The sequence below is a fragment of the Streptomyces sp. NPDC006872 genome (assembly GCF_040635845.1).
Lineage (GTDB): Bacteria > Actinomycetota > Actinomycetes > Streptomycetales > Streptomycetaceae > Streptomyces.
In genome coordinates this window covers 286,990-343,735 of sequence record NZ_JBEYIL010000011.1, presented here as the reverse complement: position 1 = coordinate 343,735, position 56,746 = coordinate 286,990, and the positions used below count along the sequence as shown (strand labels likewise).

General features: G+C 72.1%; 53 protein-coding genes (2 of these 53 running past the window's edge). 38 read left to right on the top strand and 15 right to left on the bottom strand.

The window, feature by feature from the left end; translation table 11 throughout:
* The 4 genes from ABZ725_RS31410 to hemW form a co-directional block, all read left to right on the top strand.
* Positions 1-723, top strand: the 3' portion of a protein-coding gene (locus ABZ725_RS31410) for an AMP-dependent synthetase/ligase (RefSeq protein WP_358805869.1). The gene continues 1,155 nt to the left of window position 1, outside the view; 723 of the gene's 1,878 nt are visible here — the last part of the coding sequence; its start codon lies off the left edge, out of view; the stop codon is at positions 721-723.
* A gap of 216 nt (positions 724-939) precedes the next feature.
* Entirely contained in the window at positions 940-2,868 is a 1,929-nt protein-coding gene (locus tag ABZ725_RS31405; RefSeq protein ID WP_358805868.1) for a SpoIIE family protein phosphatase, read from the top strand.
* A gap of 73 nt (positions 2,869-2,941) precedes the next feature.
* Complete coding sequence (locus ABZ725_RS31400; RefSeq protein WP_358805867.1) at positions 2,942-4,213, top strand: Dyp-type peroxidase; 1,272 nt, start codon at positions 2,942-2,944, stop codon at positions 4,211-4,213.
* A 122-nt stretch (positions 4,214-4,335) separates the two neighbouring features.
* Positions 4,336-5,568, top strand: coding sequence for a radical SAM family heme chaperone HemW (gene hemW / locus ABZ725_RS31395; RefSeq protein ID WP_358805866.1), 1,233 nt, complete (start codon positions 4,336-4,338; stop codon positions 5,566-5,568).
* Positions 5,569-5,656: 88 nt separating this feature from the next.
* On the opposite strand, the gene ABZ725_RS31390 is transcribed toward hemW, so the two are convergent.
* Both ABZ725_RS31390 and ABZ725_RS31385 read right to left on the bottom strand, forming a co-directional pair.
* Complete coding sequence (locus ABZ725_RS31390; RefSeq protein ID WP_358805865.1) at positions 5,657-6,475, bottom strand: DUF3097 domain-containing protein; 819 nt, start codon at positions 6,473-6,475, stop codon at positions 5,657-5,659.
* Positions 6,476-6,509: 34 nt separating this feature from the next.
* Positions 6,510-7,232 carry an MBL fold metallo-hydrolase gene (locus ABZ725_RS31385; RefSeq protein ID WP_358805864.1) on the bottom strand — a complete coding sequence of 241 codons (723 nt, stop codon included), beginning with the start codon at positions 7,230-7,232 and terminating at the stop codon, positions 6,510-6,512.
* Positions 7,233-7,415: 183 nt separating this feature from the next.
* Here ABZ725_RS31385 and hrcA point away from each other — a divergent pair, with 183 nt between their 5' ends.
* The 9 genes from hrcA (at position 7,416) to ABZ725_RS31340 (ending at position 17,769) form a co-directional block, all read left to right on the top strand.
* Entirely contained in the window at positions 7,416-8,432 is a 1,017-nt protein-coding gene (gene hrcA / locus ABZ725_RS31380; RefSeq protein ID WP_358805863.1) for a heat-inducible transcriptional repressor HrcA, read from the top strand.
* Positions 8,433-9,569, top strand: a complete 1,137-nt coding sequence (dnaJ, locus tag ABZ725_RS31375) for a molecular chaperone DnaJ (RefSeq protein ID WP_351915642.1) — start codon at positions 8,433-8,435, stop codon at positions 9,567-9,569.
* Between the two features lie 144 nt (positions 9,570-9,713).
* Positions 9,714-10,817: a nitronate monooxygenase gene (locus tag ABZ725_RS31370; protein WP_358805862.1), complete on the top strand. Its 1,104-nt coding sequence runs from the start codon at positions 9,714-9,716 to the stop codon at positions 10,815-10,817.
* Positions 10,814-11,560, top strand: a complete 747-nt coding sequence (locus tag ABZ725_RS31365) for a 16S rRNA (uracil(1498)-N(3))-methyltransferase (protein WP_358805861.1) — start codon at positions 10,814-10,816, stop codon at positions 11,558-11,560. Before ABZ725_RS31370 ends, ABZ725_RS31365 begins: the two co-directional genes overlap by 4 nt.
* A gap of 80 nt (positions 11,561-11,640) precedes the next feature.
* Positions 11,641-12,129 carry a hypothetical protein gene (locus tag ABZ725_RS31360; RefSeq protein ID WP_358805860.1) on the top strand — a complete coding sequence of 163 codons (489 nt, stop codon included), beginning with the start codon at positions 11,641-11,643 and terminating at the stop codon, positions 12,127-12,129.
* Between the two features lie 45 nt (positions 12,130-12,174).
* Positions 12,175-15,378 carry a S41 family peptidase gene (locus ABZ725_RS31355; protein WP_358805859.1) on the top strand — a complete coding sequence of 1,068 codons (3,204 nt, stop codon included), beginning with the start codon at positions 12,175-12,177 and terminating at the stop codon, positions 15,376-15,378.
* 115 nt (positions 15,379-15,493) lie between these two features.
* Positions 15,494-15,847 carry a histidine triad nucleotide-binding protein gene (locus tag ABZ725_RS31350; RefSeq protein WP_351917678.1) on the top strand — a complete coding sequence of 118 codons (354 nt, stop codon included), beginning with the start codon at positions 15,494-15,496 and terminating at the stop codon, positions 15,845-15,847.
* Between the two features lie 6 nt (positions 15,848-15,853).
* A complete protein-coding gene (locus tag ABZ725_RS31345; protein WP_358805858.1) occupies positions 15,854-16,759 on the top strand; it encodes a ribonuclease Z in 906 nt (301 codons plus the stop codon).
* Between the two features lie 20 nt (positions 16,760-16,779).
* The gene (locus tag ABZ725_RS31340; RefSeq protein WP_358805857.1) at positions 16,780-17,769 is read left to right on the top strand and encodes an adenosine deaminase; all 990 of its coding nucleotides are present in this window, start codon (positions 16,780-16,782) and stop codon (positions 17,767-17,769) included.
* A 32-nt stretch (positions 17,770-17,801) separates the two neighbouring features.
* On the opposite strand, the gene ABZ725_RS31335 is transcribed toward ABZ725_RS31340, so the two are convergent.
* A complete protein-coding gene (locus ABZ725_RS31335; protein WP_358805856.1) occupies positions 17,802-18,845 on the bottom strand; it encodes an ABC transporter substrate-binding protein in 1,044 nt (347 codons plus the stop codon).
* Between the two features lie 93 nt (positions 18,846-18,938).
* Here ABZ725_RS31335 and ABZ725_RS31330 point away from each other — a divergent pair, with 93 nt between their 5' ends.
* The 4 genes from ABZ725_RS31330 (at position 18,939) to ABZ725_RS31315 (ending at position 23,962) form a co-directional block, all read left to right on the top strand.
* Positions 18,939-19,685, top strand: coding sequence for a hypothetical protein (locus ABZ725_RS31330; RefSeq protein ID WP_358805855.1), 747 nt, complete (start codon positions 18,939-18,941; stop codon positions 19,683-19,685).
* 32 nt (positions 19,686-19,717) lie between these two features.
* Positions 19,718-20,575, top strand: coding sequence for a hypothetical protein (locus ABZ725_RS31325; RefSeq protein WP_358805854.1), 858 nt, complete (start codon positions 19,718-19,720; stop codon positions 20,573-20,575).
* Positions 20,576-20,643: 68 nt separating this feature from the next.
* Complete coding sequence (locus ABZ725_RS31320; protein WP_358805853.1) at positions 20,644-21,168, top strand: hypothetical protein; 525 nt, start codon at positions 20,644-20,646, stop codon at positions 21,166-21,168.
* A 160-nt stretch (positions 21,169-21,328) separates the two neighbouring features.
* The gene (locus ABZ725_RS31315) at positions 21,329-23,962 is read left to right on the top strand and encodes an immunoglobulin I-set domain protein (RefSeq protein WP_358805852.1); all 2,634 of its coding nucleotides are present in this window, start codon (positions 21,329-21,331) and stop codon (positions 23,960-23,962) included.
* 44 nt (positions 23,963-24,006) lie between these two features.
* Here the strand turns inward: ABZ725_RS31315 and ABZ725_RS31310 are convergent, their stop codons facing one another.
* Both ABZ725_RS31310 and ABZ725_RS31305 read right to left on the bottom strand, forming a co-directional pair.
* Positions 24,007-25,266, bottom strand: coding sequence for an MFS transporter (locus ABZ725_RS31310; RefSeq protein ID WP_358805851.1), 1,260 nt, complete (start codon positions 25,264-25,266; stop codon positions 24,007-24,009).
* A gap of 173 nt (positions 25,267-25,439) precedes the next feature.
* Positions 25,440-26,231: an IclR family transcriptional regulator gene (locus tag ABZ725_RS31305; protein ID WP_358805850.1), complete on the bottom strand. Its 792-nt coding sequence runs from the start codon at positions 26,229-26,231 to the stop codon at positions 25,440-25,442.
* A gap of 99 nt (positions 26,232-26,330) precedes the next feature.
* On the opposite strand from ABZ725_RS31305, the gene ABZ725_RS31300 reads away from it, so the two are divergent.
* The 7 genes from ABZ725_RS31300 (at position 26,331) to ABZ725_RS31270 (ending at position 33,268) form a co-directional block, all read left to right on the top strand.
* Positions 26,331-27,293 carry a 5-dehydro-4-deoxyglucarate dehydratase gene (locus ABZ725_RS31300; protein ID WP_358805849.1) on the top strand — a complete coding sequence of 321 codons (963 nt, stop codon included), beginning with the start codon at positions 26,331-26,333 and terminating at the stop codon, positions 27,291-27,293.
* Positions 27,290-28,579: a glucarate dehydratase family protein gene (locus tag ABZ725_RS31295; protein WP_358805848.1), complete on the top strand. Its 1,290-nt coding sequence runs from the start codon at positions 27,290-27,292 to the stop codon at positions 28,577-28,579. Before ABZ725_RS31300 ends, ABZ725_RS31295 begins: the two co-directional genes overlap by 4 nt.
* A gap of 220 nt (positions 28,580-28,799) precedes the next feature.
* Complete coding sequence (locus ABZ725_RS31290; RefSeq protein ID WP_358805916.1) at positions 28,800-29,909, top strand: PfkB family carbohydrate kinase; 1,110 nt, start codon at positions 28,800-28,802, stop codon at positions 29,907-29,909.
* A 135-nt stretch (positions 29,910-30,044) separates the two neighbouring features.
* Positions 30,045-31,103, top strand: a complete 1,059-nt coding sequence (locus ABZ725_RS31285; protein ID WP_351917701.1) for a PhoH family protein — start codon at positions 30,045-30,047, stop codon at positions 31,101-31,103.
* Positions 31,104-31,116: 13 nt separating this feature from the next.
* Positions 31,117-31,614, top strand: coding sequence for an rRNA maturation RNase YbeY (gene ybeY / locus ABZ725_RS31280; protein WP_351917703.1), 498 nt, complete (start codon positions 31,117-31,119; stop codon positions 31,612-31,614).
* Positions 31,611-32,912 (top strand): hemolysin family protein, encoded by a 1,302-nt coding sequence (locus ABZ725_RS31275; RefSeq protein WP_358805847.1) that lies wholly within the window; start codon positions 31,611-31,613, stop codon positions 32,910-32,912. Before ybeY ends, ABZ725_RS31275 begins: the two co-directional genes overlap by 4 nt.
* A complete protein-coding gene (locus tag ABZ725_RS31270; RefSeq protein ID WP_358805846.1) occupies positions 32,909-33,268 on the top strand; it encodes an MmcQ/YjbR family DNA-binding protein in 360 nt (119 codons plus the stop codon). Before ABZ725_RS31275 ends, ABZ725_RS31270 begins: the two co-directional genes overlap by 4 nt.
* A gap of 7 nt (positions 33,269-33,275) precedes the next feature.
* On the opposite strand, the gene ABZ725_RS31265 is transcribed toward ABZ725_RS31270, so the two are convergent.
* Positions 33,276-34,325, bottom strand: coding sequence for a ferritin-like protein (locus ABZ725_RS31265; protein WP_358805845.1), 1,050 nt, complete (start codon positions 34,323-34,325; stop codon positions 33,276-33,278).
* A gap of 140 nt (positions 34,326-34,465) precedes the next feature.
* Here ABZ725_RS31265 and ABZ725_RS31260 point away from each other — a divergent pair, with 140 nt between their 5' ends.
* The 4 genes from ABZ725_RS31260 to ABZ725_RS31245 all read left to right on the top strand — a co-directional run bounded on the left by ABZ725_RS31260 (position 34,466) and on the right by ABZ725_RS31245 (position 38,205).
* Positions 34,466-34,819: a cytidine deaminase gene (locus ABZ725_RS31260; protein ID WP_351917710.1), complete on the top strand. Its 354-nt coding sequence runs from the start codon at positions 34,466-34,468 to the stop codon at positions 34,817-34,819.
* Positions 34,820-35,071: 252 nt separating this feature from the next.
* Positions 35,072-35,548: a hypothetical protein gene (locus ABZ725_RS31255; RefSeq protein WP_358805844.1), complete on the top strand. Its 477-nt coding sequence runs from the start codon at positions 35,072-35,074 to the stop codon at positions 35,546-35,548.
* 173 nt (positions 35,549-35,721) lie between these two features.
* On the top strand, positions 35,722-37,044 hold the full coding sequence (locus ABZ725_RS31250; RefSeq protein WP_358805843.1) for a beta-xylosidase: 1,323 nt from the start codon (positions 35,722-35,724) through the stop codon (positions 37,042-37,044).
* Positions 37,045-37,164: 120 nt separating this feature from the next.
* Positions 37,165-38,205 carry a DUF916 domain-containing protein gene (locus tag ABZ725_RS31245; protein WP_358805842.1) on the top strand — a complete coding sequence of 347 codons (1,041 nt, stop codon included), beginning with the start codon at positions 37,165-37,167 and terminating at the stop codon, positions 38,203-38,205.
* Here the strand turns inward: ABZ725_RS31245 and ABZ725_RS31240 are convergent.
* A complete protein-coding gene (locus tag ABZ725_RS31240) occupies positions 38,099-38,437 on the bottom strand; it encodes a P-II family nitrogen regulator (RefSeq protein ID WP_351917717.1) in 339 nt (112 codons plus the stop codon). The two genes, ABZ725_RS31245 and ABZ725_RS31240, sit on opposite strands and share 107 nt — an antisense overlap.
* Positions 38,434-39,744: an ammonium transporter gene (locus ABZ725_RS31235; RefSeq protein WP_358805841.1), complete on the bottom strand. Its 1,311-nt coding sequence runs from the start codon at positions 39,742-39,744 to the stop codon at positions 38,434-38,436. Before ABZ725_RS31235 ends, ABZ725_RS31240 begins: the two co-directional genes overlap by 4 nt.
* 174 nt (positions 39,745-39,918) lie before the next feature.
* On the opposite strand from ABZ725_RS31235, the gene era reads away from it, so the two are divergent.
* Both era and ABZ725_RS31225 read left to right on the top strand, forming a co-directional pair.
* Positions 39,919-40,872 carry a GTPase Era gene (era, locus tag ABZ725_RS31230; RefSeq protein ID WP_351917721.1) on the top strand — a complete coding sequence of 318 codons (954 nt, stop codon included), beginning with the start codon at positions 39,919-39,921 and terminating at the stop codon, positions 40,870-40,872.
* Between the two features lie 270 nt (positions 40,873-41,142).
* Positions 41,143-41,559, top strand: coding sequence for a cupin domain-containing protein (locus ABZ725_RS31225; RefSeq protein WP_358805840.1), 417 nt, complete (start codon positions 41,143-41,145; stop codon positions 41,557-41,559).
* Between the two features lie 9 nt (positions 41,560-41,568).
* Here ABZ725_RS31225 and ABZ725_RS31220 read toward each other — a convergent pair whose 3' ends face one another.
* Positions 41,569-42,417 (bottom strand): helix-turn-helix transcriptional regulator, encoded by an 849-nt coding sequence (locus ABZ725_RS31220; protein WP_358805839.1) that lies wholly within the window; start codon positions 42,415-42,417, stop codon positions 41,569-41,571.
* Positions 42,418-42,553: 136 nt separating this feature from the next.
* On the opposite strand from ABZ725_RS31220, the gene ABZ725_RS31215 reads away from it, so the two are divergent.
* Entirely contained in the window at positions 42,554-43,408 is an 855-nt protein-coding gene (locus tag ABZ725_RS31215) for an NAD(P)-dependent oxidoreductase (RefSeq protein WP_351917727.1), read from the top strand.
* Positions 43,409-43,424: 16 nt separating this feature from the next.
* Here the strand turns inward: ABZ725_RS31215 and ABZ725_RS31210 are convergent, their stop codons facing one another.
* The 3 genes from ABZ725_RS31210 to ABZ725_RS31200 all read right to left on the bottom strand — a co-directional run bounded on the left by ABZ725_RS31210 (position 43,425) and on the right by ABZ725_RS31200 (position 46,216).
* Entirely contained in the window at positions 43,425-44,747 is a 1,323-nt protein-coding gene (locus tag ABZ725_RS31210; RefSeq protein WP_358805838.1) for a GH1 family beta-glucosidase, read from the bottom strand.
* 70 nt (positions 44,748-44,817) lie between these two features.
* Complete coding sequence (locus tag ABZ725_RS31205; protein ID WP_351917731.1) at positions 44,818-45,084, bottom strand: protealysin inhibitor emfourin; 267 nt, start codon at positions 45,082-45,084, stop codon at positions 44,818-44,820.
* Between the two features lie 61 nt (positions 45,085-45,145).
* Complete coding sequence (locus ABZ725_RS31200) at positions 45,146-46,216, bottom strand: M4 family metallopeptidase (protein WP_351917732.1); 1,071 nt, start codon at positions 46,214-46,216, stop codon at positions 45,146-45,148.
* 332 nt (positions 46,217-46,548) lie between these two features.
* On the opposite strand from ABZ725_RS31200, the gene leuA reads away from it, so the two are divergent.
* From leuA to ABZ725_RS31175, 5 genes are all read left to right on the top strand, one after another.
* A complete protein-coding gene (leuA, locus tag ABZ725_RS31195) occupies positions 46,549-48,270 on the top strand; it encodes a 2-isopropylmalate synthase (RefSeq protein WP_358805837.1) in 1,722 nt (573 codons plus the stop codon).
* 186 nt (positions 48,271-48,456) lie between these two features.
* Positions 48,457-49,152, top strand: a complete 696-nt coding sequence (locus ABZ725_RS31190) for a TerB family tellurite resistance protein (RefSeq protein ID WP_358805836.1) — start codon at positions 48,457-48,459, stop codon at positions 49,150-49,152.
* Between the two features lie 194 nt (positions 49,153-49,346).
* Positions 49,347-51,416, top strand: a complete 2,070-nt coding sequence (locus ABZ725_RS31185; RefSeq protein WP_358805915.1) for an MMPL family transporter — start codon at positions 49,347-49,349, stop codon at positions 51,414-51,416.
* A gap of 55 nt (positions 51,417-51,471) precedes the next feature.
* A complete protein-coding gene (locus ABZ725_RS31180) occupies positions 51,472-52,692 on the top strand; it encodes a histidine kinase (RefSeq protein WP_358805835.1) in 1,221 nt (406 codons plus the stop codon).
* Positions 52,689-53,399, top strand: coding sequence for a response regulator transcription factor (locus ABZ725_RS31175; RefSeq protein WP_358805834.1), 711 nt, complete (start codon positions 52,689-52,691; stop codon positions 53,397-53,399). The genes ABZ725_RS31180 and ABZ725_RS31175 overlap by 4 nt, the downstream gene beginning before the upstream one ends.
* 31 nt (positions 53,400-53,430) lie before the next feature.
* On the opposite strand, the gene ABZ725_RS31170 is transcribed toward ABZ725_RS31175, so the two are convergent.
* Both ABZ725_RS31170 and ABZ725_RS31165 read right to left on the bottom strand, forming a co-directional pair.
* Complete coding sequence (locus tag ABZ725_RS31170; protein WP_358805833.1) at positions 53,431-54,345, bottom strand: hypothetical protein; 915 nt, start codon at positions 54,343-54,345, stop codon at positions 53,431-53,433.
* Positions 54,342-54,884: a SigE family RNA polymerase sigma factor gene (locus tag ABZ725_RS31165; protein WP_351917742.1), complete on the bottom strand. Its 543-nt coding sequence runs from the start codon at positions 54,882-54,884 to the stop codon at positions 54,342-54,344. The genes ABZ725_RS31170 and ABZ725_RS31165 overlap by 4 nt, the downstream gene beginning before the upstream one ends.
* An 81-nt stretch (positions 54,885-54,965) precedes the next feature.
* Here ABZ725_RS31165 and ABZ725_RS31160 point away from each other — a divergent pair, with 81 nt between their 5' ends.
* Together ABZ725_RS31160 and ABZ725_RS31155 are read left to right on the top strand one after the other, a co-directional pair.
* On the top strand, positions 54,966-55,505 hold the full coding sequence (locus ABZ725_RS31160) for a protein-tyrosine phosphatase family protein (protein WP_358805832.1): 540 nt from the start codon (positions 54,966-54,968) through the stop codon (positions 55,503-55,505).
* A gap of 75 nt (positions 55,506-55,580) precedes the next feature.
* Positions 55,581-56,543 carry an FAD-dependent oxidoreductase gene (locus ABZ725_RS31155; RefSeq protein WP_351917743.1) on the top strand — a complete coding sequence of 321 codons (963 nt, stop codon included), beginning with the start codon at positions 55,581-55,583 and terminating at the stop codon, positions 56,541-56,543.
* On the opposite strand, the gene ABZ725_RS31150 is transcribed toward ABZ725_RS31155, so the two are convergent.
* Positions 56,533-56,746 carry the end of an N-acetyltransferase gene (locus tag ABZ725_RS31150; protein WP_358805831.1) on the bottom strand. Its footprint extends 1,004 nt past the window's final position, so the window shows 214 of its 1,218 coding nt (coding positions 1,005-1,218); the start codon falls outside the window, past its right edge — the gene reads right to left on this strand; the stop codon is at positions 56,533-56,535. The genes ABZ725_RS31155 and ABZ725_RS31150 overlap by 11 nt on opposite strands.

Sequence of the window (56,746 nt, the reverse complement as noted above, 5' to 3'; positions counted from 1 at the left end):
GCCGGCGCGGGCATCCACATCCTCGAGGGCTACGGCCTGACGGAGTCCTCCGCGGCCTCCTTCGTGAACCCCGGCGAGGCCTACCGCACCGGCACGGTCGGCAAGCCGCTGCCCGGCACCGAGGTGCGCATCGCCGAGGACGGCGAGATCCTGCTGCGCGGCCCCGGCATCATGGAGGGCTACCACGGGCTCCCCGAGAAGACCGCCGAGGTGCTGGAGGCCGACGGCTGGTTCCACACCGGTGACATCGGCGAGCTCTCGCCCGACGGCTACCTGCGCATCACCGACCGCAAGAAGGACCTGATCAAAACCTCCGGCGGCAAGTACATCGCGCCCGCCGAGGTCGAGGGACAGTTCAAGGCGGTGTGCCCGTACGTCTCCAACATCCTCGTGCACGGCGCCGACCGGAACTTCTGTACCGCGCTCATCGCCCTCGACGAGATCTCGCTCATGGACTGGGCGAAGGAGAACGGGCTGGCCGGAAAGTCGTACGCGGACGTCGTCGCCGCGTCCGCGACGGTCGAGCTCATCGACGGCTACGTCAAGCAGCTCAACGAGGGCCTCCAGCGCTGGCAGACCGTCAAGAAGTTCCGGCTGCTGCCCCGGGACCTCGACGTCGAGCACGGCGAGATCACGCCGAGCCTGAAGCTGAAGCGGCCGGTCGTGGAGCGGGAGTACAAGCACCTCATCGACGAGATGTACGCCGGAGCGCGCGAGGCGTGACGCACCACCCGTATTAGGCCAGTGCGCGGGGTGGGGGCGGAGTCCGAATGCTCGGATTCCGCCCCTCAACCGTGCGTCATCGAGCACGCGCGTACACGGGTGTGCACCTGCGCAGCACGCTTCTCGCTCATGACGGCCCACTTCGGTAACCCAGCGCTCATGGCCGGGATCGGTCTGTCACCCTGAGGGCATCCGAAACCGTCCGGGGAGCTGCGCATGGGGGCCATTCCGACCCAACGGGAGACCGTCTCCCGTGCCAACGGTGCGCCCGCGCACTCAGGTGGGCTCCCGCACGCCCGTACGACCCTGACCGGCGGCCCCCTCGCGCCCGGCGCCGCCCGCGCCCTGGTCCGCACCGCGCTCACGGAGTGGGTCGGCGCCGGCGCGCCCGGTCCCGGGGAACTCGGCGAGCGGTGCGCGCAGGACGCGATACTCGTCGTCAGCGAGCTCGTCACGAACGCCGTCGTCCACGCCGGCACCGACGTCGAGCTGGTCTGCCGGCTGGAGGACGAGCCCGGGCACCCCGACGGCTGCCTCGCGGTCGTCGTCGAGGTCTCCGACCACCACCCCTCCCGCGCCCCACGCGACGGCGCCGCCGCACCGCCGAACGAGACATCGTCGTACGAGACGCCGTCGGGGGGCGTGACGCCGTACGAGATGCCGGAGTACGGCCGGGGCCTGCGCCTGGTCGCCGCGCTCGCCGAGGCCTGGGGAGTGACGTACCGCAGGGGGGCGAAGACGGTGTGGGCGCGACTGACGCCGAGCGCCGAGCCCCACGACCTCGATCCGGCCGACGGCCCCGCCCCGGGTCTCCTCGAAGCGCTCGCCCCCGAGCCGCAGCCCGTCGGACGCGGCGACCCGGACTGGCTCAACCGCGGCGCCCTCTCCTTCCTCGCCGAGGCCTCCGACCTGCTCGCCGGACAGCTCGACGAGGACCTGGTGGCCGCGCTGACCGGCCAGCTCCTCGTGCCGCGGCTCGCCGACTGGTGCGCGGTGTGGCTGGAGGACGAGGTCGGCGGACGCGGTGACTGGGCCGGCGGGCCCGGTCCGCGGCTGGCCCGGGTCTGGCACGGCGGCGAGCACCTCATCGAGGAGCTGCGCCGGGCCCTGGAGAAGGACCCGCCGTGTCCGCCCGACGGCGGTCCGCAGTCCGGACCCGAGCCCTTCCCCTGGCCCGGCACGGTGCTCGGCCCGCGCGGCGCGTCGCTCGCCTACCGGCTGATCGCCGGCGGCCGCCCGCTGGGCACCCTGGTCATCGGCCGGGCCGGGCTGACCGCCTTTCCCGACGAGGTCACCGGGCTCGTCGAGGACCTCGGCCGCCGGGTGGCGCTCGCGATCGGCGCGGCCCGTCAGTACGCCCGCCAGGCCACCATCAGCGCCGTCCTGCAGCGCGGGCTGCTGCCCGGCGCGGTCGCCGAGATCCCCGGCGTGCGCAGCGCCCTCGTCTACGAGCCGCGCGAGCAGGGCGGGCCGAGCGGCGACTTCTACGACCTGTTCCCGGCGGGCGACGGCCGCTGGTGCTTCGCGGTGGGCGACGTGCAGGGCAAGGGCCCGGAGGCGGCCGTCGTCATCGGCCTCGCCCGGCCCTGGCTGCGGCTGCTGGCCCGCGAGGGCTACCGCGTCGCCGACGTCCTGGACCGCCTCAACCAGCTCCTTCTCGACGACGCGACCGAGGCCGCCGACGCCGCTGCCCGCGCCTTCGTCGGCCCCGCCGGACCGGGCGAGGGCCCGCAGACCCGCTTCCTCTCCCTCCTCTACGGCGAACTGGCCCCCTTCGAGGGCGGCGTCCGCTGCACCCTCGCCTCCGCCGGACACCCGCTGCCGCTGCTGCTCGCACCGGACGGCTCGGTGGCCACGGCCGGGCGCCCGCAGACCCTCCTCGGGGTCATCGAGGACGTCACGTACACCAGCGACAGCCTGGAGCTGCGGACCGGCGACAGCCTGCTGTGCGTCACCGACGGAGTCACCGAACGGCGGTCGGGATCCCGTCAGTTCGACGACGGCGACGGCCTGGCGACCGCGCTCGCCGGCTGTGCCGGGCTCGACGCGGAGCTGATCGCGGAGCGGATCCGACGGCTCGTGCACGAGTTCGGCGAGCAGCCGCCGGAGGACGATCTGGCGCTGCTGGTGCTGCAGGCGGACTGAGAGTGCGGGGGATCGGCTAGGGCGGGGGAGACGGGGCGGTCGCACCGGCGGATGTATCGTCCCGTTCGTGCTGATGGCGAAGAATGCCGTATTTGATGCGCCCACCCGCCGACGCGTCCTGATCGCGGGCGCGGGAATCGGGCTGACCGTGACCGCCTGCACCCGTGACGCCGATCCGCCGCAGGGCGCTCCTGGGCCCGCCCTCGACGGCGTGCGCCAGGCCGGGGTGACGACCTCGCAGCAGGCCACCGCGCTGCTGCTGGCGTACGACCTCGATCCCGAACTGCGCGGCGCGGCGGGCGCACGTGCGCTCAAGGCGGTGCTCGCCGCGTGGACCCACGCCCTCGCGGAGCCGGATTCACTGGTGGTGCCCGAGGTGCCCGAGGTGCCCGAGGCGAACGAGCCGGACGAGTCGGACGAGGCGGATGAGGCGGATGAGGCGAACGAGCCGGACGAGTCGGGTGGGTCGGGTGAGCCAGACGGGCCGGACTGGTCGGATGGGTCGGATGGGTCGAACGGATCCGGTGCGGCCCGTTTCACCGCCACCGTCGGCATCGGCCCCCGCCTGCCCGGCCGCCTCGGCGTCCCCGTCCCCGCCGCCCTGCGCGAGCTGCCGCCCTTCCCCGGCGAGCGTCTCGACCCTGCGCGCTGCGGCGGCGACGTGCTCGTACAGCTGTGCGCCGACAGCGCCGACGCCACCGAGGCGGCCGCCGCGACCCTGACCCGGCTGGCCGGGGACACCCTGCGCCCGCGCTGGCGGCAGGCCGGCTTCCTGCCGCCGTCCCCCGACGGCGGCGGCACCCCTCGAGACCTGCTCGGCTTCAAGAACGGCAGCGCCAACCCGACCGCCGAGGAGTGCGAACGCTGGGTCTGGACGGGCGACGCCACCTACCTCGTCGTCCGGCGCGTCCACCTGAGCGTCGAGGACTTCGCGCGGCTCCCCGTGCACCGCCAGGAAGAGATCATCGGCCGTCGCCGTGAGACCGGCGGCCCGCTGGACGGCGGCCCCGAGCACGCCGACGTCGACATCCACGCCAGGACCGCGCAGGGCGGCGGCGGCCGGTACGTCACCCCGCCGCACTCCCATGTCCGCGCCGCCAGCCCCACCCTCGACGCCGGCGCCCGGATGCTGCGCCGCGGCTACTCCTACGCCGACGGCCCCACCGACCAGGGCCTGCTGTTCCTCGCCTTCATGCGGGACCCGGCGCTGTTCACCCGGGTGCAGCGGCGGATGGCCGCGCGGGACGAGCTGAGCAGGTTCAGCGAGGCCCGGGGCTCGGCGGTGGCGTACGTCCTGCCGGGGGCGCGTCCGGGACGGCCGCTGGGGGCGGAGCTGCTCGGCTGAGCTGCCGGACTGCCGGACTGCCGGACTGCCGGACTGCCGGACTGCCGGACTGCTGGGCTGCCGGACTGCCGGGCCGAGCCGGCGGAACCGGGGCGGTGCGGACGTGCGGGACAATGGACCCCATGCCTTCCGCACTCCCCGACGGTGAGCCCGTCCCCACCGACGGTGCACTGCCCACGCACGCGCTCGCCGGCGCCGCCGACCGCCCCCTCGGGTTCTATCTGCACGTCCCGTACTGCGCGACCCGCTGCGGCTACTGCGACTTCAACACGTACACCGCCACCGAGCTGCGCGGCACGGGCGGTGTCCTCGCCTCCCGCGAGAACTACGCCGACACGTTGATCGACGAGGTCCGCCTGGCCCGCAAGGTCCTCGGCGACGACCCGCGCGAGGTCCGCACGGTCTTCGTCGGCGGCGGCACGCCGACCCTGCTGCCCGCGTCCGATCTCGTACGGATGCTGGGCGCGATCCGCGACGAGTTCGGGCTCGCGGCGGACGCGGAGGTGACGACGGAGGCCAACCCGGAGTCCGTCGACCCCGCCTATCTGGCCACCCTTCGCCGGGGCGGCTTCAACCGGATCTCCTTCGGCATGCAGAGCGCGAAGCAGCATGTGCTGCGCGTGCTGGACCGGACCCACACGCCGGGCCGCCCCGAAGCGTGCGTGGCGGAGGCCCGCGCGGCCGGGTTCGAGCACGTCAACCTGGACCTGATCTACGGCACCCCGGGCGAGTCGGACGACGACTGGCGGGCCTCGCTGGACGCGGCTCTGGGCGCGGGCCCGGACCATGTCTCGGCCTACGCGCTGATCGTCGAGGAGGGCACGCAGCTTGCCCGCCGGATCCGGCGCGGCGAGGTTCCGATGACCGACGACGACGTCCACGCCGACCGGTATCTGATCGCGGACGAGGTGATGTCCGCCGCGGGCTTCGACTGGTACGAGGTGTCCAACTGGGCGACCTCCGCCGCCGGGCGCTGCCTGCACAACGAGCTGTACTGGCGCGGCGCCGACTGGTGGGGCGCGGGGCCGGGCGCCCACTCCCATGTCGGCGGGGTGCGCTGGTGGAACGTCAAGCATCCGGGGGCGTATGCGGCGGCGCTGGCCGCTGGGCGCTCGCCGGGCGCGGGGCGTGAGCTCCTGTCCGACGAGGACCGGCGGGTCGAGCGGATCCTGCTGGAGCTGCGGCTCCGGGAGGGGGTGCCGCTGTCGCTGCTGCGGCAGGAGGGAGTCGCGGCGGCCGGGCGTGCGCTGGCGGACGGTCTGCTGGAGTCCGGGCCGTACGAAGAGGGGCGGGCCGTGCTCACCCTGCGCGGGCGGTTGCTGGCGGACGCGGTGGTGCGGGACCTGGTGGACTGAGGGTTTTTCGCCCCCGCCGCCCCTTCCCGTCCCGTCCCTGGGGGCTGCCGCCCCCAGACCCCCGCTTTCGGCCTGGACGGCCTCGTCCTCAAACGCCGGACGGGCTGGGAATCGTCACGAAGTCGATCAGTTCCTCGACCCTGCCCAGCAGCTCCGGCTCCAGGTCCCTGTACGAGTTCACCCGGGCCAGGATCGCCTGCCACACCGCCCCCGTGTTCTCCGGCGGCCAGCCCAGCGCGCGGCAGACGCCCGTCTTCCAGTCCTGGCCGTGGGGGACGCGGGGCCAGGACTCGATGCCGACGGACGACGGCTTCACCGCCTCCCAGACGTCGATGTACGGGTGGCCCACGACCAGGGCGTGCTCACTGGTGACCGACCGGGCGATGCGCCATTCCTTCGTGCCGGGGACGAGGTGGTCCACCAGGATGCCCAGCTTCGCGTCCGGGCCCGGTGCGAAGTCGGCGACGATCTTCGGGAGGTCGTCCACGCCCTCCAGGTACTCCACGACCACGCCCTCCACACGCAGGTCGTCGCCCCAGACCTTCTCGACCAGCTCGGCGTCGTGCCGGCCCTCGACGTAGATGCGGCCGGCGCGGGCCACACGCGCGCGTGCGCCGGGGACGGCGACCGAACCGGAGGCGGTGCGGGTGGGGCGTACGGGACCGGCTGACGGGCGTACGAGCGTGACGACTCGGCCCTCCAGCAGGAAGCCGCGGGGCTCCAACGGGAACACGCGGTGCTTGCCGAAGCGGTCCTCCAGGGTCACCGTGCCCGCCTCGCAGCGGATCACCGCGCCGCAGAAGCCGGTGCCCGGCTCCTCCACCACCAGGCCGGGCTCCGCCGCGACCTCGGGGACGGGCTGGGGCTTCTTCCACGGCGGGGTCAGATCGGCGGAGTACTGGCGCATTCGGATGACGATAGGAGAAGCCGTGACCGGATGACTACGACACGCCGAATCGTGCCGCCAGCGCGTCCCGCTGCGCCCGCACGAACGCCGCGTCCACCACCGCTCCGTGCCCCGGCACGTACAGCGCGTCCTCGCCGCCGAGGTTCAGGAGCCGGTCGAGGGCGGCGGGCCAGTGGGAGGGGACGGCGTCCGGGCCCGCCTGCGGTTCGCCGGACTCCTCGACCAGATCGCCGCAGAAGACGACCTCCGGCGAGCCGGGGGCGGCGGGGACCAGGATCGCCAGATCGTGGGCCGTGTGGCCCGGGCCCACGTTCGCCAGCAGGACCCGGCGGCCCTCGCCCAGGTCGAGGGTCCACTCGCCGCAGACCAGATGGCGGGGCCGGACGAGCGTGTCCACGGCCTCCGTCGCCGCCGTCTCGTCCAGGCCGTTGCGCACCGCGTCCGCCCGCAGCTCCTCGGCCGACACCGTGTCCACGCCCACCGCCCCGAAGACCTCCGCGCCCAGGAACGCGGCCGCGCCGAGGACATGGTCGAAGTGGGGATGGGTGAGCGCGAGATGGGTCACACGCCCGCCGGTGAGCTCCTCGGCCTGCGCCCGCAGCCGGGCTCCCTCCACGAGGCTCGACCCCGCGTCGACCATCAGCACCGCGCCCGCCCCGACGACCAGCCCGACGGTGCAGTCCCAGCCCGGCAGCCGGCATCGTCCGACCCCTGGCGCGACCCGCTCCCACCCGAGCTCTTCCCAAGTCACCGTCATACCGCGACGCTAGCCCCATATCGCCCCCGCCCGACCACCTGCCGTCGGCCGACCTTGCCCCCGGTGTACCCCACAGCCGTACACTGGGCCGGGGAACGCTGGCACTCGGAAGCGAAGAGTGCCAGGGACGGTGTCAGGGCAGGCGCCCAGGGGACTGGGGACGACTTCTGGAGGTGTGCGCGGTTGCTGAGTGAACGCAGGCTCCAGGTGCTGCGCGCCATCGTCCAGGACTACGTCGGCACCGAGGAGCCGGTCGGTTCCAAGGCGCTCACCGAGCGGCACAACCTCGGCGTCTCCCCGGCGACGGTCCGCAACGACATGGCCGCCCTGGAGGACGAGGGGTTCATCGCCCAGCCGCACACCAGTGCCGGGCGGATCCCCACGGACAAGGGCTACCGGCTGTTCGTCGACAAGCTGGCCGGCGTCAAGCCGATGACCGGTCCGGAGCGCCGGGCCATCCAGAACTTCCTCGACGGAGCCGTCGACCTCGACGATGTGGTGGCCCGGACCGTTCGGCTGCTCGCGCAGCTCACCCGGCAGGTCGCCGTCGTGCAGTACCCGTCGCTGACCCGCTCGACCGTGCGGCACGTGGAGCTTCTCTCGCTCGCGCCCGCACGCCTGATGCTCGTGCTGATCACGGACACCGGGCGGGTCGAGCAGCGGCTCGTGGACTGCTCGGCGCCCTTCGGGGAGACGTCTCTGGCGGATCTACGCGCGCGGCTCAACAGCCGGGTCGCGGGCCGCCGCTTCGCGGACGTGCCGCAGCTGGTCGAGGACCTGCCGGAAGCCTTCGAGGCGGAGGACCGCGGCACGGTCACGACGGTGCTCTCCACCCTGCTGGAGACGCTCGTCGAGGAGAACGAGGAGCGGCTGATGATCGGCGGCACCGCCAATCTCACCCGCTTCGGACATGACTTTCCCCTCACTATCCGGCCCGTCCTGGAAGCCTTGGAGGAGCAGGTCGTGCTCCTCAAGCTCCTTGGCGAGGCGGGAGATTCGGGCATGACCGTACGCATCGGTCACGAGAACGCCTATGAGGGACTCAACTCCACTTCGGTGGTGTCGGTCGGCTACGGTTCGGGCGGCGAGGCAGTCGCCAAGCTCGGCGTGGTCGGACCGACCCGCATGGATTACCCGGGAACGATGGGAGCGGTACGAGCGGTGGCACGGTACGTCGGACAGATCCTGGCGGAGTCCTGAGTGGCCACGGACTACTACGCCGTTCTCGGCGTGCGCCGCGATGCGTCGCAGGAAGAGATCAAGAAGGCCTTCCGGCGGCTCGCTCGCGAGCTGCACCCGGACGTCAACCCGGATCCGAAGACCCAGGAGCGGTTCAAGGAGATCAACGCCGCTTACGAGGTGTTGTCGGACCCGCAGAAGAAGCAGGTCTACGACCTGGGCGGCGACCCGCTGTCCCAGGCGGGCGGCGGAGCCGCGGGCGGCTTCGGGGCCGGTGGCTTCGGCAACTTCTCGGACATCATGGACGCGTTCTTCGGGACGGCGTCGCAGCGCGGGCCGCGCTCGCGCACCCGGCGCGGCCAGGACGCGATGATCCGGCTGGAGGTCGACCTCGAGGAGGCCGCCTTCGGCACGACGAAGGACATCCAGGTCGACACGGCGATCGTCTGTGCCACCTGCAGCGGTGAGGGCGCGGCTCCGGGCACGACCGCCCAGACGTGTGACATGTGCCGCGGCCGCGGTGAGGTGTCGCAGGTGACGCGGTCCTTCCTGGGCCAGGTCATGACCTCGCGGCCGTGTCCGCAGTGCCAGGGCTTCGGAACCGTGGTTCCCACGCCCTGCCCGGAGTGCGCCGGTGACGGCCGCGTCCGCTCCCGCCGCACGCTCACGGTGAAGATCCCGGCCGGTGTCGACAACGGCACCCGGATCCAGCTGGCGGGCGAGGGCGAGGTCGGCCCCGGCGGCGGTCCCGCCGGCGATCTGTACGTGGAGATCCACGAGCTGCCGCACGCGATGTTCCAGCGCCGCGGCGACGACCTGCACTGCACGGTCACCCTCCCGATGACGGCGGCCTCGCTCGGCACGAAGGTGCCGCTGGAGACGCTGGACGGCCTGGAGGAGGTCGACATCCGGCCCGGCACCCAGTCCGGCCAGTCGATCCCGCTGCACGGCCGGGGCGTCACACATCTGCGGGGCGGCGGACGCGGCGACCTCATCGTGCACGTCGAGGTGCAGACGCCGACCAAGCTCGACCCCGAGCAGGAGCGGCTGCTGCGCGAGTTCGCCAAGCTGCGCGGCGAGGAGCGGCCCACGGGTCAGTTCCAGCCCGGTCAGCAGGGCCTGTTCTCGCGGCTGAAGGACGCCTTCAACGGGCGCTGAGCCCACCGAAAGGCAACCGAAAGGCACCGAAAGGTCAGCCCCAAGGGCGACCGGAAGGTACCGGCCACCGGCACGCGTGCCGGTGGCCTATGCCGATGGACGGCCGGATTCGGACTTGTTCGGAGGACGTGACAACATGCCGTCATGTCCTCCGCACTGACCGATCTCTTCCCTCATCCGATCGTGCAGGCCCCGATGGCGGGCGGTGTCTCCGTCCCGCAGCTCGTCGCGGCCGTGGCCGAGGCGGGCGGGCTCGGGTTCCTCGCCGCCGGGTACAAGACGGCCGACGGCATGTACCAGGAGATCAAGCAGCTGCGGAGCCTCACCGGCCGCCCCTTCGGCGTGAACCTCTTCATGCCCCAGCCCGAGTATGCGGAGACGGGCGCCGTCGAGGTCTACGCCCATCAGCTGGCCGGTGAGGCCGCCTGGTACGAGACCGAGCTCGGCGACCCCGACAGCGGCCGCGACGACGGCTACGACGCCAAGCTCGCCGTGCTGCTCGACAACCCGGTGCCGGTCGTGTCGTTCCACTTCGGCGTCCCGAGCCGCGAGGCACTGGACTCCCTGCGCAGCGCGGGAACGTTCACCCTGGTCACGGCGACCACCGTCGACGAGGCACTCGCGGTGGAGCGGGCCGGCGCCGACGCGGTGATCGTGCAGGGCGTGGAGGCCGGCGGCCACCAGGGCACCCACCGGGACACCCCGGAGAACGACCGCGCCGGCATCGGCCTGCTCTCGCTGCTCGCCCAGGTCCGTGCGTCCGTCGGCCTGCCGATCGTCGCTGCGGGCGGCCTCATGCGCGGCAGCCAGATCGCCGCGGTCCTCGCGGCCGGCGCGAGCGCGGCCCAGCTGGGCACCGCGTTCCTCGCCACGCCCGAGTCCGGCGCGCACGCCGTGCACAAGCAGGCGCTGACCAACCCCCTGTTCGTCCGCACCGAGCTGACCCGCGCCTTCTCCGGACGCCCGGCCCGCGGCCTGGTCAACCGCTTCCTGCGCGAGCACGGCCCGTATGCGCCCGCCGCCTACCCGGAGGTCCACCACCTCACCTCGCCGCTGCGCAAGGCGGCCGCCAAGGCGGGCGACGCGCAGGGCATGGCCCTGTGGGCGGGCCAGGGCCACCGGCTGGCCCGCGAACTGCCCGCCGGGCAGTTGGTGGAGGTCCTGCTGTCCGAACTCGCCGAGGCGCGGACAGCGTTGCCGGAGCTCGCCGTGGACGCTCCGGCGGACGAGGACGGCGGCGACCGATGACCGCGCCCGTCTTCGTCGTCGACGAACTGCCCGCCGGCCGCGCCGAGTTCGTGCTGGACGGTCCCGAGGGCCGGCACGCCGTCTCCGTGAAGCGGCTGCAGGCCGGCGAGGAGGTCGTCCTCACCGACGGCGCCGGACGCTGGGCGCAGGGCGAGGTCGTCGCAGCCGAGGGCAAGGACCGGCTGGTCGTGCGCCTGAAGGAGGTGACCGAGGAGCCCGTCGAAGCGCCCCGGATCACCGTCGTCCAGGCGCTGCCCAAGGGCGACCGGGGCGAGCTGGCCGTGGAGACGATGACCGAGACCGGCGTCGACGCGATCGTGCCGTGGGCGGCCTCGCGCTGCATCACGCAGTGGAGGGGCGAGCGCGGGGCGAAGGCGCTCGCCAAATGGCGGGCCACCGCCCGCGAGGCCGGCAAGCAGTCCCGCCGGGTCCGCTTCCCCGAGGTCGCCGAGGCGGCGACGAGCAAGCAGGTGGCGGCACTTCTGGCGCGGGCCGACTTCGCCGCCGTCCTGCACGAGGACCGCGACTACCGCAGCGAGCCGCTCGCTGTCGCCCAACTCCCCGCCGAGGGTGAGATCGTGCTCGTCGTGGGACCCGAAGGGGGCGTGTCCCCGGACGAGTTGGCGCTCTTCGAGGAGGCGGGCGCGAAGGCGTACCGGCTCGGGCGGAGCGTCCTGCGCACCTCGACCGCGGGCACGGCCGCCGCCGCCCTGATCCTGGGCAGAACCGGCCGCTGGTCCTGACCTCCCGACCGTGAGCGCGGTCCCGATCGTGGCCGCATACGGGCTTCCGCACCGCCCGGCCGAGTGGCACGCTGCCCTCCATGGGGGCATTGAGGCGGATTTGGCTTCTGGTGGGCGCGGCCGTGCTGGCGGGTGGCGTGGTGGCCTGTGAACCGGGCGGGCTGAGCAGTATGTCCGTGGCGTACACCACCGACGAGGCGGCGACGGCCGAACTCGGGCGGCGGGACGTGGACGTGCGCTGGCTGACCTGCACGGCTCAGTACAAGGACCCGGAGAAGGCGGGGACCGTCGCCTCCGTCGACTGCCAGGGGGAGACCGGCGACGGACGGGACATCACCGTCACCGGGTCGGTCGCCCGGGCGGTCGACGGGGCGTGTGTGCGCGGCGATCTGACCGCCGTCGTCGGGAAGAAGCAGCTGTTCCGGGTGACCGGGCTCGGCGACTGCAAGTCCGCGACGCCGTCGCCCGTCAAACCCTCCGGCTCCACGCAGCCCGGCGGCCGGCCGACGGTCACCGTGACGGTGACCGTCACCGAGACCGTCCACGGCGGCAATGGTGCAGGTAAGTGAGCGAAACCCCTGACCAGCGGCCTCGCCGTTGCATACAGTGATCCGGTGACACAGTCCGCGACGCCTGCTGCGTATCTCAGATTCCCGCACCTGCACGGCGAGTTGGTGGCCTTCGCCGCCGAGGACGACGTGTGGCTCGCGCCCCTCGACGGCGGCCGCGCCTGGCGGGTCAGCGCCGACAACATGCCGGTCTCCCTCCCGCGCATCTCGCCCGACGGCACCACCGTCGCCTGGACCTCCGCCCGGGACGGCGCCCCCGAGGTGCATATCGCCCCGGTCGACGGAGGCCCGTCGACCCGGCTGACGTACTGGGGGAGTTGGCAGACCCGGGTGCGCGGCTGGACCCCGGAGGGCCGGGTCCTCGCCGTCAGCACCCACGACCAGGCGACCCTGCGCCGCAGTTGGGCCCGCGCCGTCCCGGTGGACGGCGGACCGCCGACGACCCTGCCGTACGGGCCCGTCGGCGGGGTCGCCTACGGCCCGCACACCGTGCTGCTGTCCGCGCCGATGGGCCGCGAGGCCGCCCACTGGAAGCGCTACCGGGGCGGCACGGCGGGCAAGCTGTGGATCGACCGGGAGGGCGACGGCGAGTTCGTCCGGCTGCACCAGGAGCTGGACGGCAACATCGAGTACCCGGTGTGGGCGGGGGACCGGCTCGCGTTCCTGTCCGACCACGAGGGCACGGGCGCCCTGTACTCGTCGCTCGCCGACGGCTCCGACCTGCGCCGGCACACCGCTCTCGACGGCTTCTACGCCCGGCAGGCCGCCGGTGACGGCACTCGGGTCGTGTACATGTCCGCGGGCGAGCTGTGGCTGCTGGACGACCTGGACGGCGCCGAACCCCGCCGCCTCGACGTCCGGCTCGGCGGCCAGCGCACCGACCGCCGCCCCTACCCGGTGACCGCCGCCCGCTGGCTGGGCGGGGCCGCGCCCGACCACACCGCGCGCGGCAGCGCCGTGGAGGTGCGCGGCGCCGTCCACTGGGTCACCCACCGCGCCGGACCCGCCCGCGCGCTCGCCGCCGAACCCGGCGTCCGGGCGAGGCTGCCGCGCACCTTCCGCACGGAGGGCGAGGAGTGGGTGGTGTGGGTGACGGACGCCGAGGGCGAGGACGCCCTGGAGTTCGCGCCGGCCACCGGCCCGGCCCCCGGCGCCACCCCGCGCCGGCTCGCCGCCGGACGGCTCGGGCGGGTCCTGGAGCTCGCCATGGCGCCCGACGGCAGCCGGGCCGCCGTCGCCGCGCACGACGGACGGCTGCTGCTCGTCGAGCGGGAGACCGGCGAGGTCCGCGAGGTCGACAGCAGCCCCGACGGCGAGGTGTCCGACCTGGTCTTCTCGCCGGACTCGGCATGGCTGGCCTGGTCGCATCCCGGGCCGCGCCCGCTCAGCCAGCTCAAGCTCGCCAACGTCACCGACCTGTCGGTCACCGAGGCGACCCCGCTGCGCTTCCGTGACTACGCGCCCACGTTCACCCTCGACGGCAAGCACCTCGCGTTCCTCTCCACCCGCGCCTTCGACCCGGTCTACGACCAGCACGTCTTCGACCTCTCCTTCGTGGCCGGCGCCCGCCCGCACCTCATCACCCTCGCGGCGACGACGCCGTCCCCCTTCGGACCGCAGCGGCACGGCAAGCCGTTCGAGGCGTCGGACAAGGAGGAGACGCCCGACAGCGAGGGCACCCCGACCACCCGGATCGACCTGGAGGGCCTCGCCGACCGGATAGTGCCCTTCCCCGTCGAGGCCGGCCGCTACTCGGGGCTGGCCGCGGCGAAGGACGGCGTGCTGTGGCTGCGGCACCCCGTGCGCGGTGTCCTCGGCGCCTCCCGCGCCACCCCGGACGACCCCGATCCCGACACCGAGCTGGAACGCTACGACCTCGCCCAACAGCGCCTCGAACACCTCTGCGCCGACGCCGACGGCTTCGAGGTCAGCGGCGACGGCAAGCGGCTGCTGCTGTGGACCGACGGCAAGCTCAAGGTCGTCCCCAGCGATCGGCGGGCCTCCGGCGACGAGGACAGCGACAGCAACATCACCGTCGACCTCAGCCGGATCCGCCGCATCGTCGACCCGGCCGCGGAGTGGCGGCAGATGTACGACGAGACCGGCCGGATCATGCGGGACAACTTCTGGCGGCCCGATCTGGGCGGCGTCGACTGGGACGGCGTCCTCGACCGCTACCGGCCCGTGCTCGACCGGGTCGCGACCCACGACGACCTCGTCGACCTGCTGTGGGAGGTGCACGGCGAACTCGGCACCTCGCACGCCTATGTCATGCCGCGCGGCGGCGGGGGCGGCGGCGCCCGGCAGGGGCTGCTCGGCGCGGACGTCTCCCGGCACGAGGACGGCAGTTGGCGCATCGACCGCGTCCTGCCCTCGGAGACCTCCGACCCCGACGCCCGTTCTCCGCTCGCCGCGCCGGGCGTGGCGGTGCGGGCCGGTGACGCGGTCGTCGCCGTCGGCGGACAGCCGGTGGACCCGGTCACCGGGCCCGGACCGCTGCTCGTCGGGACGGCGGGCAAGGTCGTCGAGCTGACGATCTCGCCGTCGGGCGGGGGCGAGCCGAGGCATGCGGTCGTCGTCCCGGTCGCGGACGAGGAGGCGCTGCGCTACCACGCGTGGGTCGCGGACCGGCGGGCGTATGTGCACGAGGCGTCGGGCGGGCGGCTGGGGTATCTGCACGTGCCCGACATGCAGGCGCCGGGGTGGGCCCAGATCCACCGTGACCTGCGGGTCGAGGTGGCCCGGGAGGGGCTGATCGTGGACGTCCGGGAGAATCGCGGCGGGCACACCTCCCAGCTCGTCGTCGAGAAGCTCGCGCGGCGGATCGTCGGCTGGGACGTGCCGCGCGGCATGCGGGCGTCCAGCTATCCGGAGGACGCGCCCCGGGGGCCGGTCGTCGCCGTCGCCAACGAGTTCTCCGGCTCGGACGGGGACATCGTCAACGCGGCGATCAAGGCGCTCGGGATCGGGCCGGTGGTGGGCACGCGCACATGGGGCGGGACGATCGGGATCGACAGCCGGTACCGGTTGATCGACGGGACGCTCGTCACCCAGCCCAAGTACGCGATCTGGCTGGAGGGTTACGGCTGGGGCGTCGAGAACCACGGCGTCGACCCGGACGTGGAGGTGGTCTGCGCTCCGCAGGACTACGCGGCGCAGCGGGACGTACAGCTGGACGAGGCAGTACGCCTGGCGCTGGCCACACTGGAGTCGGCGCCTGCGAAGACGCCGCCCGGTATGCCCACCTAAGGGGCGCGGGGCTGTATCGATATGCGGCTCCGCCGCGGGGCGCGAGCAACCAAAGATCACCCGCACCCGACGACGATACGATGCGCACACTCACCCGCACTACCGAGGGGACCGCATGGCAGGGGAACCGCAGGACGACTGTCTGTTCTGCAAGATCGCCGAGGGGCACATCCCCGCGACGATCGTCCGTGAGACGGAGACGACCGTCGCGTTCCGGGACATCAACCCCCAGGCGCCCACGCACGTCCTGGTGATCCCGAAGGTGCACTATCCGACCGCCGCCGCCCTCGCCGTCGCCGAACCCGTCATCGCCGCGGACGTGCTGCGCGAGGCCCAGACCGTCGCCGACGAGGACAAGCTGGAGAGCTACCGCATCGTCTTCAACACCGGCGCCGGCGCGGGCCAGACCGTGTTCCACGCCCACGCGCACGTCCTCGGCGGCCGCGGTCTGCACTGGCCCCCCGGATAGGTCGCCGTGTCCGTACGCGAACTCGTGGTCCTCGGCACCGCCAGCCAGGTCCCGACCCGGCACCGCAACCACAACGGCTACCTGCTGCGCTGGGACGGTGAGGGCATCCTCTTCGATCCCGGCGAGGGCACCCAGCGTCAGATGCTGCGTGCCGGGGTGGCCGCGCACGACCTCAACCGGATCTGCGTCACCCACTTCCACGGCGACCACTCCCTCGGCCTCGCCGGCGTCATCCAGCGCATCAACCTGGACCAGGTCCCGCACCCGGTCACCGCGCACTACCCGCGCTCCGGGCAGCGGTTCTTCGAGCGGCTGCGCTACTCCACCGCCTACCGCGAGACCGTCGGCGTCACCGAGGCCCCGGTCGACGCGGACGGACTCCTCGCCGACGCCCCTTCCTACCGGCTGGAAGCCGCCAGGCTCTCGCACCCGGTCGAGTCCTACGGCTACCGGATCGTCGAGCCCGACGGCCGCCGCATGCTGCCCGAGCGGCTCGCCGAGCACGGCGTCAAGGGGCCGGACGTCGGCCGGATCCAGCGGGAGGGGTCCCTCGACGGCGTCTGTCTCGACGACGTCAGCGAGGTGCGCCGCGGACAGCGGTTCGCGTTCGTCATGGACACCCGGCTGTGCGAGGGGGTGCACGCGCTCGCCGACGGCGCCGACATGCTCGTCATCGAGTCGACCTTCCTCGACGAGGACGAACAACTCGCCGTCGACCACGGTCATCTGACAGCCGGCCAGGCGGCGCGGGTGGCCCGTGACGCCGGGGTGCGGCATCTGGTCCTGACCCATTTCAGCCAGCGTTACTCCGAGCCGGACGAGTTCGAGCGGCAGGCGCGCGCGGCCGGGTTCGACGGTGAGCTGACCGTGGCGCACGACCTGCTGCGAGTACCGGTTCCGAAACGGCACTAAAACGGCCGTACGATGCTTTGATGTCCCTCCCCAAAGCTGAACTGCACCTGCACATCGAAGGCACCCTGGAGCCGGAGCTGGCCTTCGAGCTGGCCGCCCGCAACGGGGTGGCGCTGCCCTACGCCGACACGGAAGCGCTCCGCAAGGCCTATGCCTTCGATGACCTGCAGTCCTTCCTGAACCTGTACTACGAGCTCATGGCGGTCCTGCGCACCGAGCGGGACTTCGAGGACCTCGCGAACGCCTACCTCGCCCGCGCCGCCGCGCAGGGCGTACGGCATGCGGAGATCTTCTTCGACCCGCAGGCCCACCTCGCCCGGGGCGTGTCGATGGGCACGGTGGTCGAGGGGCTGTGGCGGGCGCTGGGCAGGAGCGAGGCCGACCACGGGGTCTCCACCCGCCTCATCCTCTGCTTCCTGCGCGACGAGTCCGCCGACTCGGCGCTCGAGACGCTGGAGGCCGCGAAGCCCTACCTCGACCGGATCACCGGCGTCGGACTGGACTCCGCCGAGGTCGGGCATCCGCCGGTGAAGTTCCGCGAGGTGTACGAGGCCGCGGCCGCCCTCGGGCTGCGGCGGGTCGCGCACGCCGGTGAGGAGGGGCCGCCGGAGTACATCACACAGGCCCTCGACGTCCTCGGCGTGGAGCGCGTCGACCACGGGCTGCGCTGCATGGAGGACCCGGCGCTCGTCGAGCGGCTGGTGCGGGAGCGGATCCCGCTGACGCTGTGCCCGCTGTCCAACGTACGGCTGCGGACCGTCGACGTCCTCGCCGACCACCCGCTGCCCGCGATGCTGGACGCCGGACTGCTGTGCACGGTCAACTCCGACGACCCCGCCTACTTCGGCGGCTACGCGGGCGACAACTTCGACGCCGTGCGCACCGCCCTCGGCCTGGGCGAGGAGCGGCTGCGCGAGCTGGCCCGCAACTCCTTCGTCGCCTCCTTCCTGGAGGACGACGAGGAGCGGCGGGCGCGGTATCTCGCCGAGGTGGACGCCTACACCTTCTGAGCCCGCCGGCCGGGATCAGGCCTGGCCGGGGGTCAGGCCTGGTGGATCCGGTCCACCAGGATGTCGATGACGAGCGGCGTGCGCGGGCCGAAGCTCAGCAGCACGCCGTCCTCCAGGTCGACGACCCTGCGGTTCATGCCCGCCGGGGTCTGGGCGATGCCGGGGATCTGGAGGAGGCCGTCGAGGCCGCCGACGGAGTCCAGGCCCTTGGTCATCATCAGGATGACGTCCGGCTGGGCCTGGGCGAGGGCCTCGGTGGTGATGGGGGTGAAGGGCTTGTCCAGTCCGGCTTCCGTGCCCGCGTCCACCGCGCCCGCCGCCGCCAGCAGGGAGTCGGCGCCGGAGCCCGTGCCGCCGATCAGATAGACGGCCGCGCTGCCGCGCATATAGAGGAACGCGACCTTGGGCTTGCTGCCCTCGGGCACGCCCGCGCGTGCGGCGGCGAGGTCGGCGCTCATGCGCGCGTTGAGCGCCCGGCCGGCCGCCGGGACGCCGAGGGCCTCGGCGATGCGGGTGGTGCGGGCGGTGACGTCGGCGAGTTTCGTCGCCGGGTCGAGGACGACGATCGGGACGCCGGCGTCGCGGATCTGCTCGATCGCCTCCTTGGGGCCGGTGTCCGTGTCGGCCAGCACCACCGTCGGCCGCAGTGACAGCACGCTCTCCGCGCTGACGTCGTGCGCCTTGGTGACCTGGGGGAGCTTCTTCGCCTCCTCGAAGGTGGCCGTGATGTCCCGGCCGACGACCCGGCTGCCGAGCCCGAGGGTGAACACGATCTCCGCGACGCCGCCGTTGAGGGGCAGGATGCGCGCGGCGTCCGTCACGGTGACCTCGCGTCCGTCGGAGGAGTCGACGGTCACGGGCAGTTTCGGGGTGGGCGCCGGTCCTTCGAGGGGGACGAGGGTGTTTTTCGCGAGCTGTTTCTGGGCGGCCGCGGCCCGTGCGCTCGCGGACGCCGGTGTGGCGTCCGAGCTTCCTGCGCCTGAGGCGCCGTTGCCCGTGCCGTTTCCTCCGCAGGCCCCCGTGAGCAGGGCAAGGGTCAGAGCGAGGACGGTGAGACGTCTCCCCGATGGGCGCATTGTTTTCCTTTCCTGTCGTCCTGTCGGCTGGTGCAAAGCTGAAGAGTAGTTTAGGTTAGCCTTCCCTTAGTTTCACCGGGTGGGGGTGTACCCATGGCGAGGCCAAGTGGCCTGCGTGCCAACGGAGTTCGAGCTTTTCTCGCGGTCGCCTCGGCGTCCGCCCTGCTGCTCCCGGCGGCCACGGCCGCTGAAGCGGCGGGCGGATCGGCGAACGGCCCGGAGGGGCAGAAACTCACCGTCTCGAAGTCGTCCGGCCTCGCCGCGGCGGGCGAGACGGTCACCGTGACCGGCTCCGGCTACAACACCGAGAAGGGCATCTACGTCGCCTTCTGCGTCGACAACGGCGCCGGGAAAACGCCCACGCCGTGCGTCGGCGGCGTCGACATGTCCGGCGAGTCGGGCGCGTCGGTGTGGATCTCCTCGAACCCGCCCTCCTACGGCGAGGGGCTGGCCGAGCCGTACGGCGGCAGCGCGCACAAGGGCACCTTCGGCGTGACGCTCAAGGTGCGCGCCAAGGACGCCAACACCGACTGCACCGCCGCCGGTGTGACCTGCGCCGTCATCACCCGCAACGACCACACCCGGGGCGGGGACCAGACCCAGACGGTACGGATCCCGGTGACGTTCGGCGCGGCGTCGTCCTCGACGGCGGGCTCCGCGGCGACGTCGACCTCGACGCCGAGTGCGAGCGCGTCGGCGAAGTCGTCCGGCGGCAAGGCGGCCGACGGCTCCATGGCGAGCACCGGATCCGAGCTCGCGCTGCCGGTCGGCCTGACCGCCGCCGCGCTGGTCGCGGCCGGGGCCGGCGCCTGGTTCTGGGCACGGCGTCGCCGAACCTGACACCACCTCATATCCGCATGGGAGAACAGAATATGGCGAAGAGAACCGGCGCCGTCGCCCTGGTGGCCGGCGCCCTGTTCGCGCTCGGCGCCCCGGCCTCGGCGGCCGGCCAGGAACTGCCCGAAGGGGCGCGCGCGGAGTGGACCCTGACCGCCCCGGGCGTCTCGCTCGGCGTCACCGCACCGGGGGTGCGCACCGCCGACGGCGGCGCCTCGTTCCCCGCCCTCGACGGCGGCACGGACTCCGGAACCGGGGTCACCGAGCTGGAGTTGGGCGGCGCGGCCCGCCTCGGCACCGTGGCGCGGCAGCCGCTCGTGCTCGCCGGACTGCGGCTGCGGCTGACCGGCGACGAGGGCGAGCTGTACGCCCGTACGGTCGTCGACGGCCGGGCCCGCGAGCTGGCCCTGGCCGAGGTGGCCGGGTCGCGCGCCTCGCTCACCGAGGAAGGCGCGCGCCTGTTGTCGTCCTGGAGCGGCACGGAGTTCACGGCGGGGGAGGGGCTGGGCGAGTTCGAGGTGACGCTGCCGGAGGCGGCCGTCGAATCCCCTCAGGCGTCCCCGGCCCCTGTCGACGGGTCTGCCGGGCAGACCGCCGAGCCGGCCGCCGGGCCGACGGCCGACGCACGGGCGGCGGCAGCCGCTGCCGTGGCCCGCTCCGCCCTCGCCCCCGGCACCGAACAGACCGTCAGCGCAACGGGGTTCGGCCCCGGCGCGGTCGTGCTCGTCGCGATCGACGGCGACACGCGCTACCAGGACGTGGCCGACGCGCAGGGCCGTCTCGCCCGCTCGTTCCCCGTGTACGCCACGGCGGTCGAGGGCGCGCACACCGTCGAGCTGACCCAAGTGGGCGGCGAACAGCAGGTTGTCGCCGTCGACTTTACCGTCCATTGACAAACCTCCGAAGATCATAGTTAGGTAAGCCTTACCTAAGTTCATCTCCCTTCCTGAGAGGAACCACCGTGAGAGCCTCCGTCGCCCGCGCCGGTCTCGCCGTCGCCGCCTCCGCCGCCCTGACCCTGGGCCTGGCCACCTCCGCCTCCGCCGCCACCTCGACCCGCACGATCGTCGACGGCAGCACCACGTACAACCTGTCGCTGACGGCCCCCGACACCGCCGCCGCGGCCGGCCAGGTCATCACCGTCACCGGCTCCGGGTACAACACCGGCCAGGGCATCTACGTCGGCCTGTGCGTCGTCGACGGCGCCGCGGGCGTCAACAAGCCCACCCCCTGCCTCGGCGGCCAGGACGAGACCGGCGCCACCGGCGCCTCGCACTGGATCAACAACATCTTCGGCGGCCTGTTCGCCAACAGCTCCAAGTTCGGCACCGGCGGCACCTTCAGCGTGCAGATCTACGTCCAGGCCACCCTCGAGGACGGCAGCGTCTGCGGCCAGGACGTCGAGTGCGCCGTCGTCACCCGCGCCGACCACTTCGACACCAACGACCGCAACTACGACGTGCACGTCCCCATCAGCTTCCAGTAAGCGCTCACAGCGCTCACAGCGCTCACAGCGCTCACAGCGCTCACAGCGCTCACAGCGCTCACAGCGCTCACAGCGCGTGCAGCTCCGACCGGTCATGCGGGCCGGCCCTCCGGCCGGCCCGTTCCGGCACGTCCGCAGAAGCCCGACCGAGGAACCCTCCATGACAGACGACAGCACCGACCGGCGGCGGGCCGGCGCCGCGCCTGGACCCCGGCTCGGACGCCCCGCGGCGCTCCTGGGAGTCGCCGCGCTGGTGGCTGCCGCAGCCATGGCCGTCACCGTCGGATCGCCCGCCCAGGCCTCCGACTCGCCGAGGACGGCGCTCGGCAAGGACGGCCAGAAGCTCACCGTCTCCGCCTCCGCGAACCTGGACCCCGCAGCAGGCGAGACCCTCAGCGTCACCGGCTCCGGCTACGACGACACGCTCGGCATCTACCTCGCCGTGTGCAAGGACAACGGCGACAACCGCATCCCCACCCCCTGCCTCGGCGGCGCCGACCAGTCGGGGAGCAGCGGCTCCTCGATCTGGATCATCCCCAGGGACGCCTCGGACGAGGGCGCGGGCACCGTCGCCGTCCGGTGGGGCGAGGGCGGCACCTTCGACGTCGACCTGAACGTCAAGGCCAAGGACAGCGGCCTGGACTGCCTCGAGGTCGCCTGCTCGGTCGTCACCCGGGTCGACCACAACGGATCCGGCAACCGTTCCCAGGACGTCCGCATCCCCATCACCTTCGAGGGCCAGGACCCGGGCGACGGCGAGGACGGCGGCAACGGCGAGGAGGTCCCGCCGGGCACCGTCAGCTATGTGCAGTCACCGGCGGAGGAGTTCGCCACCACCAACGCCGGCCGCCCCCTGGACCTCCTGCTGCACCCCGACTCCGGGAAGCTGTACGTGGGCTCGGACAACATCCCCGACACCTCGACCGTGGCCGAACAGGGCCTGTACGTCCTGGACGCCAAGACCGGCGCGGCCCTCGGTCACATCGCGCAGGCTCCCGGCGCGAACGGCGCCATGGCCGCCCGCGTGGTCCGCCGGATCGTCGCCCCGCTCCCCGGCGACGGCGTCGTCTTCCACTACCCGCTGCGCGGCGTCGGCACCGCCAGGAACGGCGACACGACGGCGCAGGGCATCTGGGCCAACGGCACGTCCTACACCGGCGTCGGCCAGGACGCCGACGCCGCCACCGTCCTGATCGCGGCGGGCCCAGAGCTGCGCCGCGTCGAGCTCGCCACCGGCGTCGTCAAGAAGACCGTCACCCTGGAGGGCGGCACCGACCTCGGCGTGGACGCCGCCCGCGGCGCCGCCTGGTCCCTCGGGACGGCCGAGGGCAGGACGGTGCTGCGCCGCGTCGACACCGGCACCTTCGAGGTCACCGCCACGGCCGAGTTCACCGCCGACGTCCTCACCTTCGTCGAGCCGGACCCGGCGACCGGCAACGTCTGGGTGGGCAACGGCTCGTCCGTGCTCGTCTTCGACAAGGACGCCGAACTGCTGACCACCCTGACGGGTACGGACCGGGCCATGACCGTGGCCTTCGACAGGACCACCGGCCGGGCCTTCGTGCTGCGCGAGGACCTCGGCGACAGCGCCTCGGACCAGACCGGGTCCCTCGAGATCGTCGACAGCGTGACCTTCGAGCCGACGGCCGCCGCGGTCGCCCTGCCGGGCAGCGTCAGGGTGGGCGGCTACGCGGGCGTCGCCGTCGCCCCCGGCGCCACGGCCGTCTACATCACGAAGGCGGCGGAGAGCAAGGTCGTCAAGTTCGACCTCCGGGTGTCCCCCAAGGTCGTCCAGACCCCCACCGACCAGAGTGTCACCGTCGGCGACGAGGTCACCTTCGTCGCGGCGGCCGAGGGCGCCCCGGCGCCGACCCTGAAGTGGGAGGTCAGCCCCGACGGCGGCCAGACCTGGAGCGTCGTCCAGGGCGCGACGGCGAACGCGTACTCCTTCACCGCGCGCGCCGCGCACGACGGCTACCGCTACCGGGTGGCCTTCACCAACTCCTCCGGCACGACCCGCACGTCGGAGTTCACGCTGACGGTCAAGGCGGCCGACGACGGCGGTGGCGACGGCGGCGACGGCGACCAGATCCCCTCCGGCACCAGGACCGTCACCGGCGCCGAGGGTCAGAAGCTCACCGTCACCCCGGTGAACGACCTGGCCACCGAGGACCAGGTCCTCAAGGTCACCGGTAGCGGCTACGACGTCGACAAGGGCATCTACGTCGCCCTGTGCGTCGACAACGGCGCCGGCGAACTGCCCACCCCCTGCGTCGGCGGCGTCGACATGACCGGCGGCTCGCACAGCTCGGCGTGGATCTCCTCCAACCCGCCCGACTACGGCGAGGAGCTGGCGACCCCGTACGGCGCCGGCGGCACCTTCTCGGTGGAGCTGACCGTGGACGCCAAGGACGAGTTCACCGACTGCTTCAAGGCGACCTGTGTGCTGGCCACCCGCGCCGACCACACCCTCTCCGGCGACCGCTCCCAGGACGTGAAGGTCCCGGTCGCCTTCGTCGGCCAGGACCCGGTGGACACGGACGACGACGGCGGCGACACCGGCGGCACGGACGGCGGCTCGACGTCGGGCACGACGGGCGGCTCGACCTCGGGCTCGACCTCCGGTTCCACGACCGCCTCCGGCGGCACCGGCGCCACGACTGCCGGCTCCTCCTCCGGCAGCCTCGCCTCCACCGGCGCGACCGTCGGCACGGCAGCGGGCCTGGCCCTGCTGCTCACGGCGGCGGGCTGGTACGTCCACCGACGGGCGAAGACGGCCCGGGCCACCCGGTAGAACCCTGGGAGCCGTCCTGGTTCCCGGACCCGTCCTGGTTCCCGTCAGTTCCCGGACCCCGGCGAGGCGCCCGCCTGCCGGGGTCCGGCCGTGTCGTAGGCGTCCGGCGCGGACACCGCCGGGACGTCCACCTCGATCAGCTCGACGGCGGGCTGCCGCACGGCCCCGGTCAGCACCAGGCGGCCGCCCGCGTGCAGCGCGACCCCGGTCATCGGCACGGCGACCACGAGCAGTGCCGCTCCCAGCACCAGGCCCATCACCGGGAACCCGGCCCAGGCCGACAGCACGCTCCCGGTCAGCGGTCCGGCCGCCGTGCCCAGCGAGCCCGCCGCCCCGACGAGCACCGCCCAGCGCCCGCGCGGGTCCAGCGAGGCGGCCAGCCCGATCAGATACGACAGGACGACCGGGTAGAGCACGTTCCAGGCGATCTCACCGGTCGTGAAGCTCACCGGCCCGGTGGCCGAGGCGCTGGCCACCACACATCCGGCGATCAGGACGGTCCCGGCGCCGATCGGCACCGCCCGCCCCAGCCGCGCCCCGAGCGCCCTCGCGCCCAGCACGCCCATGAGCCCGGCCCCCAGCGCCACCGCGAACACCGCGCCGACGGCGGCCTCGCTGAGCCCCGCCTGCGTCAGCCCGATCCGCCCGCTCACTCCCCAGAGGGAGTTCTGCACGAGGGACCAGCAGGGCATGGCGGCGGCGAGCACGAGCCCCGCCCGCAGGTGGGGCAGCGCGGCGCGTTCCCGGCACCGGGCGGCGGATGCCGTACGGCCGGGCAGACGCCCCGTCAGCGGCCATACGGCGAGCGAGGCCAGCGCTATGGCGGCCAGCGGCTGTCCATGGCCCGCGCCGAGGTGCGGAACCGTCAGATAGACGACCCCGGCGACCGCGGACACCCAGAGCAGGCCCAGCGTGGAGGTGCGGTGCGGGTCGGGCTCGGCGGCGATGCGGGTCGCGGCGACCGTGGTGGCCGTACCGGAGCCGAAGCCGCCCAGGACCGCGCCCGCGACGACGGCCGGCACGTCACCGGCGAGGGCGGCCCCGCCGTAGCCGAGCGCGGCGAGCGCGAGGCCGGTCCGGGCCAGCGTCCGGGCGCCGATCCGCTCCACCCGGGAGGCCAGCAGGAAGCCGGCGGACGCCGAACTCAGCAGCAGCGCGCTGCCGACGGCGCCCGCCTCGGTGGCGGTCAGCGGAAGTCCGGACTCCAGCCGGCCGACCACCGTCGGCAGCAGATACGGAGCGAGATACCCGGCAGTGAACAGGGCGAGGAGGGGCCGGGGCAGGGGGGTGCGACGGGCGAACACGGGCGTTCCAAGGCATGCGGGATGAGCGGCTCGAGAGGGTGGGGCGCAGGCCGTCGACGGACAGGAACGCGCGGGCAATTTGTATCAAGCACGTGGTGTGCACAAAAGCGGGGGGTGTGTGATCTGGATCACATATTGTTTGCGGCGGGAGATGGCGGGTAAACGGCGCGCCTCTAACGCCAGTTCACGGCGCCGCCGGACCCGCCGGCACCCGGCGCCAGTGCCTCGATCTTCGCCCTGATCTCCCGCATCACCGCCACGATCCGCTCCTCGTGCTCCGGCGTCAGTCGCGCCACCGGCACCGAGCAGCTGATCGCGTCCTGCGCCGGAGTGTCGTAGCGCAGGGCGAAGCCGAAGCCGACGATGCCGGTCACGCCCTCCTCGCGGTCCACCGCGTACCCGCGCGCCCGCACCTCGGCGAGGTCGGCGAGCAGCGCCGCCCGGCTGGTGTGCGACCTGGCGGTCATCGCCTCGTACGGGCCCTCGGGCAGTTCCCCGTCCGGCCGCTCCGCCAGCAGCGCCTTGCCGAGCGCGCCGACGTGCGCGGGCAGCCGCCGCCCGACCCGGCTGATCGTGCGCAGGTATTCGTGCGACTCGCGCGTCGCCAGATACGCCACGCCCCGGCCGTCCAGCCGTCCGAGGTGGATGGTCTCGCCCAGCGCCTCGGAGGCCTCGTCGAGACAGGGCCGCACCAGTCTGACGCGCGGGTCGGAGTCGAGGTAGCCGGTGCCTGTCAGCAGGGCGTGGATGCCGATGCCGTAGAGGGAGCCGGTGACGTCCGTGCGGACCCAGCCCCGGTCGATCAGGGTCTGCAGCAGCGCGTACATCGAGCTGCGCGGCACGCCCAGCTCGTCCGCCAGCTCCTGCAGCCGGGCCGGACGGTCGCCGCGCGCCGCGAGAAGTTCCAGCAGCTCGACCGTGCGCGCCGCGGACTTCACCTCGCGGACGCCGCCTGTATCCGACATGGGCCGATCGTAATCGGGGCGGACCGGACCGTTGACGATCGGCGTTCGTATATCTAACCTCCATCTTCATACGTGGATAGCATCTACATGGGGAGATGGATGAGGGTGAGTCTCGACAGGGACACGGTCCGCCGCCTGCGGGAGGGCATGGCACACGGCGTGCTCTCCTTCCCGCTCACGAGCTTCCACGCCGACGGCTCCCTCGACCCCGACGGCTTCCGGGCGCACGCGGCGGCACAGATCGCGACCGCCCCCGGCGCGGTCTTCCCCGCCTGCGGGACCGGCGAGTTCTTCTCCCTCGACGAGGACGAGTACCGCCAGGTGGTCACGATCGCCGTCGAGGAGGCGGCCGGCCGGCTCCCGGTCGTCGCCGGGATCGGCTACGGCTGGGCGCAGGCCGCCCGCTTCGCCCGCATCGCGGAGGACGCCGGCGCCGACGCCCTCCTCGTCCTCCCGCACTACCTGGTCGCCGCCCCGCAGGACGGGCTGGTCGCCCAGCTCGAGCACATCGCGGCCCGCACCCGGCTTCCGCTCATCGCCTACCAGCGCGGCCAGGTCGCCTTCACCGCAGCCTCGTTGAGGCGCATCGCCGCCATCCCGACCGTCATCGGCCTCAAGGACGGCCACAGCGACCTCGACCGCCTCCAGCGCCTCACGCTCGCCGCCCCCGAGGGCTTCCTCTTCTTCAACGGCGCCGCCACCGCCGAGATCCAGGCCCGCTCCTACGCCGCCGTCGGCGTCCCCGCCTACTCCTCCGCCGTCCACGCCTTCGCCCCCGAGATCGCGAACGCCTTCTTCACGGCGCTGAAGGCCGACGGCGACCGGGACGGCGGCGGCGACGGCACGGTCGAGAAGCTGCTGCGCGATTTCTACGTCCCGCTCGTCGAACTCCGCGACCGCGTCCCCGGATACGCCGTGTCGCTGGTCAAGGCGGCGGCCCGGCTGCGCGGCCGCCCGGTCGGGCCCGTGCGCGCCCCGCTCGCCGACCCGTCGGGCGACGACCTCGCCGATCTCAAGACCCTCCTGACCGCCGGCCTCGACCTCGTAGGAGCCGCCCTGTGAACCTCACGATCGCCGAAGTCCGCCTGACCCCGATCCTGGTCGCCGACCCGCCCCTGCTCAACACCCAGGGCGTGCACCAGCCGTACACCCCCCGACTGATCGTCGAGGTGGTGACCGCCGACGGCGTCACGGGCGTCGGCGAGACCTACGGCGACACCAAGTACCTCGAACTGGCCCGCCCCTTCGCCGACAAACTGACCGGCCGTCAGGTCAGTGACCTGAACGGGCTGTTCACGATCGCCGACGAGGTGGCCGTCGACAGCTCCCGGATCTCCGGCCAGGTGGACGTCGGCGGGCTGCGCGGCGTCCAGACCGCCGACAAGCTGCGGCTGTCCGTCGTCTCCGCCTTCGAGGTCGCCTGCCTCGACGCCCTCGGCAAGGCGCTCGGCCTGCCCGTGCACGCGCTGCTCGGCGGCAAGGTCCGCGACGCCGTCGAGTACAGCGCCTACCTGTTCTACAAGTGGGCCGACCACCCCGAGGGCGTGGCCGCGCAGCAGGACGACTGGGGCGCGGCCGTCGACCCGGCCGGAGTCGTCGAGCAGGCCCGGCGCTTCAAGGAGCGCTACGGCTTCACCTCCTTCAAGCTCAAGGGCGGCGTCTTCCCGCCGGACGAGGAGATCGCCGCCGTCCGGGCACTGGCCGAGGCGTTCCCCGGACACCCGCTGCGGCTCGACCCCAACGGCGCCTGGTCCGTGGCGACCTCGCTGAAGGTCGCCGAGGAGATCGGCGGCATCCTGGAATACCTGGAGGACCCGGCCCTCGGCACCCCGGCCATGGCCGAGGTCGCCGCGCAGACCGACGTGCCGCTCGCCACCAACATGTGCGTGACCACTTTCGCCGAGATCAAGGAGGCGTTCACGCGGGACGCCGTCCAGGTCGTCCTCTCCGACCACCACTACTGGGGCGGGCTGCGCAACACGCAGCAGCTCGCCGCGATCTGCCGGACGTTCGGCGTCGCGGTCTCCATGCACTCCAACACCCACCTGGGCATCTCGCTGGCCGCGATGACCCAGGTGGCGTCCACCGTCCCGGACCTCCGTCACGCCTGCGACTCCCACTACCCCTGGCAGTCGGAGGACGTCCTCACCGAGCGGCTGACCTTCGACGACGGCAAGGTCACCGTGTCGGACGCACCGGGCCTCGGCGTCGAACTCGATCACGACAGACTCGCGCTCCTGCACCGACGCTGGCTCGACGACGACGGCGCCCTGCGCGAACGCGACGACGCGGCGGCGATGCGCGTCGTCGACCCCGGCTGGATCACCCCGGCCGTGCCGCGCTGGTAGCCGCGCTTCACTCTCCGGCGCTTCACTCTCCAGAGGGAGGTCGCGGCGGCTGGGCGCCCCGGTGCGCGTGTGACGCACGACGGGCTGTCGGTGACGTGGTGCACACTGGCCAGATCGGCACCACGTCAGGGAGCGCACCGTGACCGCGTCCAACGCGTCCACCGGAGAGGGACGCCACCGCCAGCCCGCGAGGGCCGGCCAGAGTGCCCAGGCGGGCCGGATCCGGCAGGCCGCCCGGGTCGACCCCCTGGCCGCCCGGCGCACCCCCGACGATCCGCCGTGGGACGTCTACCTCACCGGCACCGTCTTCCTCGACATCATCTTCACCGGGCTCGACTCCGCCCCGGTGCGCGGGACCGAGTCCTGGGCGCGCGGCATGGGGTCGAGCCCCGGCGGCGTCGCCAACATGGCCACCGCCCTCGCCCGGCTGGGCCTGCGCACCTCCCTCGCGGCGGCCTTCGGCGACGACCACTACGGCGAGTACTGCTGGGACGCCCTCGAACAGGGCGAGGGCATCGACCTCAGCACCTCCCGCTCGGTCCCGGGCTGGCACTCCCCGGTCACCGTCTCCATGGCCTACGAGGGCGAGCGGACGATGGTCTCCCACGGGCACGAACCACCCCCCGAGGCCGCGCTCGTCCCGGACGGAACCCCCGAGTGCCCACCGCCCGCCCGCGCCGCCGTCGCCTCCCTCACCCCCGGCAAGCGCGCCCCCTGGATCGAGCAGGCCGCCCGCCGCGGCACCCGCATCTTCGCCGACGTCGGCTGGGACGAGACCGGGGCCTGGGACCTGGCCGGCCTCGCCGACCTGGAGCACTGCGAGGCCTTCCTGCCGAACGCGGAGGAGGCCATGAACTACACCGGCGCCAGCTGCCCCCGGGCCGCCGCCCACGCCCTCACCGAGCACGTACCGCTCGCGGTCGTGACGCTCGGTGCGGAGGGCGCGTACGCGGTGGACCGTGCGACGGGCGAGAGCGCCGAGGTTCCGGCCATCGCCGTCGAGGCCCTCGACCCCACCGGCGCCGGGGACGTCTTCGTGGCCGGCTTCGTCACCGGCACCCTGGCCGGCTGGCCGCTCGCCGACCGACTCGCCTTCGCCGGCCTCACGGCGGCCCTCTCCGTCCAGGAGTTCGGCGGCTCGCTCTCCGCCCCCGGCTGGTGCGAGCTCGCGGCCTGGTGGCGCAAGGTCCAGTCGGTCGAGGGCCAGGACCCCGAGGCGCTGCGCCGGTACGCGTTCCTGGCGGATCTGGTCCCGGCGGCGGAGGAGGAGGTCACCCCGTGGCCGCTGCGCAGAGCGGTCCCGACGATCGGTTTCGGCCGCTCGGCATAGCCGCACGGGCACGCACGGCAGGGGCGAAAACTCCTACGGCGTTGTCAGTGCCCTGGCGTACCCTTGAACTCGCCAGGCCGCCCTCGTGGCAGGCGAGACGCATCCGGGAGGACGTAGAGGCCCTCGGGCCGGCCTATGACTCAGACACCCACAGCTCACACGCCCGCGCAGGGCAAGGCGAGAGCACAGTTCACCGTTCCCGCCCAGCACCCCATGGTGACCGTGCTGGGATCCGGAGACTCCCTCCTGCGCGTGATAGAGACGGCCTTCCCGGCGGCTGACATCCACGTCCGGGGAAATGAGATAAGCGCAGTCGGCGAACCACGGGAAGTCGCCCTCATCCAGCGCCTGTTCGACGAGATGATGCTGGTGCTCCGCACCGGGCAGCCGATGACGGAGGACGCAGTGGAACGCTCGATCGCCATGCTGCGAGCGAGCGAGAACGGGACGAGCGACGGCCAGGAGACCCCGGCCGAAGTGCTCACACAGAACATCCTGTCCTCGCGAGGCCGCACGATCCGCCCCAAGACCCTCAACCAGAAGCGGTACGTCGACGCGATCGACAAGCACACGATCGTCTTCGGCATCGGTCCCGCGGGCACCGGCAAGACCTATCTGGCCATGGCCAAGGCGGTCCAGGCCCTCCAGTCCAAGCAGGTCACCCGCATCATCCTGACCCGCCCCGCGGTAGAGGCCGGCGAACGCCTCGGCTTCCTCCCCGGCACCCTCTACGAAAAGATCGACCCGTACCTGCGCCCGCTGTACGACGCCCTGCACGACATGCTCGACCCGGACTCGATCCCGAAGCTGATGGCATCGGGAACCATCGAGGTGGCGCCGCTGGCCTACATGAGGGGTCGCACGCTCAACGACGCCTTCATCATCCTGGACGAGGCTCAGAACACGAGTCCCGAGCAGATGAAGATGTTCCTGACCCGGCTCGGGTTCGAGTCGAAGATCGTGATCACGGGTGACGTGACGCAGGTGGACCTGCCGAACGGCACCAAGTCGGGGCTCCGGCAGGTGCAGGAGATCCTGGAGGGGCTGGACGACGTCCACTTCTCGCGGTTGTCGTCCCAGGATGTCGTCCGGCACAAGCTGGTCGGCCGTATCGTCGACGCGTACGAGAAGTACGACAGCGAGAACGGTACGGAGAACGGCACCCACAAGGGCGGCCGGAACAAGCGGAAGTAGACAAGCCAGCACCATGTCGATCGACGTCAACAACGAGTCTGGAACCGAGGTCGACGAGCAGGCGATCCTCGACATCGCCCGCTACGCGCTCGCGCGGATGCGCATCCACCCGCTCTCCGAGCTCTCGGTGATCGTCGTGGACGCCGACGCCATGGAGCAGCTGCACATCCAGTGGATGGATCTGCCCGGTCCGACCGATGTCATGTCCTTCCCGATGGACGAGCTCCGGCCGCCGTCGAAGGACGACGATGAGCCTCCGCAGGGGCTGCTCGGCGACATCGTGCTGTGTCCTGAGGTCGCCGAGCGGCAGGGCAAGGAAGCGCCCACGCAGCACTCCATGGACGAGGAGCTCCAACTGCTCACCGTCCACGGAGTGCTGCACCTGCTCGGGTACGACCACGAGGAGCCCGACGAGAAGGCCGAGATGTTCGGCCTTCAGGCGGCCATCGTGGACGGATGGCGGGGTGAGAAGGGCATGACCGGGCCGTCTCCGGCGCCGACCGTGTCATGAGCCTCGGTCTGGTCTCCGGCGCGATCGCCCTGGTCGTGGTCGCCTGGCTCGCCGCCTGTGCGGAGGCGGGCCTCGCGCGTGTCTCCAGCTTCCGGGCCGAGGAGGCGGTGCGGTCCGGCAGACGCGGCAGCGCCAAGCTCGCGCAGATCGCCGCCGACCCGACCCGCTATCTCAACGTGGCGCTGCTGGTCCGCGTCGCCTGCGAGATGGCGGCCGCCGCGCTGGTCACCTACGCCTGCCTGAAGGAGATCCACGGCACGACCCCGGCGCTGTTCGCCGCGATCGGCGTGATGGTCCTGGTGTCGTACGTCGCCGTGGGCGTCTCCCCGCGCACCATCGGCCGCCAGCACCCGCTGAACACGGCGACGGCGGCCGCGTACGTGCTGCTGCCGCTGGCCCGGATCATGGGCCCGATCCCTTCCCTGCTGATCCTCATCGGCAACGCGCTCACGCCCGGCAAGGGCTTCCGCCGGGGCCCCTTCGCCTCCGAGGCCGAGCTGCGCGCGCTGGTCGACCTCGCCGAGAAGGAGTCGCTGATCGAGGACGACGAGCGCCGTATGGTGCACTCGGTCTTCGAGCTGGGCGACACCCTCGTACGGGAGGTCATGGTCCCGCGGACCGACCTCGTCGTCATCGAGCGCTACAAGACCATCCGCCAGGCCCTGACCCTCGCCCTGCGCTCCGGTTTCTCCCGTATACCCGTGAGCGGGGAGAGCGAGGACGACATCGTGGGGATCGTGTATCTGAAGGACCTGGTCCGCAAGACGCACATCAGCCGTGACGCGGAGAGCGAGCTGGTGTCGACGGCGATGCGGCCCGCCGCGTTCGTCCCGGACACCAAGAACGCCGGCGATCTGCTGCGTGAGATGCAGCAGGAGCGCAACCATGTCGCCGTGGTGATCGACGAGTACGGCGGCACGGCCGGCATCGTCACCATCGAGGACATCCTCGAGGAGATCGTCGGCGAGATCACCGACGAGTACGACCGTGAGCTGCCGCCCGTCGAGGAGCTCGGCGACGACCGGTACCGGGTCACCGCCCGCCTCGACATCACGGACCTCGGCGAGCTGTACGGCCTGGAGGAGTACGACGACGAGGACGTGGAGACGGTCGGCGGGCTGCTCGCCAAGGCCCTGGGCCGGGTGCCGATCGCCGGGGCGTCGTCCGAGGTCGAACTGCCCGACGGGCGCAGGCTGCGGCTGACGGCGGAGGCCGCGGCCGGCCGCCGGAACAAGATCGTGACGGTGCTGGTGGAGCCGGTGACTTCGGCGGAGCAGTCGGAGGAGAAGCCGGAGTGAGCCCGGACGAACTGCGGGCACTGTGCCTGTCCTTCGAGGCCGCCGAGGAGGATTTTCCCTTCCGGCCGGAGATCTCCGTCTTCAAGGTGCTGGGCAAGATGTTCGCGCTGAGCTGGATGGACCAGCGTCCCTTGAAGGTCAACCTCAAGTGCGACCCGGACGACGCGGTGCGGCTGCGCGCCGAGCACTCGGGGCTGATCGCCCCGGGCTATCACATGAACAAACGCCACTGGAACACGGTGACCGTCGAGGGCGAGCTCCCCGACCGCCTGGTCAGGGAGCTCGTCGAGGACTCGTACGACCTGGTCGTCGCCGGCCTGCCGAGGGCCGAGCGACTGCGACTCGACCGGCCCTGACTCCGGCTCAGCCCTGGTCGTCGCCGGGGAAGCGGATGAGGAACTCGGGGCCGTAGCGGTGGCTGTCGTCGCCGGGCAGGGGCTCCTTCATCAACGCGTGGGCGCGCGACTTCAGGCCGAACATCGCACCGACGGAACGGCCGAGCGCGGCGTCGTCCCCGTTGTGCCATGCCTGTTCCAGGTGGTCGAGCATCTCGGTGTACTTCTCGTTGAACGCGTTGAGGAGCTTCTGCACGTTCGCCGAAGGGTCGGGCCAGCGCTCGGTCTTGAGCCTGCCCATGGGGTGCGTCTCGGGGAAGGGAACCGGCTCGCCGATCCAGTCGAACGGCAGGGGCCCGGTGGGCGAGGGGGCCAGCCTCCGCCCCTTCCAGATCTCCCCGAAGCTGTAGTAGTGGGCCAGCGGGCCCAGGCCCTGCCCGTCCTTGGGGAGGGTGGGGTCTTCGGGCCCGTGGCCGGTGCCCTCGCCCTGCTCCTTGATCACGTCGATCGCCTTCACGATGTCGGCGACGTTCGAGAACACCGGCAGCATGTTGTCGCCGATCTGCTTCTCCAGCTGATGGCCCGCCACGATGGCCGGGTTGACCGTCGTGAACGCCTCTCGCAGCGCGTCGTAGAACTTGCCGATCGTGACCCACTCCTCGTAGAGGAGCGCGAGCGGGTTTTCGGGCATCTCGATTTCCATGAACACGTCACGGACGTACTGCTGGGTGAGCCCCTGGAGGTACACGTCGATCTGGGGCCGGACGTTGCCCGGCAGCTTGCCCGGGTACTTGGGGGCCGCGGCGATGATGTACGGCGTTCCGCCGATCGCGGACATCATGTTGCACACCATGCCCATGTGGAACATCTCGTCGTGGACGATGTTCGTGATCAGCCTCTCGGCCTCGGAGTCCTCGGTCTTGATGGACCACATGCCGCAGAGGTAGGGCGGCAGCGTCGCCAGTTCCAAGGCGATGGCGGACTGCAGACCGGCCTCGATCCAGGCCAGGTCGCGCTTGGGGTGTGGGGTCTCCATCAGCTGGGCGATCGGCATCGGCTTGGCGGCGATGGTGGCCACGGCGGCTCCCGTTCGTTTCGGGGGAAGGGGCGGGCGGGACCTGTGTGATCTTCCTCGGGGATATAGGCGAGCAAAAGAGGACGTATGGGTGAAAAGTTCGCTGGCTTATTCGCCCGTTTCTTTTTTCGTATGCTCGGGGAATGACCGACAGCAACGCGCTCGATCCCGAGGACCGCAAGATCGTCACCCTGGCCCGTTCCGCTCGGGCCCGTAACGGTGTGCCCGAGGGGGCTGCCGTGCGGGACGAGACGGGGCGTACGTATGTCGCCGTGACGGTGGATCTGCCGTCGCTGCACCTGAGCGCGTTGCAGACGGCGGTGGCGATGGCGGTGGCCTCGGGGGCGGAGTCGCTCGAGGCGGCGGCCGTGGTCACCTCGGCGGAGGCGGTTCGCGACGCCGATCTGAGCGTCGTACGGGATCTCGGCGGCGCGCGGACTCCGGTGCACGTCGCTTCGCTGGACGGGACTGTGCGGCTCACCGTTTCCGCCGGCTGACGTACCAGGGGGGCTCCGCCCCCCCCTGGACCCCCCGTCGCCCACCCTCCCACCCGACTCACTCAGTGACATCCGCACCGGCCACACTTCGGCCGGTTTTCAACCTTGCCTTCCTCCCGTCCCGCACGCATCAATGGGACCGTAAATTCCGACGGACCGTCAGATTCACCCCCCACCGGCACCGGTGTCCGCACCCACCGTTCCGTCTCGGCCGTCCGTCTCCCCACGGTAAAAAAGAGCCGGAGAAACTCCATGAGAGTCAAACGAATCGGATCAGGTGCGGCAGTGCTGGCCGGGGCCCTCGCGGTCACCGGGCTGGCGCTCGCGCCGTCTGCCGTCGCCGTCGCACCGACGACGGCGACCGTCACCGCGAGCTGCGGTCTGTTCGGCGGCGGAGCCGCCACCCTCACGGCCACCCAGAGCGGTACCTCGGCCACCATCACCTTCACCTCGACCGCGGTCACCGCGCCGATCCAGATCAGCGCGAACTCCATCGCCTCGACGCTCACGATGGCGAACTCCACCGGATCCGCGAGGGTCTTCACCGGCACGACGAACCCGCTCATGCCGATCGGCTCCCCGATCACCGTCGGACCGCTCAACGGGACCGTGGCCTCCGGTGACTCGCTGAACTTCCTCGGGGGCTCCCTGAAGATGGTCGTCTTCGGGATCACCGTCACCTGTACGACGAGCACGACGCAGTTGCCGGGACCGTTCGTGTTCGACTGATAGCGGTCGGGAACTGAGCACACGGGCCGTCAGTTTCCGTACGGGACCAGGAAGCTGACGGTCCATCAGTTCGTCGCGCCGTCTCCATTGACTTCTCACCCGATCCGCATCTCAATGCCCCCTGTCGGCGCAGAAGAGCCGCTGCGCCCGCACCCTGGAGGAGGGGGCAAAACATGGGTTCACCCCGAAGGTCCCGAAGACGGCGCTGGGCATCGCTGCTCGGGGCCACCGCGCTCGCGGTCACCGCGGGCGGGGCGCTGGCGGGTCCGGCCGGCGCCGCTGTCAACGTGGAATTCCCCACGCACTGTGTCCCGCCGCCGTTCGCGGGCCTCCCGCCGATCGACGGCACCACCACCGCGAGGATCACGGTGGACAACACCAGCCCCGAGGTCGGCGACACCGTCGCCGTGACCTACACGGTGGTCACGCCCGCCGCGAACAATCCCACCGCGCTCGACCTGCCGGCCGACATCATGACGCCGACGGGCCTGGTCACCCTCGGCGGCGCGCAGACCGGCAACGTCACCGTCGCGGGACCGAGGAGCAACCCCCCGGTGCCCGGCCTGGGCGCTTTCCCGTCGTTCTCCATGACCGGCACGTTCACGGTCACCTCGCCCGGCGCGATCACCCTCTCGCCCGGCGACTACAACATCCACACCAGCTACATCCTTGAGCTGGACACTCCCTGCACCGTGATCAACCCGCCGGCCCCGGTGTCGGAGACGATCACCGCGGCCGCCAACCCGCCGGCCAACACCCGTGCCATCTCACTGGGTTCGGCCTCCGGGGCGCCGGGCGCGGCCGTCGCCGTCACCGGCAGCGGCTTCACGCCGGGTGCGACGGTCACGCTGGCCGGGCGCTCCGGGGCGACCCAGACCGCGGACACGGCGAGTGTGGTCGCGAACGGGCAGGGGAACATCTCGGGCTCGCTCGTCGTCAGCGACCTCACCACGACCGGTGTGGTGGCGTACGAGGGCAGTGCCTGGGACTCGGCCGTCGGCGCCGGTCCGGTCGCCTACGTGGTCATCAACGACCAGCCCATACCCGAGGACAGTCAGAAGCTGACCACCGCGGTCCGGGCGGGCATCCTGTCGATGTCCCAGGCCGGGGACGCCGTGACGATGTCCACCGTGGACGTCGGCTCGGGTCAGGCCTCGACCGGGGCGCTCAACCCGGTGACGGTCAAGGACTTCCGTGGTGGACCCGCGGGCTGGTCCCTGACCGGCAAGGTCACCGACTTCAGCGCACCCGGCGCCAAGATCACCGCCGACAAGCTGAGCTGGACGCCCGCCTGCACCACCAAGGCGGGGAGCCCGAGCACCTGCCAGGCCGGGTCGCCCGGAGTCGTGGGCAGTTCGGGCGCGACCCTGGCGTCCACCCCGGACGCGACGGTCGCCGGCGGTGAGTTCACCGCGAGCGCCGGACTCTCCCTCGACGTACCGGCGTTCACGCCCGCGGGCACGTACTCCGGGATTCTCACCCTCACGCTCAGCTGACCCCTCACACCCAGCCGAGCGCAAGCATCACGTCCACCGGTGGCCGGGCGCCCGCCCCACAGGTCCGCACCCGCCCGTCCACCGAAGCCGTCGCAGCCCGTACGCGGGGGGTCCGCACCCATGCGCAAGCCGTACGTCCTCCTTCAGCCACTCCTTCTGCCACTCCTGCTGCCGTTCCTCGTGTGTCTGTTGTTCGCCGCGCCGTCCGCCCGCGCCGCCGACAACGGCAGCTGGTCCGTCTACCCGGTCTCCTCGGCCGTCGCCGCACGGCCCTACTTCTATGTCTCCGCCGATCCGGGGCAGACGATCGAGGACAAGGTCGTCCTCGCCAACAAGACGGCCGAGCCCCTCACCTTCCGGCTGTACGCGGCCGACGCCTACAACACCGAGCGCGACGGCGGGTTCGCCGTGAAGTCGCTGGGGGAGCGGATGCTCGGCGTGGGCGCGTGGGCCGAGCTGCCCGAGGAACGGGTCACCGTGCCCGCCGGCAAGACGCTCACCGTGCCGTTCACCGTCCGGGTGCCCGAGGGCGCCGAGCCCGGCGACCATCCGGGGGCCATCGTCGCCCTCGACGAACGCGTCGCCGACGGCGGCGGCAGCGTCGCACTCGGGGTACAGCGGGCGGTCGCCGCCCGGGTCTACCTCTCGGTCGGCGGTCCCACGCTCCCCGGGCTCGCCGTCGAGGACGTCCGCATCAGCCACCGCCAGCCACTGGTCCCCGGCCTGGGCGACAGCACGGCGACGATCTCCTACACCCTGCACAACACCGGCAACGTCACCCTCGAACCGAAGGTGGAACTGAAGGCGCAGGGGCTCTTCGGCCGCACCCTTCTGACCCGGGACCTCACCAAGATCCCGTCCCAGCTGCTCCCGGGCCAACGGGTCCATCTCACCGAACGCTGGCAGGGCGCCCCCCAACTCGACTGGGCGGACGTGAAGTTGACGGCCACCGCGACAGACACGAAGGAGTCGGCGACGGCGTCGTTCGTGGCGGTGCCATGGCTGGTGGTGACGGTGGTGTTCGTGGCGGGCGTGCTGGCGGGGGTGCTGTTGGTCAGAGCGCGTCGGGGCCGCGTTCGCCCGTCCGGACCCGAACGACCGTCTCGACAGGCAGTGCCCACACCTTTCCGTCGCCGATCTTCCCCGTCTGTGCGGCCTTGACGATCGCGTCGATGACCGCCTCGGAGTCCGCGTCGTCGACGACGACCTCGATGCGGACCTTGGGCACCAGGTCGACCTGGTACTCCGCGCCCCGGTACACCTCGGTGTGGCCGCGCTGCCGGCCGTAGCCGCTGGCCTCGGTCACGGTCATGCCATGCACGCCGAGCTCCTGCAGGGCCGTCTTGACCTCGTCGAGGCGGTAGGGCTTGACGATCGCGGTGATGAGCTTCATGCCTGGGGCTTGACCTTCTGAGCGGAGGGGAGGACGGACGCGCTGACCGGGGCGCCGTGGCCCAGGACGCCGTGATCGTATGCCGTCTCGGCGTGCACCGTAAGGTCCAGGCCGGTGTGCTCGTGGTCCTCGTCCGCCCGGAAGCCGATCGCCTTGTCGAGCAGCTTGCCGATGCCGTACGTGACGAGGAAGGCGTACGCGGCGACGACGATCACCGCGACGAGCTGCTTGCCGAGCTGGGCGAGTCCGCCGCCGTAGAGGAGGCCCTCCGCGCCGCCGGTCATGGTGTCCACCGCGAAGACGCCGATGAGGAGCGTGCCGATGACGCCGCCGACCAGGTGGACGCCGACGACGTCCAGGGAGTCGTCGTAGTTCAGCTTGAACTTCCAGCTCACGGCGTAGGAGCAGACGACGCCGGCGGCGAGGCCGACGACCAGCGCGCCGAGCAGCGAGACCGAACCGCAGGACGGGGTGATGGCCACCAGGCCCGCGACCGCGCCGGAGGCCGCGCCCAGCGTCGTCGGGTGGCCGTCGCGCCGCTGCTCGACGAAGAGCCAGCCCAGCAGGCCGGTGCAGCCGGCGGCGAGGGTGTTGAGGAAGGCGGCGGCCGCGAGGCCGTTCGCGCCGAGGGCCGAGCCCGCGTTGAAGCCGAACCAGCCGAACCAGAGCAGACCCGCGCCCAGCATGACCATGGGCAGGTTGTGCGGCCGCATCGCGTCCTTCTTGAAGCCCAGCCGCGGGCCCAGGACCAGGCACAACGCCAACCCGGAGGCGCCGGAGGTGATCTCGACCGGCAGTCCGCCCGCGAAGTCCAGCGCGCCCAGGCCGTCCAGGATCCAGCCGCCCGGGCCCCAGACCCAGTGGGCGACGGGAACGTATACGAGCAGCGCCCAGACGGGTACGAAGACCAGCCACGCCCCGAATTTCGCCCGGTCCGCGATCGCGCCGCTGATCAGCGCGGCCGTGATGATCGCGAAGGTGAGCTGGAAGGTGGCGAAGAGGAGGGTGGGGACCGTGCCCTGGACGCTGTCCGGGCCGATGCCCGCCATGCCCGCGTGCTCCAGGCCGCCGATGAGACCGCCGAAGGCGTCGTCGCCGAAGGCGAGGGAGTAGCCGGCGGTCAGCCACACGACCGTGACCAGCGCGATCGAGACAAAGCTCATCATGAGCATGTTGAGGACGCTCTTCGTGCGGACCATGCCGCCGTAGAAGAGGGCCAGGCCCGGGGTCATCAGCAGGACGAGGGCGGTGGCGGCGAGCAGCCAGGCGGTGTCGCCGGTGTTCGCTTGGGCGGCGGCCAGAGTCACGGGGTCTCCAACGATGCGGGGGGCTCGTCAGAGGGTCACCGGTCCCGGTTTCCGGTCGCGTACAGGTGTGTTTCCGTGACGTTTCGTTGCGTGGAGGTTTCCGGGAGCTCACCGCGGGGGGTGCTGCCGCTCGTGTGTGCGGCGGGGCTTGGTGGATCAGGGAGAATGGGCGGCATGAGCGTTCGTAACCAGTCATCCGAGCAGCCGGCCGAGGCCCCTCACCGCGCCGGCTTCGCCTGCTTCGTGGGCCGCCCCAACGCGGGCAAGTCCACCCTCACGAACGCTCTGGTCGGGAAGAAGGTGGCGATCACCTCGAACCGTCCGCAGACCACGCGGCACACCGTGCGGGGCATCGTGCACCGCCCGGAGGCGCAGCTGATCCTGGTCGACACCCCGGGTCTGCACAAGCCGCGCACACTGCTCGGCGAGCGACTGAACGACGTCGTGCGCGCCACCTGGGCCGAGGTCGACGTCATCGGCTTCTGCCTGCCGGCCAACGAGAAGCTGGGCCCCGGCGACCGGTTCATCGCCAAGGAGCTGGCCGGGATCAAGCGGACCCCGAAGGTCGCGGTCGTCACCAAGACCGACCTCGTGGACTCCAAGACGCTCGCCGAGCAGCTCATCGCGCTCGATCAGCTCGGCAAGGAGCTGGGGTTCGAGTGGGCGGAGATCGTGCCGGTCTCGGCGGTCGGCGATCAGCAGGTCGAACTGCTGGCCGATCTGCTGATCCCGATGCTGCCGGAGAGCCCGCCGCTCTACCCCGAGGGCGATCTGACGGACGAGCCCGAGCAGGTCATGGTCGCCGAGCTGATCCGCGAGGCGGCGCTGGAGGGCGTACGGGACGAGCTCCCGCACTCCATCGCGGTGGTCGTCGAGGAGATGCTGCCGCGCGAGGACCGCCCGGCGGACCGGCCGCTGCTCGACATCCACGCGAACATCTACATCGAGCGCACCAGCCAGAAGGGCATCATCATCGGCCCGAAGGGCAAGCGCCTCAAGGACGTCGGCATCAAGTCCCGCAAGCAGATCGAGGCGCTCCTCGGCACGCCGGTCTTCCTGGACCTACATGTGAAGGTCGCCAAGGACTGGCAGCGCGACCCGAAGCAGCTGCGCAAGCTGGGCTTCTAGGGTTCGCGGAGGGCTGTTGCGTCGGCAGCGAGTCCTGCAAGCAGATCGAGGCGCTCCTCGGCACGCCCGCCGCGCGGCGGTAGCCGCACGTTGATGCAGCCTGGACCTGCATGTGAAGGTCGCCAAGGACTGGCAGCGCGACCCGAAGCAGCTCCGCAAGCTGGGCTTCTGAGCGGGGCGGCACCGACTACGGCGGCACCGACGACGGCGTCACAAACAACAGGGTGTTCCTGTCGTTACTGCAGACAGTCTTTTCTGCTGGAGGAACACATGAGTGCCGAGCACACGCATCTGCCCCCGGGCGTCGAGGTCATCACGACCATGCCGGGGGCGGGCGCACGCATTCCGGCCGACGCCGAGGCGCGGAGCGTCAAGATCACCCTGGCGCCCGGCGACCCGGGCGCGCCCCCGCACCGGCACCCCGGGCCGCTCTTCGGTTATGTGACCGAGGGCGAGGTCCTCTTCGAGCTGGAAGGGCAGCCGCCCCGGGTGCTCAAGGCCGGTGACGCCGTGTTCGAGCCCGGCGGCGACGTCGTCCACTACCAGGGCGGCAACAACCTCGCGGACGCGCAGTCGCAGATTGTGGTGACCATGTTCGCGCCGCCCGGCACCCCGCTGCTGACCGTGCTCAGCGCGGATGAGCTGGCCGAACGACGCCACCTGCGTTTCGACCCCTCGCGCGGGTGAGGACGCGCCTCACCCGCCGTGCGGCGCGAGATCCTGCAGGCCCACCACCCTCAGCAACTGCAGCCGCTCATGCGCCTGAGTGCCCGGGCGGGCCGTGTGGATGACCAGGAGCTGGTGGTGTTCATGGCTGAGCAGGACCTCGCAGTCCAGGTCCAGCAGCCCCACCAGGGGGTGCCGGAAGCGTTTCGTCGCCCGGTGGCGCAGGGCGACCTCGTGTTCCTCCCACAGACGGGCGAACTCCTTGCTCCCGGCGCGTAGTTCGGCGACCAGGGCGGCCGGTTCCGGGTCGTCGGGGCGGGCCGCGGTCACCGCGCGAAGGTTGGCGACGACCGCGCGGGCGTGCTCCGGCCGGTCCTCCTCGGGGAAGAGCTCACGCGCGCTCGGGTCGAGGAAGTAGCGGCGGGCGAGATTGCGCTCCCGCCGGGGGCGGGACATCACGTCGAGGGTCAGGGCCCGCGCCATCGCGTTCTGGGCCAGCACCTCCGCGCAGTCGGTCACCACCTGCGCGGGGGTGTCGTGCAGCCGGTCCAGGATCAGCATCAGACCGGGCGGGACGTGCGCCGACGCCGTCTCCCGGCGCGGGGGCTCCTCGCCGGCCAGGTGGAACAGATGGTCGCGCTCGTCGGCGGTGAGCCGCAGCGCGCGGGCCAGCGCGGTCAGTGTCTGACGGGACGGGCACGGGCCCCGGCGCTGCTCCAGCCGGGTGTAGTAGTCCACCGACAGGCCCGCCAGCTGTGCCACCTCCTCGCGGCGCAGCCCCGGCGTACGGCGCCGGGGGCCGGCCGTCAGGCCCACGTCCGGCGGGGTCAGCCGGGCGCGGCCACGGCGCAGGAAGTCGGCGAGCTCGGGTCGGTTCACGCCTCCAGCCTGCGGGAGTGCGCCCGGCTTATCCAGGGTCTGCCGATCCCCCGATCGACAGGTCTCTCCCGGTCGCCCGGGATCCCGCCCAGGGTGGAGACGCCGGATCGAGCTCGATGATCGCGAGGAGAAGATCATGTTGACACTGGTGACGGGTACGACAGGACAGGTCGGCAAGCGGTTCGCGCCGAGGCTGCTGGCGCAGCGCGCGCCCGGGGAGACGGTGCGGGTGCTGGTGCGCGACGCGGAGCGCGGGGAGCGGCTCGCGGAGCTGGGCGCCGAGGTCGTGGTGGGGGATCTGCGGGACGAGGAGGCGCTCGGCAAGGCGGTGGCCGGGGCGGACGCGGTGGTGAACGTCGCGGCGTCCTTCCGGGGTGTGCCGGACGAGGAGGCGTGGGCCGTCAACCGGGATGCGGCGGTGGCTCTGGGGCGGGCCGCGCAGACCTCGGGGGTACGGCGGTTCGTGCAGGTCAGCACGGGTCTGGTGTACGGCACCGGGCGGGGGCGTCCGATGACCGAGGACGACGAGAGCCGGCCCGGCGGCGAGATGTGGGGCGCGTACACCGAGTCCAAGGCGGCGGCCGAGCGGGAACTGCTCGCGCTGGACGGGATCGAGGTACGGATCGGCCGGCTGCCCTTCGTCTACGGGGAAGGCGACCCGCACCTCGCGCAGTCCCTGCTCTGGGCGGCGAACTGGGCGTCGGTCCAGCGGTTGCAGATGGCCCACCACGCCGACGTCGCCCAGGGGCTGCTGCGCCTCCTGTACGCGCCGGCGGTGAGCGGCCCGCTCTACAACATCGCCGACGACGCCCCCGTCACGGCGCTCGAACTGCACGCGCTCAACGGTGTCGAGGCGCCCGCCGACCTGCACACCCGGACCGACCCCGACCCGTGGTTCGGGGTCATGTCCAGCGAGCGCATCCGCCGCGACCTGGGCTTCCGGCCGATCTACCCGTCGGTCTGGGCGGCCCGGGCCGCGGGGGCGCTGTAGTCCGGCGCCGCCGTCGTCACCTCTGGGTCCGAAGGACGTCCCGCAGCCAGGCGTACGACGCCTTCGGGGTGCGCTGGAGCGTTTCGTAGTCGACGTGGACCAGGCCGAAGCGGCGCGCGTACCCTTCCGCCCACTCGAAGTTGTCCAGCAGCGACCACACGAAGTAGCCGCGCACGTCGACGCCCGCTTCGACCGCCCGGTGCAGGGCGCGGAGGTGGCCGTCCAGGTAGGCGATGCGCTGCTGGTCGTCGACGCCCTCGTAGGAGCAGCCGTTCTCCGTGATGACGACCGGCGGGAGGCGGTCGCCGTAGCGCTCCTTGAAGGTCGTCAGCAGCTCGGTCAGGCCCTCGGGGACCACCGGCCAGCCGAAGTCCGTCACCGGGACGCCCTCGATCTGCTGGACGGAGAAGGGGAGTTCGGCCGGGATGGTGATCCCGCCGAACTCGATCTCGGCGCCCTGCGGGGCGCCCACCTTCGTCGGGGCGTAGTAGTTGACGCCGTACCAGTCGAGCGGCTCGGAGATCGTCTTCAGGTCGGAGGCCACGTCCCCCGGCATCAACTCGCCGAGCCCGTCCGGGTATTCGCCGAGCAGGACGGGCTCCGCGAACAGCCTGTTCAGCAGGAGGTCGTAGAACGCGGCCGCCTCCAGGTCGGCGGGTTCCCGGGAGGCCGGCCAGGTCGGGCCGTGCGAGTTGGCGATGCCGATGTCGGTGGCGCCGGCCGCGCGCAGGGCCTGGACGGCGAGGCCGTGCCCCAGCAACTGGTGGTGGGCGGCCGGGAGCGCGTCGAACAGGAGCTGCTTGCCGGGGGCGTGGGTGCCGAGGGCGTGGCCCAGCAGGGTGTGTTCGGCGGGCTCGTTGATCGTGATCCACTTCTTCACCCGGTCGCCGAGGCGGCCGACGACCACCGACACGTACTCGGCGAACCGGGCGGCGGTGTCCCGCTCCAGCCAGTCGAGTCGGGCCGGCAGGTCCCAGTGGAAGAGGGTGGGGACCGGGCGTACGCCGGCCGCGAGCAGTTCGTCGACGAGACGGTCGTAGAAGTCCAGGCCGCCGGGGGAGTTCACCCGGGGCCAGGAGATCGAGAAGCGGTAGGCGTCCACGCCGAGCCCCTTGAGCAGGGCCACGTCCTCGCGGTAGCGGTGGTAGTGGTCGCAGGCCACCGCCGCCGTCGAGCCGTCCTTCACATGCCCCGGCTCGGCCGTGAACGTGTCCCAGACGGACGGCTCGCGCTCGTCGACCGCGCCCTCGATCTGGTGGGCGGAGGTGGACACACCCCACAGGAAGCCGGCCGGGAACTGGGGGATCGGGTGCGCCGCGTCGCGCGGATCGTTCGCCATGGGCGGGATCATCCTTACCGATGGGTAAGGAAGTCAACGCCCCAGCGGGAAGTGCCGGTTGCCCGCCCGGTCAGGCGCCTTCCTTCAGCACCCGCGAGATCAGCCTGCGCTGCTCCTCGGTGAGTCCGGGGTCGGCCGCGTGCACCGTCTTCCCGTCGATCGTGATCTCGTACGAGAACCCGTCCGGGACCCCGACCGGACGGGAGCGGTGGCCGGCGGCGAGGACCCGCTCCGCCAGCGACTCGAACTCACGGGCATCGGGCCGCCCCGAGGTGTCCACCCCGGCGCTGCGCTCGATGCCCGCGAACCCGCCCGTGCGTGCTACCTGAATACGCATGGGTCCCTGTCTATTACGGACTCGGAGAATGCGCTACGCACTCGGAGAACGCGCCGCGGACTCAGAGAATCCGCACCCCCACCTGCTCCCACGCCTTGGCCACGGCCTGGAGCTCCTCCCCGCCGTCGCCGAAGCGCTCGCGCGCGGCCTTCACCGTGAGCCCCGCGAAGTCGGTGAAGAAGGCCCGCTCGCCGAGCTCGCCGCCGGTCAGGACGTCGTACCAGATCTGTCCGGCCTTCTCCCAGGCGTAGCCGCCGAGGGCGGTGGCGGCCAGGTAGAACGCGTGGTTGGGGATGCCCGAGTTGATGTGGACGCCGCCGTTGTCGCGGCCGGTGCGGACGTAGTCGTCCATCGTCGCGGGCTGCGGGTCCTTGCCGAGGACGTCGTCGTCGTACGCGGTGCCCGGGGCCTTCATGGAGCGCAGGGCGCTGCCGGTGACGTCCGGGGCGAGCAGCTCCGCGCCGATCAGCCAGTCGGCCTCGGCGGCGGTCTGGCCGAGGGAGTACTGCTTGATGAGCGAGCCGAAGACGTCGGACATCGACTCGTTGAGGGCGCCCGGCTGACCGTTGTAGGTCAGGTTCGCCGTGTACTGCGTGACGCCGTGGGCCAGCTCGTGCCCGATGACGTCGATGGAGTTGGTGAAGTCGACGAAGATCTCGCCGTCGCCGTCGCCGAACACCATCTGCTCGCCGTTCCAGAACGCGTTGTTGTAGCCCTCGTCGTAGTGCACGGTGGCGTCGAGCGGCAGGCCGTCGCCGTCGATCGAGTGGCGCTGGTAGGCCTTCAGGAACAGGTCGAAGGTGGCGCCGAGGCCGGAGTAGGCGCGGTTGACGGTGGCGTCCCGGCCGGGGTCCTGGCCCTCGCCGCGGACCTTGGTCCCGGGCAGCGAGGTGCCGTGCTCGGCGTCGTAGATCGTGCGCAGCGGCTGGTCCGACGGCGCCTTCGCGGTCGGGACGGCCGCGAGACGGTACTCCGTGGTCACCTGGCGGAGCGTGCGCAGCTCGCCGTCGCGCAGCAGGGTGCGCTGGGCGGGGCCGGCGAGAGCGGGGTTGTCGCTGCGCGCCAGCCGGTCGAGGATGTGCGGCGGTACGACGGTGCAGAAGACGGGCTCGAAGCCCCCGTGAGTCGTCATGTCCGGCACCCTTGCACTGCGTGATGTCGGTGTCACCATCGGCAACCATGATCGGTGAAAAACGGTGACAAACATGGCCGATCCATGGCTTTGAGTGGTATGGCGCACGTTTCGCACCATTGGTTCCGGTGGTCCCGCATACTGATACGGACCCGCGCGGCACAGGGGGCTCGGCTACAGTGCAGAGCACTATGCATTTCGGGCTGCTTCTCCTTAGCTGCCGCGGCGAGGGCCTGTAGTCGAGGCCGACTCCCTCCCCGCGGAGCTTGGTGTTGCGTGTCGGCCGTCCTTCCGTCCGGACACTTCCGGTCATTCTGAGGAGCCACCGCACCATGGCGAACCGCCAGCAGCCCAGCCACATGCCGATCCACAAGTACGGACAGTACGAGCAGGTCGACATCGCCGACCGCGCCTGGCCGAACAACCGGATCACCGTCGCCCCCCGCTGGCTCTCCACCGACCTGCGCGACGGCAACCAGGCCCTGATCGACCCCATGTCGCCCGAGCGCAAGCGCCGGATGTTCGACCAGCTGGTCAAGATGGGCTACAAGGAGATCGAGGTCGGCTTCCCGGCCTCCGGCCAGACCGACTTCGACTTCGTGCGCTCGATCATCGAGGAAGAGGGCGCGATCCCGGACGACGTCACGATCTCCGTGCTGACCCAGGCCCGTGAGGACCTGATCGAGCGGACCGTGGAGTCCCTGAAGGGCGCCAGGCGCGCCACCGTGCACCTGTACAACGCCACCGCGCCGGTCTTCCGTCGCGTCGTCTTCCGCGGCTCGAAGGACGACATCAAGCAGATCGCCGTCGACGGCACCCGGCTGGTCATGGAGTACGCGGAGAAGCTGCTGGGCCCGGAGACGGAGTTCGGCTACCAGTACTCGCCGGAGATCTTCACCGACACCGAGCTGGACTTCGCCCTGGAGGTCTGCGAGGCGGTGATGGACGTCTACCAGCCCGGTCCGGGCCGCGAGATCATCCTGAACCTGCCGGCCACCGTCGAGCGCTCCACGCCCTCCACCCACGCCGACCGCTTCGAGTGGATGAGCCGCAACGTCTCGCGCCGCGAGCACGTCGTGATCTCCGTCCACCCGCACAACGACCGCGGCACGGCCGTCGCGGCGGCCGAGCTGGCGCTGATGGCCGGCGCCGACCGCGTCGAGGGCTGTCTGTTCGGCCAGGGCGAGCGCACCGGCAACGTCGACCTGGTCACCCTGGGCATGAACCTGTTCTCGCAGGGCGTCGACCCGCAGATCGACTTCTCCGACATCGACGAGATCCGTCGTACGTGGGAGTACTGCAACCAGATGGAGGTCCACCCGCGCCACCCGTACGTGGGCGACCTGGTCTACACGTCCTTCTCCGGCTCCCACCAGGACGCCATCAAGAAGGGCTTCGACGCGATGGAGGCCGACGCGGCCGCCAAGGGCGTCACGGTCGACGACATCGAGTGGGCGGTCCCCTACCTGCCGATCGACCCGAAGGACGTCGGCCGCTCCTACGAGGCCGTGATCCGCGTCAACTCGCAGTCCGGCAAGGGCGGGATCGCGTACGTCCTGAAGAACGACCACAAGCTGGACCTGCCGCGCCGGATGCAGATCGAGTTCTCGAAGCTGATCCAGGCCAAGACCGACGCCGAGGGCGGCGAGGTCACCGGCAGCGCCATCTGGGCCGTCTTCCAGGACGAGTACCTGCCGAACCCGGAGAACCCCTGGGGCCGCATCCAGGTCCGCACCGGCCAGTCGACGACCGACACCGACGGCGTGGACACCCTCACCGTCGAGGCCACGGTCGACGGCGAGGACACGGTCCTGACCGGCACCGGCAACGGTCCGATCTCGGCCTTCTTCAACGCCCTGGAGTCCGTCGGCATCGACGTACGCCTGCTGGACTACCAGGAGCACACGATGAGCGAGGGCGCCTCCGCGCAGGCCGCCTCGTACATCGAGTGCGCGATCGGCGACAAGGTCCTGTGGGGCATCGGCATCGACGCGAACACGACGCGTGCGTCGCTGAAGGCGGTCGTCTCCGCCGTCAACCGCGCGACCCGCTGACCGCCCTGACCGGTGGTTTAGGGGCCCTGACCGCTGTATACGGCGGTCAGGGCCCCGTCGTTTATCAGCCACCCTTCCGTAGAGGTCACGGAAAGGTCTCGTCCAGAGTGCTGACTGCACCTCTTACCTGTGGCTAACATCACGCAGACGCGGCGATGTTGCCGCGGCATTACGCGGAGGTGCGACGTGCTGCCAGGACGGGGACGAGACGGCCGTGTCACCAGGCGTGCGCGCATCCTGGGCACCCGCACCGTATGGACGCCCATGGGCGACGGCGAGTTCTTCTGCCCGGGCTGCGGCGGTGACCGCAACTACCAGCGGCTGACCGGGCAGCGCCGCTTCACCGTCCTCGGCGTGCCGGTCGTGCCGCGCGGCGAGACCGGCCCGGTCGTCGAGTGCGCGGCCTGCCGCCGCCACTTCGGCACCGACGTCCTCGACCACCCCACCACCGTGCGCTTCTCGGCGATGCTCCGCGACGCCGTCCACACGGTCGCCCTCGCGGTCCTGTCCGCGGGCGGCACCTGCGCCCGGACGGCCCTGGAGGCGGCGGCGGGCGCGGTGCGCGCGGCCGGCTTCGCCGACTGCACGGAGGAACAGCTCGCGGCCCTCGTCGAGGCCCTCGCCGCCGACACCGGCCGCAGCTACGGCGAGCCGTACGGCGCCGGCCTCGCCATAGAGCTCCACGAGGCCCTCGACCCGCTCGCCCCGCACCTCGCTCCGGTAGGACGAGAATCGATCCTGCTGCAGGGCGCCCGCATCGCCCTGGCGGACGGCCCGTACACCCCGTCCGAGCGAGAGGTCCTCGCGACGGTGGGCGCGGCCCTGACCATCTGCGCGGACGACGTGACCCGGCTCCTGGTGGCGGCCCGCACCCCCTCTTGACACCCCCTCCTGACACCCCCCGGCTCCCCCCGGATACTCCCTGGGGAGTAACGCGGCCGTCCGGCCACCCCCGGCAGTACCCCCGAACTCGCCCTCGGGCGCGACGTACCGGCCCCTTCCCGCCGGGAGTCTGGAGAACGTATCCAGACAGCCGTGCCGAAGGGAGGGCCCGTCTCATGGGGGCCGCAGATGTCATGGGGGCCGGGAAGCGGAGGAGCGTCCGCAGGGCTGTGCCCTGGTTGATGCTCGCGCTGTGGGTGGGCGTGCTCGCGCTCGCCTCGCCGTTCGCCGCCAAACTCGCCGACGTACAGCACGACCGGGTCACCGACTACCTGCCGGCGAGCGCCGACTCGACCCGGGTCGCGAAGCTCCAGGAGCAGCTGCCCGGCGGCGAGAGCACCGAACTCGTCCTCGTCTACCACCGCGACGGCGGACTCACCGCCGCCGACCGCACGACGGCCCGCGAGCAGGTCGCGCAGATCGCCGGGGACCACGCGCTGACCGGGACCCCCGAGGGCGTCCCGTCCGCCGACGGCGCCACGCTGATGTACCCGGTCGCCACCAACGAGCCCGGCACGGACGAGGCCAAGCGGGACGCCCTCGTCGACGACGTCCGCCGAGTCGCCCACAGCGACGGCGGGTTGACGGTCGAGGTGGGCGGGACCGGCGCACTGGCCACCGACGCGAGCAAGGTGTACGAGTCGCTCGGCGGGCCGCTGCTCTACACCACCGTCGGCGTCGTCGCGCTCCTGCTGATCGTCATCTACCGCAGCCCGGTGCTGTGGCTCGTGCCGCTCGTCGTGGCCGCGATCGCCGACTTCCTGTCCATGGGCGTCGCCTACGGCCTCAACCAGGCCTTCGGAACGACCGTCTCCGGGCAGAGCTCGGGCATCATGACCATCCTCGTCTTCGGCGCCGGCACGGACTACGCCCTGCTGCTGGTCTCCCGGTACCGGGAGGAGCTGCGGCGCGTGGAGCGGCCGCACGACGCGATGGCGGCCGCGCTGCGCGGCTGCGGGCCCGCCGTGCTCGCCTCCTCCGGGACCGTCGCCGCCGGACTGCTGTGCCTGCTCGCCGCCGACCTCAACTCCAACCGGGGGATGGGCCCGCTCGGCACCGTCGGCGTGCTGTGCGCGCTGCTCGCCATGCTGACGCTGCTGCCCGCGCTCCTGGTGCTGCTGGGCCGCCGGGTGTTCTGGCCGCTGGTGCCCGCCTACGGCTCCGTGCCCAAGGTGCGCCGGTCGCTGTTCTCCGCGATGGGCACGTCGGCCGGACGGCGCCCGCGGACCGTCCTCGCGGCGGGCGCCGTCCTGCTCGGGGCGCTCGCGCTGGGCGCGCTGAACCTGCCCGGCGCGGTCAAACAGCAGGACTCCTTCGTCGACCGGCCCGAGTCGGTCACCGCGATGCGGACCCTCGCGACGGCCTTCCCGGAGCAGTCCGCCCAGCCCATCGAGGTCATGACCCCGGCCGGCCGGGCCGACGCCACGCTCGCCGCGATCCGGGACACGGACGGCGTCGCCGACGCCCGCGCGGGCCGCACCGGCGGGGGGTGGACGGAGATCGCGGTGACCGCCGCCGCACCTCCGCAGTCGGCGGCCGAGACGGCGACCATCGAGAACCTGCGGGACCGGCTGACCGGCTCCTACGTCGGCGGGCCCAGCGCCCAGCAGATCGACCTGGTCGACGCCAACGCCCGCGACCGGCTCGTCGTCGTGCCGATCGTCCTCGTCTCCGTCCTGCTGATCCTGATCGTGCTGCTGCGCTCGCTGGTCGCGCCGCTGATGCTGGTCGCCGCCGTGGTCGCGGTGTGGGGCGCGGCGCTCGGCCTCGGCGGGCTGCTGTTCGGGCCGGTGTTCGGCTTCGAGGGCACGGATCCGGGGCTCGGACTGCTCTCCTTCGTGTTCCTGGTCGCCCTCGGCGTCGACTACGGCATCTTCCTGATGCACCGGATGCGGGAGGAGTCGATGCGCGGCGCCGAGCCCGCGGCCGCCGCGCTGAGCGCGCTGCGCACGACCGGCGGGGTCATCGCCTCGGCCGGCCTCGTCCTCGCCGCGACCTTCGCCGTGCTGACGAACATGGGGCTCGTGCAACTCGTCGAGCTGGGCTTCGTGATCGCGGTGGGCGTGCTGCTGGACACGTTCCTCGTCCGGACCTACCTGGTCACCAGCGCGAGCGTGGCGCTGGGCCGGCGGGTGTGGTGGCCGGGCAAGCTGTCCCGGGCGCCGGAACCCGAACCGGCCGACCATGAGCGGCAGTTCGCGTGAGCACACGGGCGCCCCTCCCTCCCGGAGAGGCGCCCGTGTGCCGCAGGATGGTCCCGTGCAGGCAACCACGACAACGGCGCGGCACCGCCGGGGCGAGCGGATCATGGCGGTGGTCCACCGCGACCCCTGCACCGCCCCGCACCGCACCCGCAACGACGCGCTGCTGGCCGCGGCGACGGCCGCCCTCGCCGCCGCCCTCGCCCTCGTCGGCAGCGACGGGCTGCGGCCCGACGCGCTCGGCTGGACGCTGCTCCTCACCGCGCACGTGCCACTCGCCCGGCGCCGCCACCGCCCGCTGGCGGTGCTGCTCGCGGTGGTGGCCTGCGTCGTCCCGTACCACGCCCTCGACAACGACCACGCCGCGCCCGTCCCCGCGACCATGGTGGCGCTCTACACGGTCGCGGCGAGCGGCACGGCCCGCCGCACGCTGCTCACCGGCGCCACCGTCCTGAGCCTGACGCTGATCATCAACGGCCTCATCAAGCCCGACGGGGTGCTGGAGGTGCTGCGGATCTCCGGCTGGGTCGTCGCCGTCCTCTTCTGCGGGATGAGCGCCCGCTACTACCGGCAGTACCTCGCCGCCATCGTCGAGCGCGCCGAGCGCGCCGAACGCACCCGGGAGGAGGAGGCCCGCCGCCGGGTCGCCGAGGAACGCCTGCGCATCGCCCGTGACCTGCACGATCTGCTCGCCCACACCATCACCCTGATCGGCGTGCAGACCTCTGTCGCCGCCCATGTCCTGGCCGCGGACCCCGACCGGCTCGACCGCGCGGCCGTCGCCAAGGCCCTGGACGACATCGCCGGCACCTGCCGCAACGCGCGCGGCGAGCTCCGTACGACGCTGGAGGTGCTGCGCGAGAACGACGCCCCCGACGCGCGGGGGCCGCTGCCCGGCCTGCACGGTCTGCCCGACCTCGCCGAGACGGCCCGCGCGGCGGGCGCCGAGGTCGAGCTCTCGGTGGGGGCCGGGGAGGTGCCGCCCGCGGTGGGCGCGGCCGCCTACCGGATCGTGCAGGAGGCGCTGACCAACGCGGTGCGGCACGGCGGACGGGAGGACCTCGCCGTCGGTGTGCGGGTGCACGAGGAGCAGGGCGCCCTGCGGGTGACGGTGACCGACGACGGGGCGGGGGCCGGCGCGGGCCCGCCCGGGTTCGGACTCGTCGGGATGCGCGAACGGGCGCGCAGTGTGGGCGGCACACTGGAGGCCGGGCCGAGGGACGACGAGAGGAAGGGCTACGAGGTGCGTGCCGTACTGCCGACGGAGGCCGTCCGATGAGCGTCCCACGGAACGACCGGAACGACCCGGTGACCGATGCGCGTCCGATCCGGGTGCTGCTCGCCGACGACCAGACGCTGGTCCGGGCCGCGTTCGCGATGCTCGTCGAGTCGGCGTCGGACACGGCGGTGGTCGGACAGGCCGGCACCGGCCGGGAGGCGGTCGCCCTGGCCCGCGACACCCGCCCCGACCTGATCGTGATGGACATCCGCATGCCCGATCTGGACGGCATCGAGGCGACCCGGCTGATCGCCGCCGACGAGGAGCTGGCCGGGGTCCGCGTCCTCGTCCTGACCACCTACGACACCGACGAGAACATCGTCGAGGCGCTGCGCGCGGGCGCCTCCGGCTTTCTGGTGAAGGACACCCGGCCCGCCGACCTCCTGGACGCCATCCGCACGGTCGCCGCCGGTGAGGCGCTGCTGTCGCCCGGACCGACGGCCCGGCTGATCGCCCGTTTCCTGCGCAGCCCTTCCGGGCCGCCCGTCGCGGGCGGCCCGGAAGGGCTCTCCGAACGGGAGCGCGAGGTGCTCGCCCTGGTCGCGCGGGGCCTGACCAACACCGAGATCGCCGAGGCGCTGGGCCTCAGCCCGCTCACCGCGAAGACCCACGTCAGCCGGATCATGGGCAAGCTGGGCGCCCGGGACCGGGCCCAACTGGTCATCGTGGCCTACGAGTCGGGGCTGGTCGCCCCGGGAAGGACGTGACGGGCCGTCCCGGCCGGCATTGCCGCAGGCCTTACGGCAGCGTCCGCTCGTACGTCTCGTCCGTGTCGGAGTCGTAGACCAGCCTGCCGGTCGCGTCGAAGCCCTTGATGTGCGGGGCGACGGTGACCTGCCGGTTCAGGATGCCGGCGGCGACGAACCAGCCGTGGTCGAGGGTCGCCGTCGCGCTGCCGTCGCCGTAGGAGACGGTCACCTTGGCCACCGACGGCTCCACCGTGCCGATGACCCCCCAGCGGAACGGCAGCTTCCAGTTGCCCTTGTCGAGGAACGACTGCTGGTACAGCTTGCCGCCGTTGATGTCGGAGACGACCAGGCCCGTCGGACCGGCGTCGGGCGAGCTGACATTGATGCCGGACGCCTCCCCGCCCTTGATGGTGCAGATCAGCCGGACGTCGGTCTTCTCCTTGACCGCGACGACGTAGATGCCGTCACCGGGGGAGTTGGTGTCGCCGGTGCTGCGCATCGCCAGGAGCATCCGGTAGTCCCCGGCGTCGCCCAGATAGTCCTTCTCCAGGCCGCCCGACGGCTTCGCGTCGTCGTAGGCCAGGCACTTCTCGAGCCCGTCCGCGGCCTGCTCGGCCGTCACCCCGTCCAGCAACTGCCCCCCGGAGGCCGTGTCGGCCCCGGCGGTCCCGGAGGCCTGCGCGGTCGGGGTGCGCGGGGCGCCGACCGACGGCCTGGGAGCCGCCGTGTCCGCGCCCCGCGCCCCGTTCCCCCCGGCCACGGCATACGCCCCCACCGGCACCGCGGCCAGCGTCGCCAGCACGGCTCCGGTCACCGCCACGCGCTGTCGCCGCTCGGCCAGTCCGCGTCGCCGGATGGCCGGATACGGCGCCGGCGAGGGCTGCACGGAGTGCGCGTCCTCGGCGAGCAACTCCCGCATCCGCTCCTCGAACCCGAAGTCCCTTTGATCGTCCACCCCGTTCACCGAAGGCCTCCCTGCCCCTGACTCTGAACCTGTGCACCGGCGCGACCTGCGGTCAGCCCCGGATACGAACGCAACTTCGCCAGCCCCTTCGAGGCCTGGCTCTTGACCGTGCCGGGCGAGCAGCCGAGCACCTCGGCCACCTCCGCCTCGGACAGGTCCTCCCAGTACCGGAGCACCACCACCGCCCGTTGTCTCGGCGGCAGTTGGGCCAGACCGGCCAGCAGGGAGCCGCGCTCCTCCACCCGCCCGGCGCCCTCGTCACGGCCCGCCCGCTCCGGCGGCGCCGCGGTCAGCGCCTCCCTGACCCGCCGCTTGCGGAACCGGTCGCTGTTGCAACTGACCAGCATCCGCCGGACGTACGCCTCCGGGTTGTCGCTGCGCGAGATCCGCCGCCACGACCGGTACGCCTTGGCCAGCGCGGTCTGCGTCAGATCCTCCGCGTGGTGGACGTCTCCCGTGAGCAGATAGGCGGTTCGCACGAGCCGGGACCACCGGGCTCTGACGAACTCCTGGAACCGCTCCTCTTGTTCCGCCTGCATCAAGCACCCCTCCTCGCCCTCCAGACCACCGGTCGGCCCGAATCGGTTGCCCGACGACCACGAGCACGTTCGAATGAGGCGATGGACGAGGCAACGGACGAGACCCCGGACGAGACGACGCACGCGGCGACGAACGAGGCGACGGACGCGGCGACGGCGAGCGACGCGTGGGCCTGGCGGCCGGGGCAACCCGGAGTGCTGGTACTGCCGTCCGGGCGGCTGATCCGCGGCCGCGGGCTGCGCCGCCCGCTGGACCCGACGGCGCCGACACCCGCGTACGGCGTGTACCTCCTCGGCAAGCGCCCCCAGCAGACCCCCTGGGAGTCCCGCTGGATCCACTGGCCCGACTTCCGCCTCCCCGCCGACCACCGGGCCGCCCGCGCGACCCTGATCGAAGCGTGGCGCAGGGCGGCCGACACGAGAGTCGAGATCGCCTGCGACGGCGGCCGCGGCCGCACCGGAACAGCCCTGGCCTGCCTGGCCATCCTGGACGGCGTCCCCCCACAGGAGGCGGTGGAGTTCGTCCGCCGGGGCTACGACCGGCGTGCGGTGGAGACGCCTTGGCAGCGCAGGTATGTGCGGCGGTTCGGCCCCGCCGAGGAGACGGAGGGCCGAAGTTAGACTGACGTCCTCTCATACATGGCGTACGAGTCCTGGGCGCAGGCCGCCGGAGCAGGCCCTGACGGGGAGGCGATGATGTCTGCATCAACAGTGGTGATCGGTGCCGGCGTGATCGGACTCACCACAGCGGTCCGTCTCGCGGAGGCGGGCCGGGACGTACGCGTCGACGCCGAACTGCTCCCCGGCGCCACGACCTCGGCGGCGGCAGGCGCCTCGTGGGATCCCTTCCTTGTCGAACCCGCCGATCTCGTGGAGCGCTGGAGCAAGGAAACCCTTCGGGTTCTGTCGGCGCTCAGCGCCGACGACGGAACCGGGGTTCGTCTCGTCGAGGGCACGCACCAGTCCCGTGTGCCGTGCGAGGTGCCGGCGTGGTCCGCATGGGTCGAAGCCGACCTGTGCGACCGGGGGGAGCTACGCCCGGGCTACGTCGAGGGATGGCGCTACCGTGCTCCCGTCGTCGACATGCCCAAGTACCTCGGATATCTCGTCGATCGATTGGGCAAGGCCGGCGGTCGGCTCCGGCAGCACCGCTACACCTCGATCGAAGAGGCGCTGACGGAGGCGCCCGTCATCGTGAACTGCACGGGAACCGGATCGAGAACCCTCGTCGACGATCCGTCCGTACAGGCTGTACGGGGGCAACTCGTCGTGGTCGGGAATCCTGGAATCGAGACCTTCTTCTGCGACGACACCCCCGAAGCCGAGGAACTCACCTATATCTACCCCCAGTCCGACGTGGTGATTCTGGGCGGTACCTCGGACTGGGACAACTGGGATGTCCGTTTTGACGCCGAGGCTGCCCTGGACATCGTCCGACGATGTGCGGCGGTCGAGCCTGCCCTCGTCGGCGCTCCGGTGGTCGGCCACCGCGTGGGGCTCAGGCCGGTCCGGCCACAGGTGCGACTGGAGGCGGAGAACCGCGAGGGCACGCTGCTCCTGCACAACTACGGTCATGGAGGCGCTGGGCTGACCCTGTCCTGGGGATGTGCACGAGAGGTCGCGGATCTGTTGAGCGCCGCCGAGGAACTCACTCCCTGATCTGCCACTGCCGGCGCCCCGCGGTTCCTGCCTCCGGACCGCGGCGGAAGAGATACAGCCAGGTTCGGGCAGCCAGGACACCGGCCAGAGTGGCCGTCCATGGCCAACTGGTGGTGTTCGTCGCGATGACAGCCGCACCGATGAGGGGCGAAGCCGCCGTGAGGACCATGAGGACGATCTCCGCCAGGCTTTTGCGGAACCGG

Coding starts and splice junctions, on each gene's coding strand:
- ABZ725_RS31250 (WP_358805843.1), top strand. CDS start 35,722: ATGGGTTCACCCCGAAGGTCCCGAAGACGGCGCTGGGCATCGCTGCTC.
- ABZ725_RS31335 (WP_358805856.1), bottom strand. CDS start 18,845: ATGCGCCCATCGGGGAGACGTCTCACCGTCCTCGCTCTGACCCTTGCC.
- ABZ725_RS31285 (WP_351917701.1), top strand. CDS start 30,045: ATGACTCAGACACCCACAGCTCACACGCCCGCGCAGGGCAAGGCGAGA.
- ABZ725_RS31175 (WP_358805834.1), top strand. CDS start 52,689: ATGAGCGTCCCACGGAACGACCGGAACGACCCGGTGACCGATGCGCGT.
- ABZ725_RS31370 (WP_358805862.1), top strand. CDS start 9,714: ATGTCCTCCGCACTGACCGATCTCTTCCCTCATCCGATCGTGCAGGCC.
- ABZ725_RS31260 (WP_351917710.1), top strand. CDS start 34,466: ATGACCGACAGCAACGCGCTCGATCCCGAGGACCGCAAGATCGTCACC.
- ABZ725_RS31240 (WP_351917717.1), bottom strand. CDS start 38,437: ATGAAGCTCATCACCGCGATCGTCAAGCCCTACCGCCTCGACGAGGTC.
- ABZ725_RS31400 (WP_358805867.1), top strand. CDS start 2,942: ATGGCGAAGAATGCCGTATTTGATGCGCCCACCCGCCGACGCGTCCTG.
- ABZ725_RS31255 (WP_358805844.1), top strand. CDS start 35,072: ATGAGAGTCAAACGAATCGGATCAGGTGCGGCAGTGCTGGCCGGGGCC.
- ABZ725_RS31385 (WP_358805864.1), bottom strand. CDS start 7,232: ATGACGGTGACTTGGGAAGAGCTCGGGTGGGAGCGGGTCGCGCCAGGG.
- ABZ725_RS31225 (WP_358805840.1), top strand. CDS start 41,143: ATGAGTGCCGAGCACACGCATCTGCCCCCGGGCGTCGAGGTCATCACG.
- ABZ725_RS31360 (WP_358805860.1), top strand. CDS start 11,641: ATGGGGGCATTGAGGCGGATTTGGCTTCTGGTGGGCGCGGCCGTGCTG.
- ABZ725_RS31185 (WP_358805915.1), top strand. CDS start 49,347: ATGGGGGCCGGGAAGCGGAGGAGCGTCCGCAGGGCTGTGCCCTGGTTG.
- ABZ725_RS31300 (WP_358805849.1), top strand. CDS start 26,331: ATGAGGGTGAGTCTCGACAGGGACACGGTCCGCCGCCTGCGGGAGGGC.
- ABZ725_RS31330 (WP_358805855.1), top strand. CDS start 18,939: ATGGCGAGGCCAAGTGGCCTGCGTGCCAACGGAGTTCGAGCTTTTCTC.
- era (WP_351917721.1), top strand. CDS start 39,919: ATGAGCGTTCGTAACCAGTCATCCGAGCAGCCGGCCGAGGCCCCTCAC.
- ABZ725_RS31215 (WP_351917727.1), top strand. CDS start 42,554: ATGTTGACACTGGTGACGGGTACGACAGGACAGGTCGGCAAGCGGTTC.
- ABZ725_RS31315 (WP_358805852.1), top strand. CDS start 21,329: ATGACAGACGACAGCACCGACCGGCGGCGGGCCGGCGCCGCGCCTGGA.
- ABZ725_RS31155 (WP_351917743.1), top strand. CDS start 55,581: ATGTCTGCATCAACAGTGGTGATCGGTGCCGGCGTGATCGGACTCACC.
- ABZ725_RS31325 (WP_358805854.1), top strand. CDS start 19,718: ATGGCGAAGAGAACCGGCGCCGTCGCCCTGGTGGCCGGCGCCCTGTTC.
- ABZ725_RS31275 (WP_358805847.1), top strand. CDS start 31,611: ATGAGCCTCGGTCTGGTCTCCGGCGCGATCGCCCTGGTCGTGGTCGCC.
- ABZ725_RS31365 (WP_358805861.1), top strand. CDS start 10,814: ATGACCGCGCCCGTCTTCGTCGTCGACGAACTGCCCGCCGGCCGCGCC.
- ABZ725_RS31350 (WP_351917678.1), top strand. CDS start 15,494: ATGGCAGGGGAACCGCAGGACGACTGTCTGTTCTGCAAGATCGCCGAG.
- leuA (WP_358805837.1), top strand. CDS start 46,549: ATGGCGAACCGCCAGCAGCCCAGCCACATGCCGATCCACAAGTACGGA.
- ABZ725_RS31205 (WP_351917731.1), bottom strand. CDS start 45,084: ATGCGTATTCAGGTAGCACGCACGGGCGGGTTCGCGGGCATCGAGCGC.
- ABZ725_RS31305 (WP_358805850.1), bottom strand. CDS start 26,231: ATGTCGGATACAGGCGGCGTCCGCGAGGTGAAGTCCGCGGCGCGCACG.
- ybeY (WP_351917703.1), top strand. CDS start 31,117: ATGTCGATCGACGTCAACAACGAGTCTGGAACCGAGGTCGACGAGCAG.
- ABZ725_RS31160 (WP_358805832.1), top strand. CDS start 54,966: ATGGACGAGGCAACGGACGAGACCCCGGACGAGACGACGCACGCGGCG.
- hemW (WP_358805866.1), top strand. CDS start 4,336: ATGCCTTCCGCACTCCCCGACGGTGAGCCCGTCCCCACCGACGGTGCA.
- ABZ725_RS31200 (WP_351917732.1), bottom strand. CDS start 46,216: ATGACGACTCACGGGGGCTTCGAGCCCGTCTTCTGCACCGTCGTACCG.
- ABZ725_RS31340 (WP_358805857.1), top strand. CDS start 16,780: ATGTCCCTCCCCAAAGCTGAACTGCACCTGCACATCGAAGGCACCCTG.
- ABZ725_RS31245 (WP_358805842.1), top strand. CDS start 37,165: ATGCGCAAGCCGTACGTCCTCCTTCAGCCACTCCTTCTGCCACTCCTG.
- ABZ725_RS31390 (WP_358805865.1), bottom strand. CDS start 6,475: ATGCGCCAGTACTCCGCCGATCTGACCCCGCCGTGGAAGAAGCCCCAG.
- ABZ725_RS31165 (WP_351917742.1), bottom strand. CDS start 54,884: ATGCAGGCGGAACAAGAGGAGCGGTTCCAGGAGTTCGTCAGAGCCCGG.
- ABZ725_RS31210 (WP_358805838.1), bottom strand. CDS start 44,747: ATGGCGAACGATCCGCGCGACGCGGCGCACCCGATCCCCCAGTTCCCG.
- ABZ725_RS31405 (WP_358805868.1), top strand. CDS start 940: ATGGGGGCCATTCCGACCCAACGGGAGACCGTCTCCCGTGCCAACGGT.